This window comes from Micromonospora sp. CNZ297 (genome assembly GCF_007827625.1).
Genome location: NZ_VISU01000005.1, coordinates 316,817 through 373,646 on the forward strand (window position 1 = coordinate 316,817; position 56,830 = coordinate 373,646).

51 protein-coding genes and 1 tRNA gene (1 of these 52 only partly in view) are annotated in these 56,830 nt (G+C 72.8%); 33 read left to right on the forward strand and 19 right to left on the reverse strand.

The genetic code is table 11. The annotated features are described in order from the left end of the window. On the reverse strand, positions 1–2,411 hold a 2,411-nt coding region (locus tag FB454_RS12585), incomplete at its 3' end, for a DEAD/DEAH box helicase (RefSeq protein ID WP_145822994.1). A 91-nt stretch (positions 2,412–2,502) separates the two neighbouring features. Here FB454_RS12585 and FB454_RS12590 point away from each other — a divergent pair. The 7 genes from FB454_RS12590 to FB454_RS12620 all read left to right on the forward strand — a co-directional run bounded on the left by FB454_RS12590 (position 2,503) and on the right by FB454_RS12620 (position 11,336). Further along, positions 2,503–2,853: an STAS domain-containing protein gene (locus tag FB454_RS12590; protein ID WP_013283649.1), complete on the forward strand. Its 351-nt coding sequence runs from the start codon at positions 2,503–2,505 to the stop codon at positions 2,851–2,853. After that, the gene (locus tag FB454_RS12595) at positions 2,853–3,290 is read left to right on the forward strand and encodes an ATP-binding protein (protein WP_145822970.1); all 438 of its coding nucleotides are present in this window, start codon (positions 2,853–2,855) and stop codon (positions 3,288–3,290) included. Before FB454_RS12590 ends, FB454_RS12595 begins: the two co-directional genes overlap by 1 nt. 321 nt (positions 3,291–3,611) lie before the next feature. After that, positions 3,612–5,960, forward strand: coding sequence for a sodium-translocating pyrophosphatase (locus FB454_RS12600; protein ID WP_013283651.1), 2,349 nt, complete (start codon positions 3,612–3,614; stop codon positions 5,958–5,960). Between the two features lie 101 nt (positions 5,961–6,061). After that, the gene (locus FB454_RS12605; protein WP_013283652.1) at positions 6,062–6,604 is read left to right on the forward strand and encodes a hypothetical protein; all 543 of its coding nucleotides are present in this window, start codon (positions 6,062–6,064) and stop codon (positions 6,602–6,604) included. Then, a complete protein-coding gene (locus tag FB454_RS12610) occupies positions 6,595–7,203 on the forward strand; it encodes a hypothetical protein (protein ID WP_030274448.1) in 609 nt (202 codons plus the stop codon). Before FB454_RS12605 ends, FB454_RS12610 begins: the two co-directional genes overlap by 10 nt. 268 nt (positions 7,204–7,471) lie before the next feature. Continuing rightward, positions 7,472–10,282, forward strand: a complete 2,811-nt coding sequence (topA, locus tag FB454_RS12615) for a type I DNA topoisomerase (RefSeq protein WP_145822971.1) — start codon at positions 7,472–7,474, stop codon at positions 10,280–10,282. A 100-nt stretch (positions 10,283–10,382) separates the two neighbouring features. Further along, on the forward strand, positions 10,383–11,336 hold the full coding sequence (locus FB454_RS12620) for a DUF559 domain-containing protein (RefSeq protein WP_486485413.1): 954 nt from the start codon (positions 10,383–10,385) through the stop codon (positions 11,334–11,336). Between the two features lie 60 nt (positions 11,337–11,396). Here the strand turns inward: FB454_RS12620 and FB454_RS12625 are convergent, their stop codons facing one another. Beyond that, positions 11,397–12,713 carry a D-arabinono-1,4-lactone oxidase gene (locus tag FB454_RS12625; protein ID WP_041798765.1) on the reverse strand — a complete coding sequence of 439 codons (1,317 nt, stop codon included), beginning with the start codon at positions 12,711–12,713 and terminating at the stop codon, positions 11,397–11,399. Positions 12,714–12,932: 219 nt separating this feature from the next. Here FB454_RS12625 and FB454_RS12630 point away from each other — a divergent pair, with 219 nt between their 5' ends. Beyond that, positions 12,933–13,508: a TetR/AcrR family transcriptional regulator gene (locus FB454_RS12630; protein ID WP_030274442.1), complete on the forward strand. Its 576-nt coding sequence runs from the start codon at positions 12,933–12,935 to the stop codon at positions 13,506–13,508. An 80-nt stretch (positions 13,509–13,588) separates the two neighbouring features. Here the strand turns inward: FB454_RS12630 and FB454_RS12635 are convergent, their stop codons facing one another. Next, positions 13,589–14,797 carry an amino acid deaminase/aldolase gene (locus FB454_RS12635; protein WP_145822972.1) on the reverse strand — a complete coding sequence of 403 codons (1,209 nt, stop codon included), beginning with the start codon at positions 14,795–14,797 and terminating at the stop codon, positions 13,589–13,591. 148 nt (positions 14,798–14,945) lie between these two features. Between FB454_RS12635 and tmk the strand changes: the two genes are divergently transcribed. The 6 genes from tmk to FB454_RS12665 all read left to right on the forward strand — a co-directional run bounded on the left by tmk (position 14,946) and on the right by FB454_RS12665 (position 20,980). After that, positions 14,946–17,171: a dTMP kinase gene (gene tmk, locus FB454_RS12640; protein ID WP_244879714.1), complete on the forward strand. Its 2,226-nt coding sequence runs from the start codon at positions 14,946–14,948 to the stop codon at positions 17,169–17,171. Next, entirely contained in the window at positions 17,168–18,439 is a 1,272-nt protein-coding gene (locus FB454_RS12645) for a DNA polymerase III subunit delta' (RefSeq protein ID WP_145822973.1), read from the forward strand. Before tmk ends, FB454_RS12645 begins: the two co-directional genes overlap by 4 nt. Positions 18,440–18,572: 133 nt before the next feature. Continuing rightward, positions 18,573–18,902 carry a YbaB/EbfC family nucleoid-associated protein gene (locus tag FB454_RS12650; RefSeq protein ID WP_013473591.1) on the forward strand — a complete coding sequence of 110 codons (330 nt, stop codon included), beginning with the start codon at positions 18,573–18,575 and terminating at the stop codon, positions 18,900–18,902. Between the two features lies 1 nt (position 18,903). Continuing rightward, positions 18,904–19,209, forward strand: coding sequence for a hypothetical protein (locus FB454_RS12655; RefSeq protein ID WP_013283662.1), 306 nt, complete (start codon positions 18,904–18,906; stop codon positions 19,207–19,209). After that, positions 19,209–19,877 carry a hypothetical protein gene (locus tag FB454_RS12660; protein ID WP_030274435.1) on the forward strand — a complete coding sequence of 223 codons (669 nt, stop codon included), beginning with the start codon at positions 19,209–19,211 and terminating at the stop codon, positions 19,875–19,877. Before FB454_RS12655 ends, FB454_RS12660 begins: the two co-directional genes overlap by 1 nt. A gap of 260 nt (positions 19,878–20,137) precedes the next feature. Then, positions 20,138–20,980, forward strand: coding sequence for a PSP1 domain-containing protein (locus tag FB454_RS12665; RefSeq protein WP_013473593.1), 843 nt, complete (start codon positions 20,138–20,140; stop codon positions 20,978–20,980). 119 nt (positions 20,981–21,099) lie between these two features. On the opposite strand, the gene FB454_RS12670 is transcribed toward FB454_RS12665, so the two are convergent. Then, positions 21,100–22,950, reverse strand: a complete 1,851-nt coding sequence (locus FB454_RS12670; RefSeq protein WP_486481597.1) for a metallophosphoesterase family protein — start codon at positions 22,948–22,950, stop codon at positions 21,100–21,102. 12 nt (positions 22,951–22,962) lie between these two features. Here FB454_RS12670 and FB454_RS12675 point away from each other — a divergent pair. After that, positions 22,963–23,036, forward strand: a tRNA-Thr gene (locus FB454_RS12675). 137 nt (positions 23,037–23,173) lie between these two features. On the opposite strand, the gene FB454_RS12680 is transcribed toward FB454_RS12675, so the two are convergent. After that, a complete protein-coding gene (locus FB454_RS12680; RefSeq protein WP_030274431.1) occupies positions 23,174–23,827 on the reverse strand; it encodes a hypothetical protein in 654 nt (217 codons plus the stop codon). 82 nt (positions 23,828–23,909) lie between these two features. Continuing rightward, positions 23,910–24,770 (reverse strand): helix-turn-helix transcriptional regulator, encoded by an 861-nt coding sequence (locus tag FB454_RS12685; RefSeq protein WP_036311684.1) that lies wholly within the window; start codon positions 24,768–24,770, stop codon positions 23,910–23,912. Positions 24,771–24,866: 96 nt separating this feature from the next. Between FB454_RS12685 and FB454_RS12690 the strand changes: the two genes are divergently transcribed. Next, positions 24,867–25,304, forward strand: a complete 438-nt coding sequence (locus FB454_RS12690) for an Atu4866 domain-containing protein (RefSeq protein WP_486481598.1) — start codon at positions 24,867–24,869, stop codon at positions 25,302–25,304. Between the two features lie 53 nt (positions 25,305–25,357). On the opposite strand, the gene FB454_RS12695 is transcribed toward FB454_RS12690, so the two are convergent. After that, entirely contained in the window at positions 25,358–26,185 is an 828-nt protein-coding gene (locus tag FB454_RS12695; protein ID WP_013283670.1) for a TrmH family RNA methyltransferase, read from the reverse strand. A 129-nt stretch (positions 26,186–26,314) separates the two neighbouring features. Here FB454_RS12695 and FB454_RS12700 point away from each other — a divergent pair, with 129 nt between their 5' ends. After that, the gene (locus tag FB454_RS12700) at positions 26,315–28,489 is read left to right on the forward strand and encodes an acyltransferase family protein (RefSeq protein ID WP_013283671.1); all 2,175 of its coding nucleotides are present in this window, start codon (positions 26,315–26,317) and stop codon (positions 28,487–28,489) included. Positions 28,490–28,531: 42 nt separating this feature from the next. Further along, a complete protein-coding gene (locus FB454_RS12705) occupies positions 28,532–29,116 on the forward strand; it encodes a DUF3592 domain-containing protein (protein ID WP_145822996.1) in 585 nt (194 codons plus the stop codon). A 39-nt stretch (positions 29,117–29,155) separates the two neighbouring features. On the opposite strand, the gene FB454_RS12710 is transcribed toward FB454_RS12705, so the two are convergent. After that, a complete protein-coding gene (locus tag FB454_RS12710) occupies positions 29,156–29,776 on the reverse strand; it encodes a pyridoxamine 5'-phosphate oxidase family protein (protein WP_013283673.1) in 621 nt (206 codons plus the stop codon). Positions 29,777–29,943: 167 nt separating this feature from the next. Here FB454_RS12710 and FB454_RS12715 point away from each other — a divergent pair, with 167 nt between their 5' ends. The 3 genes from FB454_RS12715 to FB454_RS12725 are packed head-to-tail and all read left to right on the forward strand — an operon-like array spanning position 29,944 to position 32,148. After that, positions 29,944–30,450 carry a DUF2231 domain-containing protein gene (locus FB454_RS12715; RefSeq protein WP_013473600.1) on the forward strand — a complete coding sequence of 169 codons (507 nt, stop codon included), beginning with the start codon at positions 29,944–29,946 and terminating at the stop codon, positions 30,448–30,450. Beyond that, on the forward strand, positions 30,447–30,983 hold the full coding sequence (locus FB454_RS12720; RefSeq protein WP_030274419.1) for an Hsp20/alpha crystallin family protein: 537 nt from the start codon (positions 30,447–30,449) through the stop codon (positions 30,981–30,983). The genes FB454_RS12715 and FB454_RS12720 overlap by 4 nt, the downstream gene beginning before the upstream one ends. Before the next feature lie 7 nt (positions 30,984–30,990). Next, positions 30,991–32,148: a glycosyltransferase family 9 protein gene (locus FB454_RS12725; RefSeq protein ID WP_047893082.1), complete on the forward strand. Its 1,158-nt coding sequence runs from the start codon at positions 30,991–30,993 to the stop codon at positions 32,146–32,148. Here the strand turns inward: FB454_RS12725 and FB454_RS12730 are convergent. Next, a complete protein-coding gene (locus FB454_RS12730) occupies positions 32,123–32,995 on the reverse strand; it encodes a glycosyltransferase family 2 protein (RefSeq protein ID WP_013283677.1) in 873 nt (290 codons plus the stop codon). The two genes, FB454_RS12725 and FB454_RS12730, sit on opposite strands and share 26 nt — an antisense overlap. After that, entirely contained in the window at positions 32,992–34,878 is a 1,887-nt protein-coding gene (gene rfaE2, locus FB454_RS12735; RefSeq protein ID WP_486485414.1) for a D-glycero-beta-D-manno-heptose 1-phosphate adenylyltransferase, read from the reverse strand. Before rfaE2 ends, FB454_RS12730 begins: the two co-directional genes overlap by 4 nt. Before the next feature lie 126 nt (positions 34,879–35,004). On the opposite strand from rfaE2, the gene FB454_RS12740 reads away from it, so the two are divergent. Beyond that, positions 35,005–35,562 carry a type 1 glutamine amidotransferase domain-containing protein gene (locus FB454_RS12740; protein ID WP_030274416.1) on the forward strand — a complete coding sequence of 186 codons (558 nt, stop codon included), beginning with the start codon at positions 35,005–35,007 and terminating at the stop codon, positions 35,560–35,562. Between the two features lie 52 nt (positions 35,563–35,614). After that, entirely contained in the window at positions 35,615–37,282 is a 1,668-nt protein-coding gene (locus tag FB454_RS12745) for an MDR family MFS transporter (protein WP_013283680.1), read from the forward strand. 7 nt (positions 37,283–37,289) lie between these two features. On the opposite strand, the gene FB454_RS12750 is transcribed toward FB454_RS12745, so the two are convergent. After that, the gene (locus tag FB454_RS12750) at positions 37,290–37,781 is read right to left on the reverse strand and encodes an NUDIX domain-containing protein (protein WP_013283681.1); all 492 of its coding nucleotides are present in this window, start codon (positions 37,779–37,781) and stop codon (positions 37,290–37,292) included. 100 nt (positions 37,782–37,881) lie between these two features. Here FB454_RS12750 and FB454_RS12755 point away from each other — a divergent pair, with 100 nt between their 5' ends. Continuing rightward, on the forward strand, positions 37,882–39,516 hold the full coding sequence (locus FB454_RS12755; RefSeq protein WP_186461589.1) for a fatty acid--CoA ligase: 1,635 nt from the start codon (positions 37,882–37,884) through the stop codon (positions 39,514–39,516). A gap of 180 nt (positions 39,517–39,696) precedes the next feature. On the opposite strand, the gene FB454_RS12760 is transcribed toward FB454_RS12755, so the two are convergent. The 4 genes from FB454_RS12760 to FB454_RS12775 all read right to left on the reverse strand — a co-directional run bounded on the left by FB454_RS12760 (position 39,697) and on the right by FB454_RS12775 (position 43,203). Beyond that, the gene (locus FB454_RS12760) at positions 39,697–40,710 is read right to left on the reverse strand and encodes an NADPH:quinone reductase (protein WP_145822974.1); all 1,014 of its coding nucleotides are present in this window, start codon (positions 40,708–40,710) and stop codon (positions 39,697–39,699) included. Positions 40,711–40,761: 51 nt separating this feature from the next. Next, positions 40,762–41,439 (reverse strand): HAD family hydrolase, encoded by a 678-nt coding sequence (locus FB454_RS12765; protein ID WP_186461590.1) that lies wholly within the window; start codon positions 41,437–41,439, stop codon positions 40,762–40,764. A 23-nt stretch (positions 41,440–41,462) separates the two neighbouring features. Then, complete coding sequence (locus FB454_RS12770) at positions 41,463–42,311, reverse strand: SCO6745 family protein (RefSeq protein WP_186461591.1); 849 nt, start codon at positions 42,309–42,311, stop codon at positions 41,463–41,465. A 139-nt stretch (positions 42,312–42,450) separates the two neighbouring features. Then, positions 42,451–43,203 (reverse strand): FKBP-type peptidyl-prolyl cis-trans isomerase, encoded by a 753-nt coding sequence (locus tag FB454_RS12775; protein ID WP_013473608.1) that lies wholly within the window; start codon positions 43,201–43,203, stop codon positions 42,451–42,453. A 63-nt stretch (positions 43,204–43,266) separates the two neighbouring features. Between FB454_RS12775 and FB454_RS12780 the strand changes: the two genes are divergently transcribed. Beyond that, a complete protein-coding gene (locus FB454_RS12780) occupies positions 43,267–43,659 on the forward strand; it encodes a PPOX class F420-dependent oxidoreductase (protein WP_145822976.1) in 393 nt (130 codons plus the stop codon). A gap of 49 nt (positions 43,660–43,708) precedes the next feature. Here FB454_RS12780 and ku read toward each other — a convergent pair whose 3' ends face one another. Next, on the reverse strand, positions 43,709–44,701 hold the full coding sequence (gene ku, locus FB454_RS12785; RefSeq protein WP_013473609.1) for a non-homologous end joining protein Ku: 993 nt from the start codon (positions 44,699–44,701) through the stop codon (positions 43,709–43,711). 87 nt (positions 44,702–44,788) lie between these two features. Here ku and ligD (FB454_RS12790) point away from each other — a divergent pair, with 87 nt between their 5' ends. Together ligD (FB454_RS12790) and ligD (FB454_RS12795) are read left to right on the forward strand one after the other, a co-directional pair. Continuing rightward, a complete protein-coding gene (ligD, locus tag FB454_RS12790) occupies positions 44,789–45,727 on the forward strand; it encodes a non-homologous end-joining DNA ligase (protein WP_145822998.1) in 939 nt (312 codons plus the stop codon). After that, positions 45,717–46,625: a non-homologous end-joining DNA ligase gene (gene ligD / locus FB454_RS12795; protein ID WP_145822977.1), complete on the forward strand. Its 909-nt coding sequence runs from the start codon at positions 45,717–45,719 to the stop codon at positions 46,623–46,625. The genes ligD (FB454_RS12790) and ligD (FB454_RS12795) overlap by 11 nt, the downstream gene beginning before the upstream one ends. Here the strand turns inward: ligD (FB454_RS12795) and FB454_RS12800 are convergent. Continuing rightward, positions 46,558–47,670 (reverse strand): hypothetical protein, encoded by a 1,113-nt coding sequence (locus FB454_RS12800; protein ID WP_145822978.1) that lies wholly within the window; start codon positions 47,668–47,670, stop codon positions 46,558–46,560. The two genes, ligD (FB454_RS12795) and FB454_RS12800, sit on opposite strands and share 68 nt — an antisense overlap. A gap of 95 nt (positions 47,671–47,765) precedes the next feature. Continuing rightward, positions 47,766–48,140, reverse strand: coding sequence for a DUF4267 domain-containing protein (locus FB454_RS12805; protein ID WP_091330339.1), 375 nt, complete (start codon positions 48,138–48,140; stop codon positions 47,766–47,768). Positions 48,141–48,228: 88 nt separating this feature from the next. Between FB454_RS12805 and FB454_RS12810 the strand changes: the two genes are divergently transcribed. The 6 genes from FB454_RS12810 to FB454_RS12835 all read left to right on the forward strand — a co-directional run bounded on the left by FB454_RS12810 (position 48,229) and on the right by FB454_RS12835 (position 55,187). Then, positions 48,229–48,807, forward strand: a complete 579-nt coding sequence (locus FB454_RS12810; protein WP_013473613.1) for a TetR/AcrR family transcriptional regulator — start codon at positions 48,229–48,231, stop codon at positions 48,805–48,807. 27 nt (positions 48,808–48,834) lie between these two features. Then, positions 48,835–49,530, forward strand: coding sequence for a TIGR03089 family protein (locus tag FB454_RS12815; protein ID WP_013283695.1), 696 nt, complete (start codon positions 48,835–48,837; stop codon positions 49,528–49,530). A 380-nt stretch (positions 49,531–49,910) separates the two neighbouring features. Then, complete coding sequence (locus tag FB454_RS12820; protein ID WP_145822979.1) at positions 49,911–50,768, forward strand: GNAT family N-acetyltransferase; 858 nt, start codon at positions 49,911–49,913, stop codon at positions 50,766–50,768. Beyond that, positions 50,761–51,084, forward strand: a complete 324-nt coding sequence (locus FB454_RS12825; protein WP_091330336.1) for a hypothetical protein — start codon at positions 50,761–50,763, stop codon at positions 51,082–51,084. Before FB454_RS12820 ends, FB454_RS12825 begins: the two co-directional genes overlap by 8 nt. Positions 51,085–51,176: 92 nt before the next feature. Continuing rightward, positions 51,177–52,130 (forward strand): zinc metalloprotease, encoded by a 954-nt coding sequence (locus tag FB454_RS12830; RefSeq protein WP_145822980.1) that lies wholly within the window; start codon positions 51,177–51,179, stop codon positions 52,128–52,130. Positions 52,131–52,280: 150 nt separating this feature from the next. Beyond that, positions 52,281–55,187 (forward strand): hypothetical protein, encoded by a 2,907-nt coding sequence (locus FB454_RS12835; RefSeq protein ID WP_145822981.1) that lies wholly within the window; start codon positions 52,281–52,283, stop codon positions 55,185–55,187. A gap of 47 nt (positions 55,188–55,234) precedes the next feature. Here FB454_RS12835 and FB454_RS12840 read toward each other — a convergent pair whose 3' ends face one another. Then, on the reverse strand, positions 55,235–56,830 hold the 3' portion of the coding sequence (locus tag FB454_RS12840) for a DNA repair helicase XPB (protein WP_041784416.1). It continues 84 nt past the right edge of the window; only the last 1,596 of its 1,680 coding nucleotides appear in the window; the start codon falls outside the window, past its right edge; it ends in the stop codon at positions 55,235–55,237.

Sequence of the window (56,830 nt, forward strand, 5' to 3'; positions counted from 1 at the left end):
TCCGGGCCGGCCACCGCCTCCGGGCCGGCCACCGCCGCCTCGCCGCCGGCCGTGGCGAGGTTGGTCAGCACCACGTCGAGGACCTTCACCGCCTCCGCCTTGGCCAGCGGGTTGTTGCCGTTGCCGCACTTCGGGGACTGGACGCACGACGGGCACCCGGTCTCGCACCCGCACTCGGCGATCGCGTCCCGGGTGGCGCGCAGCCAGGCGGCGGCGGTGCCGTACGCCCGCTCGGCGAAACCCGCGCCGCCGGGGTGACCGTCGTAGACGAAGACGGTGGGTGCCTCGGTGTCCGGGTGCAGGGCGGTGGACAGCCCGCCGATGTCCCACCTGTCGCACGTCGCCATCAGCGGCAGCAGGCCGATGGCGGCGTGCTCGGCGGCGTGCAGCGCGCCCGGCACGTCAGCCGCCTCGACACCGGCGGCGGTCAGCGACTCGGGGGAGAGCGTGAACCACACCGCGACGGTGCGCAGCTCCCGCGCGGGCAGGTCCAGCGGGCGGGTGTCGATCACCTCGCCGGTGGCGATGCGCCGCCGCTGGTACGACACCACCTTGCTGGTCACGTCCACCTCGCCGAGGAACAGCCCGACCGGCCCGGCGTCCACGTACGAGCGGACCGACACCACCGACAGCGAGGTGACATCGCGGGCGTGGGTGGACCAGTCCGGCTCCTCGGCGTGCACCAGCGCGCACCCGTCGGCCAGGTCGAGCGAGTCGACCACGTACGAGACGCCCTGGTGCAGGTAGACCGCGCCGGTGTGCAGCAGGAAGTGCGCCGACCCGCCGTCGACGGTGCCGAGTAGCCGGCCGGTGGACTCCTCCACCACGCACACCGGGGCGCCGCCCTCGCCGCGCAGGTCGACCTCGGGGCGTTCCCGGTGCCGCCAGTACCAGCCGGTGGGCCGCTGCCGCAGCGCCCCCGCCTCGACCAGCGAATCCACCGCCTCCTTCGCGCCCTCACCGAACAGGTCCAGGTCGGCCGGGGTGAGCGGGGACTCGTGGGCGGCGCAGGCGAGCTGTGGCGCGAGCACGTACGGGTTGGCCGGGTCGAGCACCGTCGCCTCGACCGGCCGCCCGAACAGCGCCTCCGGGTGGTGCACCAGGTAGGTGTCGAGCGGGTCGTCCCGGGCCACCAGCACGGCGAGCGCCTCGTCGCCGGAGCGCCCGGCCCGCCCGGCCTGCTGCCACAGTGACGCGCGGGTGCCGGGCCAGCCGCAGATCAGCACCGCGTCCAGGCCGACCAGGTCGACGCCGAGTTCGAGCGCGTTGGTGGAGGCGAGCCCGAGCAGGTCGCCGTGCAGCAGCGCCCGTTCCAGCTCGCGGCGTTCCTCGCGCAGGTAGCCGGCCCGGTAGGCGGCAACCCGGTCGCCCAGCCCGGGTACGGCCTCGTCGAGCGACCGCCGGGCGTTCGCCGCGACCACCTCGGCGCCCCGGCGGGACCGCACGAACGCGAGCGTGCGTACCCCCTCGACCACGCTGTCGGCGAGCAGGTCCGCGGTCTCCCGCAGCGCGGAGCGCCGGACCTGGACGAGGTCGGCGTCGACGGACGAGTCGGTGGGCGGCAGCAGTGGCGGCTCCCAGAGCGCGAACGTCACCCCGCCGCGCGGCGACGTGTCCTCGGTGACGGCGGTGACGGGCAGGCCGGTGAGCCGCTCGGCCGCCGCCGCCGGGTCACCCGACGTGGCGGAGGCCAGCAGAAAGACGGGGGTACGCCCGAAGCGCGCGCACTGCCGCCGCAACCGCCGCAGCACGTGCGCGACGTGTGAGCCGAAGACGCCCCGGTAGGTGTGGCACTCGTCGACCACCACGTACGCGAGCCGGCGCAGGAACCCGGACCAGTGGGCGTGCCCGGGCAGGACGCCGTGGTGCAGCATGTCCGGGTTGGTCAGCACGAACCGGGAGTGCCGGCGGATCCACTCCCGTTCGGCGCGCGGCGTGTCCCCGTCGTAGGTGGCGGGGCGTACCCCGTCGAGTTCGAGACCGGCGACGGCGCGGAGCTGGTCGGCGGCGAGCGCCTTGGTCGGCGCCAGGTAGAGCACGGTGGCGCGCGGGTCGGCGAGCAGCGTGCTCAGCGCGGGAAGCTGGTACGCCAGGGACTTGCCGGACGCCGTGCCGGTGGCGACCACCACGTGCCGGCCCGCGTACGCCAGCTCGGCGGCCTCGGCCTGGTGCCGCCACGGGGCGGTGACGCCGCGCCGCGCGAACGCCGCCCTCAGTTCCTCCGGCGCCCAGCCGGGCCACCCGACGGGCTCGCCGGCGCGGGCCGGGACGCGTTCGACGTGGGTGACCGGGTCGGTGGGGTGACGCAGCCGCAGCCGGCGCAGCAGCTCGCCCGGCGCACGCCGCGGGCCGGGGCTGTGGTCGGTCACGTCCTGCACTCTCGCACTGGTGTTCGGAATTGGGAACCGCAGGGTGGGGGTATGGGGAGGGCGTGGCCGGTGACCGAGGGGGCCGCACGGGGAGATGGTTAGATGCCCAGGAGAGTTTACCGAGGAGGGACCGATGGAGCTGTCGCTGGCGACCCGCGCCGTGGGGGAGCACACGGTGCTCGAGGTCGGTGGTGAGGTGGATGTCTACACCGCCCCCCGCCTGCGGGAAAGGCTCCTGGAGTTGATCGACGGCGGGGCCCGCCACGTGGTGGTCGACCTCGGCCGGGTGGACTTCCTCGACTCGACCGGTCTGGGTGTGCTCGTGGGCGCGCTCAAGCGGCTGCGCTCGGCCGGTGGCTCCTTCGCGCTGGTCTGCGACAAGGAGCCGCTGCTCAAGATCTTCCGGATCACCGCCCTGGACCAGGTCTTCCCGCTGCATCCGACGGTCGACGCGGCCATCGCCGCCGACTCCACCGGCGCGTGATGGCGACCGTCAAGCTGTCCTTCTCTCCGGCCCCGGTGCACGTGCGCACCGCCCGCCTGGTCGGCGTCGCGGTGGCCCGGCGGGCCGGCGTACGCGAGGACCTGCTGGACGAGGTGCGCCTGGCCATCGGTGAGGCGTGCACCCGGGCGGTCGCGCTGCACCGGCAGTACGGCCTGGCCGACCCGGTGTACGTGGAGATGTCCGACGGCGGCGGCTACACGGTCCGGGTGGTGGACCGGGCCCCGATCGAGGCGGGCCTCGGCCTGGCCGCGCTCGGCCCGGACGAGCTGGCCAAGGAGTCGCTCAGCGAGGACGCGCTCACCACCGGGGTGGGCTTCGCGCTGCTCGCCGGTTTCGTGGAGGATCTCCAGGTCCGTCCGGTCGACGACGGCGTCGGCACCGAGGTACGGATGTCCTGGCCGACCGGCCGCGCCTGACCCGAAACGCACACGCAGGCCGCGCTCCCCGAAGGGGGAGCGCGGCCTCGTCGTATTGGCCGCGCCATATATCAGATTTCTTCGCATAACACAGTTACGAAGATCATCGAGACACGGTGCCCCCTCGGTGTGACCTCCGCCACGCCAGAGGGCTACAGTACGCGGGTTGTCAGCAAGTGATCCCGTCCCGTAGCCAGCGGGAACGGGAGTTCATCGCTGGTCCGCCGGAGTGGGTCGGCGCGCGCTTGCGAGTCCGCATCCAGGCGTCGGCCCGTGCGTCTCCACAGGTCGGCGCGAGTTGTTCGGTACAGGAGGACATAGATGTCCGGGACCTTGGCCGCCGACGGCGGCGCACTGTCCCTTACCGGAGCCAACGTGACGTACGTCGTCATCGCCGCGGTCATCGCGCTGGTGGCGCTCGTCTTCGCGGCCGCCCTCACCAGGGCGGTCCTGGCGGCCGGTAAGGGAACCACCAACATGCAGGAGATCTCCGGCGCGGTGCAGGAGGGCGCGTCGGCGTACCTGCTGCGGCAGTTCCGCACGCTGGCGATCTTCGTGGTGATCGCCGTCGTGCTGCTCTTCCTGCTGCCGGTGCACGACACCGACGGCAACGAAACGCTGGTGAAGGCCGGCCGCTCGGCGTTCTTCGTGGTGGGTGCGCTGTTCAGCGCGTTCATCGGCGGCGCCGGCATGTGGCTGGCCACCCGCGCCAACCTGCGGGTGGCAGCGGCCGCGCGGGAGCGGGAAGGCGGCCGCGAGGCCGCCATGAAGATCGCCTTCCGCACCGGCGGCGTGGTCGGCTTCCTCACCGTCGGCCTCGGCCTGTTCGGTGCGGCGCTGGTCGTGCTGATCTTCCGGGGTGACGCCCCGACCGTGCTGGAGGGCTTCGGCTTCGGCGCCGCGCTGCTCGCCATGTTCATGCGGGTCGGCGGCGGCATCTTCACCAAGGCCGCCGACGTCGGCGCCGACCTGGTCGGCAAGGTCGAGCAGGGCATCCCGGAGGACGACCCGCGCAACGCCGCCACCATCGCCGACAACGTGGGCGACAACGTCGGCGACTGCGCCGGCATGGCCGCCGACCTGTTCGAGTCGTACGCGGTCACGCTCGTCGCGGCGCTGATCCTCGGCCGGGCCGCGTTCGGCGAGACCGGCCTGGTCTTCCCGCTGATCATCTCCACCATCGGCGTGCTGGTCGCGATCGTCGGCGTCTTCATCACCCGGCTGCGCGCCAGCGACCGCAACGGCCTGACCGCGATCAACCGGGCCTTCTACCTGTCCGCGCTGATCGCCGCGGTGCTCGTCGCGATCGCCGCGTTCGCGTACCTGCCGGCCACGTTCGCCGAGCTGGAGGGCGGGCTGACCGACGTCGACCGCAACCCGCGGCTGGTCGCCATCGGCGCGGTCGTGATCGGTATCGTGCTGGCCGCCGCGATCCAGGCGCTGACCGGCTACTTCACCGAGACCAACCGGCGCCCGGTGCAGGACATCGGCAAGAGCTCGCAGACCGGCCCGGCCACCGTCATCCTCGCCGGCATCAGCGTCGGCCTGGAGTCAGCCGTCTACTCGGCGCTGCTGATCGGCGCCGGCGTCTTCGGCGCGTTCCTGCTCGGCGGCAGCTCGATCACGCTGTCCCTGTTCGCGGTCGCGCTGGCCGGCACCGGCCTGCTCACCACCGTCGGCGTCATCGTCGCGATGGACACGTTCGGCCCGATCTCCGACAACGCGCAGGGCGTGGCCGAGATGTCCGGCGACATCGACGAGCACGGCGCGCGGACGCTCACCGAGCTGGACGCCGTCGGCAACACCACAAAGGCGATCACCAAGGGCATCGCGATCGCCACGGCGGTGCTGGCCGCCACCGCGCTGTTCGGCTCGTACACCGACACGCTGCGCTCGGCGTACGAGGACGCGGGCGTGGGCGACGTCGGCACCGAGATCCTCAACTCGCTCAACGTGTCCAACCCGCGCAACCTGGTCGGCCTGATCATCGGCGCGGCGGTGGTCTTCCTCTTCTCCGGCCTGGCCATCAACGCGGTCTCCCGCTCGGCCGGCGCCGTGGTGATGGAGGTACGCCGCCAGTTCCGCGAGCTGCCCGGCATCATGGACCGCACCCAGCGGCCCGAGTACGGCAAGGTCGTGGACATCTGCACCCGGGACGCGCAGCGCGAGCTGATGACCCCCGGCCTGCTGGCCATCCTGGCCCCGATCGCTGTCGGCTTCGGCCTCGGCCCGGGCGCGCTGGCCGCGTACCTGGCCGGCGCGATCGGCGCGGGCACGCTGATGGCGGTGTTCCTGGCCAACTCCGGTGGCGCCTGGGACAACGCCAAGAAGCTGGTGGAGGACGGCGCGTACGGCGGCAAGGGCTCCGACGCGCACTCCGCCACCGTCATCGGCGACACCGTCGGTGACCCGTTCAAGGACACCGCCGGCCCGGCGATCAACCCGCTGATCAAGGTGATGAACCTGGTCTCGCTGCTGATCGCCCCGGCCGTGGTGGCCTGGAGCGTGGGCGACGACAAGAACCCGGCGCTGCGCATCACGATCGCCGTGGTGGCCGCGCTGATCATCGCGGCCGCAGTGGTGTTCAGCAAGCGCAAGGGTGTGGCGATGACCGACGAGGACAGCGGGGCCGGCACCCCGGACCAGCGTCCGGAGACGGTGAACGCCTGATCGCACGCGACGGTTCCCGGCCGGCCCCGGCCGGCCGGGAGCCCCGTGCCCGGCAAACCTGACCGGTGGCGGTTCCGCCCGGAGGTCGTACGCTGCATCGCATGCGTACGCGCCGGGCGGCAACCGCCGGAAAGCTCACGGTGGTCCTGGCCACGCTGGTCCTCGTGGTCGCCGGGTGCGGCGGCGGTCCCAACCCCCGGGTCTGGGCCGCGTCGGTGTGCCAGGCGCTCACCCCGTGGCGCGCGGAGATCTCCAAACTGACCAGCAGCACGCAGCAGCAGATGACCGCGCAGACCACCCCGGCGCAGGCCAAGGAGAACCTGGTCCGGCTCTTCGCCGGTGCCGAGCAGGCCAGCGAGACGGCCCGGCGCAAGGTCGAGGAGGCGGGCGTGCCCGAGGCCGAACGCGGCGCCGAGGTGTCCGCCGGGTTCCTGGGGTCGCTGAGCAAGATGCGTGACGCGTACGGCCGGGCCCGGTCCGCCATCGACCGGCTCGACACCGCCCAGGCCGGTCCGTTCTACGACGGCGTGCGCGCCGCCGTGGACACGCTCAACAAGGAGTACGACGCGAGCGCGCTGGACACCAGCAAACTCAACTCGACCGAGCTGAAAGAGGCCTTCGACGAGGTCCCGGAGTGTCGCTGACCCCTCCCACCCCGAAACCGGCCCGCCAGCCCTCGCTGTTCTCCACCGAGGCGGCCGATCCCGCGCTGGCGGACCTCGCCGGCCTGCTCGCCGGGCCGGGTGAGGTGGGGCGGATGGGCGGCACGGCCCGGATCTCCGTGGTGGTCGACGCCGCCTGGCGGGTGCACGTGCTGGTGGCCGAGCTGGGCGCCCGGGGTGTGCCGGCGAGCTGGGAGCCGACCGAGGACGGGCGGCACCGGGTGCGCACCGCGTACACGAGCATGCTGGCGCCGCTCGCGCGGGCCTGGCTGCGCGGCGCGGCGAAGCGGCCACCGGCCCGCTTCCACCTGGACGGGCGGCGGCTGCGGCTCTGGGCGGCCGCCGCCGGCACGGCCGAGCCGGCCGGATTCCGGCTGCGGCTCGGACCGGCCGACGAGCCGTCCTGGCCGGTGGTCCGCGCCGCGCTGGCGGCGGTCGGCCTGCCGGCCGCGTTCGTGGAGCCGGACGAGGGCGGGCCCGCGTTCCGGATCGGCGGGCGGCGGATGTCGCGGCTCGCCGAGCTGGTGGGGGAACGGCCGGCGACGGCGCCGGTGGCGGACTGGCCGGGCTCCCGGGGCTGACCGCCGCTGTCCGAAGCCGGACACCCGGGGAGGGCTCCGCCGGGGGTACGCGATCGTCACAGTGACCCGCCTGTCGCCCTACCCACGGTGTACCGTGACGCCGTCCGGCAGGGTGCGGCCGGCGGTCGCCGGGAGGGCGGCCCGTTTGCCGCCCACGAAACCCGGAACGCGGACGGCGCGTTACGTTGGACATCCGGACCGCCTGTGGTCCGGGTGGCGCAACACGGCCCGAAGCGGGCATGGCGTAGGAGTGAGGTCGGGGAGAGACGTGCCGAGCAACGCTGGAACCACCCGTCTGGTCATCGTCGAGTCACCGGCGAAGGCCAAGACGATCTCGGGCTACCTCGGCCCGGGGTACGTCGTGGAGGCCAGCTTCGGCCACGTCCGGGACCTGCCCCGCAACGCCGCCGACGTCCCGGCGAAGTACAAGGGTGAGCCCTGGGCGCGCCTCGGCGTCGACGTCGACAACGGCTTCCACGCCCTCTACGTTGTGTCGCCCGACCGTAAGCAGCAGATCAGCAAGCTGGTGAAGCTGGCCAAGGAGGTCGACGAGATCTTCCTGGCGACGGATGAGGACCGCGAGGGCGAGGCCATCGCCTGGCACCTGGTGGAGACGCTCAAGCCCAAGGTGCCGGTCAAGCGGATGGTCTTCCACGAGATCACCAAGCCGGCCATCCAGGCCGCCGTGGCGAACCCCCGGGAGATCGACCGCGACCTGGTCGACGCCCAGGAGGCGCGGCGCATCCTCGACCGCCTCTACGGCTACGAGGTCTCGCCCGTGCTGTGGAAGAAGGTCATGCCGAAGCTGTCGGCGGGCCGGGTGCAGTCGGTGGCGACGCGCATCGTGGTCGAGCGGGAGCGCCAGCGGATGGCGTTCCGCACCGCCGAGTACTGGGACATCCTGGCCACGCTCGCCGTGGCGAAGCCGGGCGAGGGCCCGCGGACGTTCAACGCCACGCTCGTCGCGCTCAACGGTGACCGGATCGCCACCGGCAAGGACTTCGAGCCGACCACGGGTCGCGTTCGCGCCGGTGCGGGTGTCGTCCACCTCGACGAGGGCGGGGCCCGAGGGCTGGCGGCCCGCCTGGCCGACCAGCCGTTCACCGTCACCCGGGTCGAGGAGAAGCCCTACCGCCGCCGCCCGTACGCGCCGTTCATCACCTCCACGCTCCAGCAGGAGGCGGCCCGCAAGATGCGGTTCTCGTCGCAGCAGACGATGCGCACCGCGCAGCGCCTGTACGAGAACGGCTACATCACCTACATGCGTACCGACTCGGTGAACCTGTCCGAGACGGCCATCACGGCGGCCCGCCGGCAGATCGTCGAGCTGTACGGCGAGCGCAGCGTGCCGCCGGAGCCGCGCCGCTACACCGGCAAGGTGAAGAACGCCCAGGAGGCGCACGAGGCGATCCGCCCCGCCGGCGACAACTTCCGCACCCCGGGCGAGGTGGCCAAGGAGCTGTCCGCCGAGGAGTTCAAGCTCTACGAGCTGATCTGGCGGCGCACCATCGCCTCGCAGATGACCGACGCGGTCGGCTCCAGCGTGTCGGTGCGCATCCGCGCCGTCTCCTCCGCCCAGGAGGAGGCCGACTTCGGCGCGACCGGCAAGACCATCACCGACCCGGGCTTCCTGCGCGCGTACGTCGAGTCGAGCGACGACGAGAACGCCGAGGCCGAGGACGCCGAGCGGCGGCTGCCCACGCTGGTCAAGGACCAGCCGCTGACCGCCGACGAGCTGGCCGCGCAGGGCCACCACACCCAGCCGCCCGCCCGCTACACCGAGGCGTCGCTGGTCAAGGCCCTCGAAGAGCTGGGCATCGGCCGGCCCTCCACGTACGCGTCGATCATGCAGACGATCCAGGACCGCGGGTACGTGGTGAAGCGCGGCCAGGCCATGATCCCGTCGTTCCTGGCGTTCGCGGTGATCGGGCTGATGGAGCGGCACTACCCGCGACTGATCGACTACGACTTCACCGCCAGCATGGAGAACGAGCTGGACGAGATCGCCGGTGGTGACCACGCCGCCGTCGACTTCCTCACCTCCTTCTACTTCGGCAGCACCAACGGCACCGGCGACCAGGCCATCGCCCACGCGGGCGGGCTCAAGAAGCTGGTCACGGAGAACCTCAGCGAGATCGACGCGCGCAGCGTCAACTCCATCCCGCTGTTCACCGACGACGAGGGCCGCGAGGTCGTCGTCCGGGTCGGCCGGTACGGGCCGTACCTCCAGCGGGCGCTGCCCGGCGAGCAGCAGGCGCCGACGCCGGCGGCCTCGGGTGAGGGCGAGGAGAGCGGCTCGCAGGGCGACCGGGCGCCGATCCCGGAGGGCCTGGCGCCGGACGAGCTGACCCCGGAGAAGGTGCACGAGCTGTTCCTCGGCGGCGGCGGTGAGCGCAAGCTCGGCGACGACCCGTCGACCGGCGAGCCGATCGTGCTCAAGTCCGGCCGGTTCGGCCCGTACGTGGCGAGCGGCGAGCGCAAGTCCTCGCTGCTGCGCTCGCAGACGCCGGACAGCCTCACCCTGGAGCAGGCGTTGCAGCTGCTGCGCCTGCCCCGGCTGATCGGCGTGGCCCCGGACGGCGTCGAGGTGTTCGCCAACAACGGCCGCTACGGCCCGTACGTCAAGCGCGGTGACGAGTTCCGCTCGCTGGACTCGGAAGACAAGATGTTCACAGTCACGCTGGACGAGGCGCTGGCGTTGCTGGCCGCCCCGAAGACGCGTCAGCGCCGGGCCGCCGCGCCGCCGCTGCGGGAGATGGGCAACGACCCGCTCACCGAGAAGCCGCTGGTGATCAAGGACGGGCGCTTCGGGCCGTACGTGACCGACGGCGAGTTCAACGCGTCGCTGCGGCGCGGGCAGACGCCGGAGGAGCTGACGCTGGAGCAGGCGTCGGAGATGCTGGCCGAGAAGCGCGCGAAGGGCCCGGCGCCGAAGAAGAAGGCAGCGAAGAAGGCCGCCCCGGCCAAGAAGGCAACGGCGGCGAAGAAGACCACGGCGGCCAAGAAGACCACGGCCGCCAAGAAGGCTCCCGCGAAGAAGGCCGCCCCCAAGAAGGCGACCTCAACCCCGAACGAGTGATCTTGGAAGGAAAAGGCCCTCATGGAGGCCGTTTCCTTCCAAGATCTGGTGGTTGTCCACAGGGGCGGCGGAAGGGCCGCGTCGGGGGCACCGTGGGTGGGTGGGGAACTCCTGGGCGGGGATGCGGCGGGCGCTGCCGTCGGATGACGCGGACGAACTGACCTGGCTGCTCTTCCGGCAGGAGGACGTGCTCAGCCTTCAGCAGGCACGAGCGCATCTCACGCGTAGGGCGATCCGCCACCGGGTGACGACCGGCCGGTGGCGACAGGCGCATCGCGCGGTTCTCGTCGCGCACAACGGCCCGGTCGGTCTCGCGCAACTCCGGTGGATCGCGGTGCTGGCGGCCGGGCCCACCGCGCTGCTGGGCGGCATGACTGCGGCTCAGGTGGGCGGGCTGCGTGGCTTCCCGGAACGGGTGGTCCACCTGCTTCTGCCAGCCACGACCCGTCGATCACCGCTACCGGCCGGTGTGCTGGCGCACCGGACGACCCACCTGCCCGATTCCGACGTGGTGCCGGTCGCGGCGCCGCCCCGGACGGCGGCGGCCCGGTCGATCGTCGACGCCGCGCAGTGGGCACCGACCGACACCGGGGCCCGTGCGATCGTCGCGGCTGCCTTCCAGCAGCGGCTGGTGGGTGGCGACGACGTGCACGAGGTGGTGGAGCGGATGCCCCGGATCCGCCGACGACGGCTGATCCTGTCCACCGCCACGGATGCGGCCGGGGGTGCGCACTCCCTGGGCGAACTCGACCTGCTCGGTCTCGTCCGCCGTGCCGGCCTGCCCGAACCGAGCCGTCAGGTGGTCCGCCGGGATTCCGCCGGCCGGCGGCGCTACCTCGACGCGTACTTCGAGCAGTGGCGCGTGCACGTCGAGGTGGACGGCGGGCAGCATCTCGATCCGGCACACGCCTGGGCGGACATGCGGCGGCAGAACGACCTGTGGGTCGAGGGCGACGGTGTTCTCCGGTTCCCCGCCTGGGTCCTGCGCGCCCATCCCGAAGAGGTGATCGCCCAACTCCGCGCCGCCCTGCGGGCGGCCGGCTGGCCGGGGTGACCGCCAGCCGAGATCTTGGAAGGAAACGGCCCCGATAAGGGCCCTTTCCTTCCAAGATCCTCAAGCGCCCAGGACCTGGGTCAGGTAGGGGTTCTGGAAAAGGTTGTGGGGGTCGAGGCGGGCGCGGACGGACTGGAAGTCGGCGAATCTCGGGTAGGCGCTCGCGAGGGACTCGGCGGTGCGCCAGTGCAGCTTGCCCCAGTGCGGCCGGCCACCCAACTCGGTCGCCACCTGCTCGAACGCGCGGAAGTACGGCTCGTACGGCATGCCCACGTACTGGTGCACGGCGATGTACGCCGAGTCCCGCCCGTACGAGTGGGACAGCCAGATGTCGTCGGCGGCGGTGAACCGCACCTCGACCGGGAACAGCACCTTGAACGGCAGCCGGTCCACGATCCGGCGCAGCTCGGCCAGCGCGGTGGGCAGCGCCTCGCGTGGCAGGCCGTACTCCATCTCCACGAAGCGGACCCGGCGCGGTGTGCAGAACACCCGGTCGGAGCGGCCGGTGTAGGTGCGTTCGGTGAGCGCGCGGGCGGAGACGGCGCTGATCCGGGGTGCGAGGGCGGGTACGGCGCGGCCGAGGCGGCAGGCGCCGGCGAAGACGGTGTTGGAGAGGAACTCGTCGTCCAGCCAGCCGCGCCAGCGGGGCAGCGGCCGGTCGTCGGCGGGTACCCGGTCGTTCGTCTTGACCTGCACCCGGTCGGTGTAGGGGAACCAGTAGAACTCGGCGTGGTCGTGCGCGTCGTACAGGCCGGGCAGGTCGTCGAGCACCTCGGCGAGCGGGGCCGGGCGTTCGTGCGCGCGCAGCACGAAGGCGTCCACGCAGCGCAGCGTGACCTCGACCAGCACGCCGACGGCGCCGAGCCCGACCCGGGCGGCGTCGAAGACGTCGCGGTTCTCCTCGGCCGAGCAGCGCAGCACCTCGCCGGTGCCGGTGACGAGCGTCAGCCCGACCACGAAGGTGGACAGGCAGCCCAGTTTCGCCCCGGTGCCGTGGGTGCCTGTCGACAGCGCACCGGCGATGGTCTGGGCGTCGATGTCGCCCAGGTTCGGCATGGCGAGGCCGTGCCCGGCGAGCAGTTCGTTGAGCGTGTGCAACGTCATCCCGGCCGGTACGGTGACCAGGCGGCGCGCCACATCGACTGTGACGTCCGTCTCCAGCGCGGCGAGGTCGATCCGGTGCCCGTCGGCGACGGCGGTGGCGGTGAAGGAGTGGCCGCTGCCGGTGGCCCGGACGGTCCGGCCCGCCGCGGCGGCCTGGCGCACCGCCTCGGCCACGTCGGAGACGCTATGCGGGCGCACGGTGAGGAGCGCGGTGCTGTGCTGGTTGCCGGCCCAGTTGGACCAGGTGGCGGTGGTACCGGTCATCGCGGCCACTCCTCGACATGAATATGAACTGAATTCATATCAGGAACGTTGTGCCTGGTAAATACCGCAATCGAGCCCGGCTCGTTGTACCGGTAGTCACAGACTCGTGACGTGCAGATATGTTCATCCGTCGAAGGGGGGTGGCGCCGAGTGTCCACACCAGCCGCCACGACCGGGCCGCTGCGTCGGGTACCGGTGCAGGGTCGAAGTGTCGCGCGGGTCCAGCGGATGCTGGACGCCTGCGCCGAGCTCGTCGACGAGGTGGGGTACGAAGGGCTGACCACGACCCTGCTCGCCGAGCGTGCCGAGGTGGCGATCGGGTCGGTCTACCAGTTCTTTCCGGACAAACGGGCGATCGTGCAGGCGCTGACCCTGCGCACCATGGAGTCCTACCTCCAGCGGCTCGACGAGCGGTTCTCCTCGGACGACCTGACCCACTGGTGGGACGGCGTCGACGCGGCGATCGACGAGTACATCTCGATGCACCGCACCGTTCCCGGCTTCCGTACCCTGCACTTCGGCGACGTGGTCGACCTGCACCTGCTGGACGACCAGCGGGACAACAACGGAGTCATCGCGGAGCAGCTCGCCCGCGTACTCACCGAGCGTTTCGGCCTGGCCGGGGTGCCCGACCTGCGGTTCCACCTGGAGGTCGCGGTGGAGGCCGCTGATGCCCTGATCAAGCTGGCCTTCCGTCGCCGCACCGACGGCGACGAGCGGGTGCTGGTCGAGGCGAAGGCGCTCATCCGGGAGTACCTGCACCGGCAGGTGAACGCCCCCACGGAGGCCGTCCACCAGGGTTGAGCGGCACGTTGAACGGCGGGTTCTGAGAGTGCGCCGGGGCCCGCCGTCGTCACGGCGGTGGGGCAGAGCCGCGGGGCGGCTCAGAGGAAGGCGTGCCCCTCGCCCCGGTAGGTCGGCACGGTGGCGACCACCGCGTCCCCCTCGACCAGGTGCACCTCGTTGACGTGCTCGCACAGCTCGCCCGCCTTGGCGTGGCGGAACCACACCCGGTCGCCGACGCGCAGGCCGTCGGCGGCCTCCCCGGCCAGCGGGGTCTGCACCTCGCCGGCGCCCTCCGCGCCGAGCAGCTTCAACCCCTCCGGCAGCCACGGCCGCGGCAGCCGGCTGTCCGCCGCCGGGCCGGAGGCGATCCAGCCGCCGCCGAGCACCGTCGCCAGCCCGGGCGCCGGGCGGCGGACCACCGCGCAGGCGAAGAACGCCGCCGGGGTCGGCTGCCAGGCACGGTACGCGTCGAACAGCGTCGGCCCGTACAGGCCGGAGCCCGCGGTGACCTCGGTGACGGCGGGGTCCGCGCTGGTGGCGGCCACGCTGCCGGTGCCGCCGCCGTTGACGAACTCCAGGTCGGCGTGCTCGCGTACCGCACCGACCGCGGCCGAGCGGCGTGCCAGCAGTTCCCGGTACGAGCCGCGCTGCGCGACCCGGATCGCCGAGCCGAGCATCGCCTGTCCGGGCGGCGCGTCGCCGAGGCCGGCGATCTGTGCCTCGTACGACATCAGACCGACCAGACGGAAGCCCGGCCGCCCGGCGACGGCGGCGGCGAGCGCGCCGGCCGCCGTGGCGCTGTGCACCGGGGAGCGGCGCACGCCGACGTGCACCCGGCCGCCCAGCGGGCGCCAGGAGGCGTCCAGGTCGAGGCAGATCCGCAGCGCGGGGCGGCGTGCGGGCGGGCACACCCGGTCGATCAGGTCGAGCTGTGCGGTGTCGTCGATCATCAAGGTCACCGCGTCGGCGAGCGCCGGGTCGGCGGCCAGTTCGGCGAGGCCGCCCCGGTGGGCCGTCGGGTACGCCACGAGCACGTCGTCGCTGACCCCGGAGCGGACCAGCCACAGCGCCTCGGGCAGCGTGAAGGCCATCACGCCGTGCCATTCGGGCCGCTTGAGCGCCCGGGTCAGCAGCTCGCGGACGCGTACCGACTTGCTCGCCACGCGCAGGGGCTTGCCGCCGGACCGGCCGGCGAGCGCCTCGGCGTTGGCGTCGAACGCGGTGAGGTCGACCACCGCGTACGGCGGGTCGAGGTGAGCGGTCGCCCGGTCGAGACGATCGCGAGTTTTGTCACGGTCGATGGCCACGTCTGCACGCTAACTGTCTGGACGGCAATGCGAAATACCCTCGCGTCTGTCCGGGCTGCGGGCGGTGGTCCCGGCGGCCTAGGCTCGGCGAGCAGGTGAATGTCGCGGGGGACGACCCTTCCTGCGCGACTAGAGTGTTCCACCGGGGATGCCCAGACCTGGGCCGGCACGTGGAGGTACGGCCATCGAAAGCCAGAACAACGGCGAGTCGCCCGGCGTGTCGTCGCCCGGGACAGCCGCCGACCACTCCGGCGTCGCCGCCATCCGCTCGGTGCTGCGCATCCGGCCGTTCCGCAGGCTGTGGATCGTCCTCAGCGCCGCCTCGTTCGGCGACTGGCTCGGCCTGCTCGCCACCGCGCTGTTCGCCGCGTCCCAGGTCTCCGGCAGCACCGCCCAGGGTGCCGCGTTCGGCGGTGTGACCGCGATCCGGCTGCTCCCGGCGCTGGTGCTCGGCCCGGTGGCGGGTGTGTTCGCCGACCGGTTCGACCGCCGGTGGACCATGGTCATCTGCGACCTGCTGCGCTTCGTGCTGTTCGCCTCGATCCCGCTGTACGCGCTCACCGGCGCCGCGGGCGGGCTGGTGGTCGGCTGGGCGCTGATCGCCACCTTCCTGATCGAGTCGATCACGTTGATGTGGATCCCGGCCAAGGAGGCGGCGGTCCCCAACCTCATCCCGCGTACCCGGCTGGAGGCGGCGAACCAGCTCACGCTGATCACCACGTACGGCCTCACGCCGGTGGCCGCGGCCGTCGCGCTCGCCGTGCTGGACCGCGGCGTCCGCGGCGCGGTCGGCGGCGACCTGCCCGGCTGGGCCGAACCGGCCCAGCTCGCGCTCTGGTTCAACGCCTTCTCCCGGCTGGCCACCGCGCTCGTGGTGGCGTTCGGGATCAAGGAGATCAGTCACGCCCAGCGCGGCGAGGCGGAGCGCTCCGAGCAGAGCATGTTCCGGCAGTTCTCCGAGGGCTGGAAATACATCGGCCAGACCCCGCTCGTCCGCGGCCTCGTGCTGGGCATCTTCGGCGCGTTCGCCGGCGGCGGCATCGTGGTCGGCACGGCCAAGTTCTTCGCCAACTCGCTCGGCGCCGGTGACGCCGCGTTCTCGCTGCTGTTCGGCGCGATCTTCGTCGGCCTGGCGCTCGGTATCGGCCTCGGGCCGATGATCGTGCGGGACATGTCCCGCCGCCGCTGGTTCGGCATGAGCATCGTGCTCGCCAGCGCCTCGGTGCTGGTGCTCGCGTTCGCCATCCACCTGTCCATGGCCATCCTCGGCGCGATCCTGGTCGGCGCGGGCGCGGGCATGGCGTTCCTGGCCGGCACCACGCTGCTCGGCGGCGAGGTGGCCGACGAGGTGCGCGGCCGGGTCTTCGCGGTGGTGCAGATCGGCACCCGGCTGGTGCTGATCCTGGCCATCGCGCTCAGCAGCCTCCTGGTCGGCGTCGGCGGCTCCCGCCAGCTCACCATCGCCGACCTGGGCATCTCCATCTCCTCCACCCGCCTGCTGCTGCTCGCCGCCGGCGCGGCCGGCATCATCGCCGGCATCAGCGCGTTCGGCCAGATGGACGACAAGAAGGGCGTACCGGTCCTCGCCGACCTGTGGGGCTCGATCCGGGGCCGCCCGCTGATGCCGGCCGAGCCGTTCGTCTCCAGCGGCCTGTTCGTGGTCTTCGAGGGCGGTGAGGGGGCCGGCAAGTCCACCCAGCTCGCCGAGCTGGCCGAGCGGCTGCGCGCGCAGGGCCGCGACGTGGTGGTCACCCGCGAGCCGGGTGCCACGCCGGTCGGCGAACGGATCCGCTCCCTGGTGCTCGGCACCACGCCCGGCGAGGCGCCGTCGCCGCGCGCCGAGGCGCTGCTCTACGCCGCCGACCGGGCGCACCACGTGGCCACCGTCGTCCGCCCGGCGCTCGTGCGCGGCGCTGTGGTGATCAGCGACCGGTACGTCGACTCGTCGCTCGCCTACCAGGGCGCCGGCCGGACGCTTCCGGTGGACGAGGTCTCCTGGCTCTCCTCCTGGGCCACCGGCGGCCTCAAGCCCGACCTGGTGGTGCTGCTCGACGTCGAGCCGCGTACCGGCCTGAGCCGGGTCGAGGACCGCGCCGAGGGCACCGACCGGCTGGAGGCCGAGTCGCTGACGTTCCACGAGCGGGTCCGGTACGCCTTCCTCGACCTCGCCGCCGGTGACCCGAAGCGCTACCTGGTGCTCGACGCGTCCCGCCCGATCGACGAGACCGCCGACGCGGTCGCCCGCCGGGTGGGCGAGCTGCTGGCCGACCCGGCCGGCATCGTGCACCCCCGTCCGGCGCAGGGTCCGGACACCTCGGTCCAGCCCGAGTTATCCGACGCGGAGCTGGTGACGATGGAGCAACCCCGACGATGACCGACGTCTTCGGCGATCTGGTCGGGCAGGACGAGGCGGTGGCCATGCTGCGGCGGGCCGCCGCCTCGGCCGCCGCCCTGCTGCGCGCGCCGGTGACGTCCCCCGCGGGCGGGCACGACGACCTCGACGCGCTCGCCGAGGAGCACGACGGCGACCCGGGCCCGGCTGCGCCGGCCGACCCGGGCGGCGGCATGACCCACGCCTGGATCTTCACCGGACCGCCCGGATCGGGCCGCTCGGTGGCCGCCCGCGCGTTCGCCGCCGCGCTGGAGTGCGTGCACGGCACCGGCTGCGGCACCTGCCCCGGGTGCCACACCACGCTCGCCGGCACCCACGCGGACGTCCGCCTCGTGGTGCCCGAGGGCCTGTCCATCGGCGTCAACGAGATGCGCGCGCTGGTGCTGCGGGCGGCCAGCGCGCCGTCCGGCGGCCGGTGGCAGATCGTGATCATCGAGGACGCCGACCGGCTCACCGAGGCCGCCGGCAACGCGCTGCTCAAGGCGATCGAGGAGCCGCCGCCGCGTACCGTCTTCCTGCTCTGCGCCCCGTCCACCCACCCGGATGACATCTCCGTGACCATCCGGTCGCGCTGCCGCGTCGTACCCCTGCGGCAGCCGCCGCCCGCAGCGGTGGCCGAGGTGCTGGTCCGCCGCGACGGCGTCGCGCCGGACGTGGCCGAGTGGGCCGCCGCGGCGGCGCAGGGCCATGTGGGCCGGGCCCGGCGGCTGGCCCGCGACCCGGAGGCCCGGCAGCGGCGTGACGCGGTGCTGGCCGTACCGCGTCGGCTGACCGGTGTGGGCGCGGCGTTCGACGCGGCCTCGGCGCTGATCGAGGCCGCCGAGGCGGAGGCCGCCGCGTCCGTCGCCGAGATCGACGAGGCGGAGCGTACGGCGTTGCAGACCGCGCTCGGCGCGGGCGGCACCGGCCGGGGCGCGGCCGGCGCCATGCGCGGGGCGGCCGGCCAGCTCAAGGATCTGGAGAAGCGGCAGAAGTCGCGGGCCACCCGTGCCCAGCGGGACGCACTCGACCGGGCCCTGGTCGACCTGGCCGGGTTCTACCGGGACGCGCTCACCATGGCGTGGCGGGCGCCGGTCGCCCCGGTGCACACCGACACGGCGTCGCTCGCCGGTGCGGGCGCGCAGAAGTGGGACGCCGAGGGCTCGCTGCGCCGCCTGGAGGCGGTGCTGGAGTGCCGCGCGGCGATCGAGGCCAACGTCAAGCCGCGGATCGCGGTGGAGGCGATGATGCTGGCCCTCTGGCGCGGCTGAGCCGGGCACTTTCCGCACTGTCCACAGGGCATCGACAGGCGCGATTGGCGTGCGGTACGGTCCGGTGATGCCGCGGTGACCGAGGCGGCACGCTCAGTGAGGGTCGGGCCGACCGGCCGGGAGGAGTCCGCCGATGCCGCGGGGCGAGATCGACGAGGCCTGGATCGAGGAGGCGGTGCGGCGCTACCGCCGGATCGAGAACCTGCAGGCCGAGTTCGACCAGGCGGTCGCGACGGTCGAGGTCACCGTCCGCTCACCCGACGGGCTCGTCGAGGTGGTGGTGACCGCCGGCGGGCGCATCACCGACGTGCGTTTCCTCGGCCCGCTGCACCACCGCAGCCCGCGCGACGTGGCCGGTTCGGTGCAGGCCGCCGTCACCGCCGCCGCCGACGCGGCGCAGTGGGCGCGGGAGAAGCTGCACAACGAGACCTTCGCGGCGTACCGGCCGCTGGCGGGGGCCTGACATGGAGACGCTGCGTGCCCTGGCCGCCCGTCTCGACGAGGCCGGCGCGACCCTCGCCACCCTCTCCCGCACGGTGACCGCCACCGACCCGCCGCATCCCGCGTTCGGCGCGCACGCCGCCGGCCGCCCCGGTGAGGTGGGCCGTGCGCTGCACCGCCAGTGGACAGTGGCCACTGCCGACCGGGCGCGCGAGGCGCAGGCCGCCGCCGTCCGGCTGGCCGCCGCCGCGGCGGCGCTGCGCAGCGCCGCCGACCGTTACGCCGCCGCCGACGACGCGGTCGCCCGGCGGCTGGCCCGGGAGGCCTGATGGACGCGCTCGACCGCCTCGCCGAGCCGGGGCTCGACCTGCTCGCCCGCGTCGACACGCTGCTGGCCGCCGGCGCGCCCGAGGGGCACCGGCTGTGGCCGCTGCTGCGCCGCATGCAGGTGCTTCCCGGCGCGGCCGTGCGCGAGTTCCTCGACCTGCATCCCGCGCCGCTGACCGGCGCCGGCCACGCGGTGCGCCGGCTCGTCCGGGGGTACGACGACACCTGTGCGCTGCTGGCCGACCAGGTCGCCTGGTCCGGCGCTGCCGCGTCGGCGTACGACGAGGCACGTGCCGCCCTGATGCGGCACCTGGACGAGGGGCCGGACAGCCTGGTCGGGCGGCTGGAGTCGACGGCGGGCTACGCCGACGCGCTGGCCGGCTGGGTGGAGGGCAGCCGGGCGGCGCTGGCCCGGGCGCTGGCCGAGGTGCTGGGCTCGGCCGAGGCGGTCGCGGTGCACGCGGCGACGCGGCCCGGCGCCGAGGCCGGACGGGCCGGGGCGTCGGCGGCGGCCGAGATCGCGACGAGGGTCCTGGGTGTGCTCGGGGTGGCCTACGACGGCGCGGAGACGCTGCTGCGCCAGTGGGGGCCGAGCCTGGCCGAGACGCCGTGGCGGGACCGCGCCACCACCGCCCCGCGCTACGGCGGCACCACCCGGATCGGCTACTGACGGTCCACGGCGCCGCGCACCGGACCGGCCGTTTCCGGGTGACGGCGGCGGCGCCGTGGCCTTCCCCTGCACCCCCCGCAGGTATGCCTTCACTCAACGCGCCCGGGCGGTGTTTGTCAGGGGCCCGCCGGAGATTCAGCCGTCCGGGCGAGGCGATGGGGCCGGTTCGGCCGGGTCGACGACGATGATCGCTGCGCTGGGTGACCGGGCGGCGACAGGTGCGCCGTGCGGCGGGCGTCGGTCCGCGTAGGGTGTGGCGTATGGGCATGCTCTGCGCGGTCAGCTTCAACCGGTACGGGCGCCTCTACTACCTCGACCCGGGCGAGCTGCGTCCGCAGGTGGGCGATCGGGTGCTGGTGCCCACCGACGAGGGGCCCGAGGTGGCCGAGTGCGTCTGGGCCGCGCAGTGGGTCAGTGAGGACACCGACAGCTTCCCGAAACTCGCAGGGATCGCCGGCGACGACGACCTGCGCCGCGACGAGATGCTGCGCCGGCGCAAGGCCGAGGCGAAGGTCGCCGCCAAGCGGCTGATCCGCGAACACGGCCTGCCGATGAAGGTGGTCGCCGTCGACCACGTCCTGGCCACGCCGGAGAACGGCAGTGACCGCACCACCATCTACTTCACCGCGCCGCACCGCGTCGACTTCCGCTCGCTTGTCCGCGACCTGGGCGCCACGCTGCACTGCCGGGTCGAGCTGCGGCAGCTGTCCGCCCGCGACTCCGCCCGCGTGCAGGGCGGCATCGGCTCCTGCGGGCGCGATCTGTGCTGCGCCACGTTCCTCACCGACTTCGAGCCGGTGACCATCCGGATGGCGAAGGACCAGGACCTGCCGCTCAACCCGTTGCGCATCTCCGGGGCGTGCGGGCGGCTGATGTGCTGCCTGAAGTACGAGCACCCGCTGTACCAGAAGTTCCAGGAGTCGGCTCCGGCGGTCGGCAGCCGGGTGTCCACTCCGCAGGGCGAGGGCAAGGTGGTCGGCCACAGTGTCCCGCGCGACGCGGTGACGGTCCGGCTGGACGCCGACGGCTCCCGCTCGATGTGCTCCCGCGCGTCGGTGTGCGGCCCGAGGCAGGCCCACGACCAGCACTACCCCCAGCCCTGACCCTCCCTCCCTCTCCCACCGTTTCCCCGTTGATCATGAAGTTAGCGGTCGAAATGGTGATCGAATTCGCCGTCAACTTCATGATCGACGGGGTGAGGCCCGGTGTGTGCCGGGTGGGGTCAGCGGATGACGATGGGGGGTTCGGCCAGGCGGGGGGTCAGCGGGGTCTTCGGGGTCAGCCAGGGGGCGGTGGGGGACTGGTCGGGGTTCAACTGCCAGTCGTGCGACACCTTGTCGACGGCGATCGGGTAGATCGTCAGCGTGCCGTCCGGGTCGATCCGGAACCGCAGGAACGCCTTCGAGTCCTCGATGCCCTGCGCCGCGAACAACTCGTTCAGGTTGACCCCGAACGCGCCCGCCACCAGCAGGTAGAGCGCCACGAGCTGGCTGGCGACCAGCCCGCTCAGCGGCCCGTAGAGCACCACCGCGGCGACCGCCGGCAGCGGCCACGGCCAGTCGTAGAACGGCAGCTGCAACCAGACCCACGTGCCCCCGGCGGCGAGCGCCACCTGGGCCAGCCCGTGCGCCACCCCGAGGATCCAGTGCCGGGCGTGCCGTTTCCCGCCCGCCGTGGGCGGCTTGGCGAAGAACACCGCGCCCATCATCGCCACCACCAGCATGATCGCCAGCGGCACGCTGAACAGCCGCTGCTCGGTGGTGCCCACCTGCTGCACCGCCACCCCGGCCATGGCCAGCATCAGCAGCGTGTGCAGCGTGCCGAGCAGCGTCGTGAAGCCCGGGTTGCGGAACGGCAGCCGGGCGAAGATCCCCCAGCCGTACCGGCGGGAGCGCGCCTTGTCCGGATAGCGCGCAGCCAGGTCGTACTCCCGGGTGTTGCTGGCCCGCCGGGTCAGCGTGTCACGCGGCGGCACCTCCAGCTTCTCCGGCAGCCGGTGCGTGGGGTAGAGGTAGGCGCCGCCGCCGCCGCACGTGATGAGCTGCCGGTCCGTCCCGGCATAGCGGGCGTAGTGGTGCAGGTCGCCGGAGACCAGCACCCGCACCTGCGCCCCGGTCGGCGCGACGAGGGTACGGATGAAGTAGTCGATCGAGTCGTACGCGTTGGGGTGGTCGACGGCCTTGACCCACGTCGGCGCCGGCACCGCCAGGATCACCTTGGATTCCGGGGTGAGCTTGCGGGCCACCTCGTCGAAGTAGGTGAGCTGCGGGTCGTCCAGGTACGACCCGGACTGGTCGTCGAGGCCGAGCAGCCACCAGCCGGCCGGCAGCTCGACGGCGAAGTACGAGCGGGACTGGCCGGTGCCCCAGCCGCCGAAGTGCCGGTCCCGGGTACGCACGAACAGGCGCAGGAACGCGGTCAGGCCGTCGTACCAGTCGTGGTTGCCGGGCACCGCGAACAGCTTCGGCTGCTCTGGCGGGGCAACAGGCAGCGCCGCCTGGTACGGACCCTTGCACCGGTCCTCGTACGCCTCGTAGCCCGCCGCCGGATAGACCTGGTCGCCGCCCATCACCAGCGTCTGCGCGCGGGGAAGGGTGTGCCCGTCCACTGTCAGCTCCGGCTGGGCGAGCAGGTACGCCACCGAGTACGTGGCGTCGAAGCCGTCACCCAGGTCGGCCACGTAGTCGAGCCAGAGCCCACCGTCCGGCCCGACCTGCCGGAACGTGCCGTCGCTGAACGCGTTCTGCAACTCGCGCTTGTCCAGGTACGCCCCGAACAGCATGGCCAGCAACGTACGCAGGCCGGTGCTGATCAGGAGCAGTGGCGCGAGCCAGGGCACCGGCCGGCGGGGGGTGAAACCCAGCTCCCGGGGGTCGATGCTGCGGGGGCGGCGGGTGGCACGCTCGCCGGGACGCGCCTCGGGAGCCGGTGGTCGCGGCGGTTCGTCGGTCACCCGCCGCAGGGTAGTCCGGACCGGGCGCGAAGTCTCTCCCGTACCGGGGCGGATCTGGTCGAGTGTCCGGCTTCGGAGTCGGGGGATCCGGTTCGGCTTCCGGTCGGGCGTGCCGTACACTTGGCGGTCGTTGCCGCCTTAGCTCAGTCGGCTAGAGCGACGCACTCGTAATGCGTAGGTCGACGGTTCGATTCCGTCAGGCGGCTCGGTACCGAAGCCCAGGTCATCGACCTGGGCTTCGCCGTTTCCCCGAGGGCGATCGCCCCTCCGCCGACGGGTGCCGGTCCGTAAATCGTCCGCGCCGCGGCTGCTTCGACCGGCCGGATCAATCGGCAAGCCCCTTTCACGCCGTCGTCCGGACACCAGGCCGGCGGGGCCAGCCGGCGGCAGCCGCCCAGGCCAGCAGTACGCCCATGGTCAGGCCAGGCGGCAGGTACCAGAACGTGAGGAAGCCGGCCGGTGGCGTCAACGGCAGTGCCGCGATGAGCGCCCACGCGACGCGGCGTGGCAGCACACCGCGACGCAGCCCCTGCAGCCCGCACCAGACGGTGCCCGCCAGCGCCGTCAGCAGGGCCACGAGGTCGAACATCCACCCGTATCCGGGGCTGTTGTATTCCAGGCCGATCGCGATGGCCGCGGCGAGGAGCCCGTATCTCGTGAGGCGCCGAGGCGTCGCGGTGGCGTGGCCCGTCACCGTCCAGACGAGCGGCAGCGTCAGCAGCATCGACACGAAGAAGGGACCACGCCAGATCCAGGCCGGCTCCCCACCGTCGAACAACGGCAGGTTCTCGGCCATCCATCGCGCCGGAGCGGGGAGAGAGCTGACGGCTCGGCCGCCGCCGACCTCCCACTGCGTGGCCATCGCGGCGCCGAGCACCGCTGCGACCAGCGGCGCGAGAACCGCAAGGGCGCGCCGCCAGCGGGCGACCGCCCACCTGCCCTCGACACCGGGCCGGTCGGTGCGGTCGGGTACGCGCTGCGGATGCTCCTGTCGCATCGGATGATCGTCCTAGCGTCGCTGGAAAATCCCATCAGGAGAACAGTCGGGATCATCGCTAGCGTGTCGGCTGTAGACGCCGTTACGAGGCCGCCCGAGTTCTTCTGCCCGGAGCGGGCAGGTCGGCGGCCACCGTGCCCAGCAGCGCCAGCGCCTGCGCCGACCGGCTGCCGGGCTCGGCCTGGTAGACGACCAGCTGCTGGCCCGTCGCCCCGGCGACGGTCAAGGAGTCGTACGTGAGGGTCAGCTCGCCGACGTCGTGATGGTGGAACAGCTTCGCCTCGTGCGTCTTTCCCCGTACGTCGTGGCGGGCCCACAGCCGGCGGAACTCCGGACTCTTCAGCGAGAGTTCCCCGACCAGTTCGGTGAGCCGCGCGTCGTCGAGCATGTCGGCTGCGGCGGCCCGCAGCGCGCCCAGGCTGGACTGCGCGACCCGGTCCCAGTGGGGATAGAAGGAACGGGCCGCCGAGTCGAGGAAGACGAACCGGACGAGGTTGGGCTCATCGGCCTCGAACAGCTTGGCGAACAGGGCGCGTCCGAGCCGGTTGGCGGCCAGCACGTCCATCCTGCGGTCGACGATCAGCGCGGGTGTGTGCAGCCAGCCGTCCATCAGGCGCAGCAGGCTCGGCCGGACGGTCTCCCGCGTACCCCTGCGGGCGGGCTTGCGGCCGCTCCTGGCCAGCAGGTGCAGGTGCGCCGCCTCCTCGGCGTCGAGTCCGAGGGTGCGGGCCAGGGCGTTCAGCATCTGTTCCGACGGGTGCTGTTCCCGCCCCTGCTCCAGGCGGGCGTAGTAGTCGGCGCTGACCCCGGACAGCTGGGCGACCTCCTCGCGCCGCAGACCCGGCGTCCGGCGCCGGCCCGAGGAGACGATGCCGGCCTCCGCCGGGCTGGTCGTCTCACGCCGGGCGCGCAGGAACTCGCCGAGCGGATTGCTGCCGTCCACCACCCCAACATAACCGCGGGCGGTCGGCCGCCAGGAGGCTCAGCCGGGGTGTGACGCACCCTGGTTGCGACCGGCCGTACTCCGCACCGTGGACTCATGGAATCCACACAGATGTCCGGCACCAGCCACCGCAAGGCCGCCACCGTCCTCCTGACGGCGGCGCTCACCGCCTGCGGCACGGAGACACCGCCCGTACCGCAGGCCGCCCCGTCCGCGACGCCGGCGCGGCCCTCGGTCTCCGAGGCCCTTCATGGGTACGTCGGGATGTGGGTCACCGCCGACGGCCACATCCGGCAGGAGTTGTTGCCCGACGGCCGGTACGACGAGGCGCGCGGCGACCGGGCGAGCGCCTACACCGGCCGGTACGAGGTGACCGGCGAGCACATCGACTACTGGGACGACAGCGGGTTCACCGCCGACGGCCGGTTCGACGGCGACGTCCTGCACCACGGCGGCTACCTGTTCTATCGGGAGGGCAGTGCGGCCCACCGGCAGGCGGTCGCGGGGCGGGCGTCCACCCGCCCGTCCGGGTAGGGGAGAACGCCGACGGACAGGGGAGCGTCGGGCGTCCGGTGGCGGCGCAACCGCTACCGGCGCTCGGCGCGCTGCCGGGCCGCCTCGTACAGCGCCACGGTCCCGGCCGCCGCCGCGTTCAGGGAACTCGCCGCCCCCACGATCGGGATGCGCACCATCCGGTCGCTGGCCTCCTGCCAGCCCTTGCTGAGCCCGTGCGTCTCGTTGCCGATGAGCAGGAGAGTGGGGCCGGTCAGGTCGTGCTCGGCGACGTCCACGTCCCCGTGCTCGTCCGTACCGATGATCTGGACCTGCGGAAGTCCGTCCGCGCGCACCGCGGCGACCCAGTCCAGGACGTCGCGGTGACTGGGGACGCGCACCACGGGTAGGGCGAACAGCGACCCGGTGGTGGCCCGGACCGCCTTCGGGTCGTACGGGTCGGCGGCGTGGCCCGTGATGATCACGCCGGAGGCGCCGAAGGCGTCAGCGGAGCGGATCAGCGTGCCGATGTTGCCCGGGGTCTTGGGGCGGTCGAAGACCACCACGAGCATGGCCGGCCCGACCGGGATGCGGGCCAGGTCGTCAGCGGGCTGCGCCACGACTGCGAGCAGTTCGGGTGACTCCTCCTCCTTGCCGCTCAATTCACGCATCAGCTCCGGCGCGAGGGCCACCCGCCTGGCGTCGGAGCGGTCGAGCAGGTCGCGGCACCAGCGGGACAGGGGCTGCCGGTCCGGGTGGAGGAGGGCACGGATCTCCCAGCCCTGTTCCAGGGCCACCGTGATCGGGCGCACCCCCTGGACCAGGAACTCCCCGGAACGCTGCCGCTTGGTGCGGTTGGTCAGCAGCGCCTGCCACTGCTGGAAGCTCGCGTTGCGGGTGGTGATCGTCAGGGTCTTCGCCACGCAGCCGATTCAACCGCATCCGGGTTCGAGGTCACGCGCCGGTGAGGTGGTGACGCGGCGCGATTGTCCCGCCGAGTGACCAGCCGCTATCGTTCCCTCGCCCCCAGCCCGCAGAGTTTGAGGATCGCGATGACTTCCCCGCCGTTGACGAAAGTTGCCGATCGGGAAGGTTCGCCCGCCGAGGAACCGGCCGGCACGGCGACCGGACGCGAGCCGGGCAGGGAGGCGACGCCGAGCCGGTTCCGGGCAGACGTCGCCGGGCTCCGGGCTGTCGCCGTGGGGCTGGTGCTGCTCTACCACGCCGGGTTGCCGTTCATCCCCGGTGGCTTCGTCGGCGTCGACGTCTTCTTCGTGATCTCCGGCTTCCTCATCACCGGGCAGCTCATCTCGGAGATCGAGCGCAGCGGACGGGTCTCGCTCACCGGTTTCTACGCGCGCCGGGCCAAGCGGATCCTGCCCGCGGCCACTGTGGTGCTGGCGGCCACCGCCGTCGCGGTCCGGCTGTTCGTACCCCGGGGTGAGTGGCAGGTCATCGGCGGCGACATCGCCGCCGCGGCGACCTACGTCGTCAACTGGCGGTTCGCCGACCGCGCGGTCGACTACCTGGCCGAGGACGTCGCGCCGTCGCCGGTCCAGCACTTCTGGTCGCTCGCCGTGGAGGAGCAGTTCTACCTCCTCTGGCCGCTGCTGATCGTGCTGGCCATCCTCGCCGCGCGCAGGCTCCGGCGGGCGAACGTACGGCCGGTCCTGTGGGTCGGTCTCGCGGTGCTGGCGGTGCCGTCGTTCGTCTGGTCGATCGTCGAGACGGCGAACTCGCCCGAGCGCGCGTTCTTCGTCTCCACCACGCGGCTGTGGGAGCTCGCGGTCGGCGCGGCGGTCGCGCTGCTGGCGGTCCGCGCCGCGCGGATGCCCCGGTCGGTGGCTGTCGTTCTCGGGTGGCTCGGCCTCGCCGCGATCGTGGCGGCGGCGCTGCTGGTCAGCGGGAAGACCGCATGGCCGGGGTACGCGGCGGCGCTGCCCACGCTCGGCGCGGCGGCGGTGATCGCGGCCGGTGCCGCGGCCGGTTCCCGAGGGCCGGTGCTGGTGCTCGGCATGCGTCCGTTCCAGTGGATCGGTGACCTGTCGTACTCGCTGTACCTGTGGCACTGGCCGATGCTCGTGGTGGCCGCCGCGCACTTCGGTGACCTGTCGGTGACCGAGGGCCTGGTGGTGGCGCTCGCCTCGGTGATCCCGGCCTGGCTCACCTTCCGGCTGGTCGAGAACCCGCTGCGGTACTCGCGGAAGATCTCCACGTCGCCGCGTCTGGCGTTGAGCCTGGGCGGCAACTTCACGCTCGCCGGCATCTGCGCCGGTCTTGTCCTGGTGCTGATGGGCGCGTGGGCCGCCGCCGCGACCACGACCAAGGGCCGGTACGCCCCGGGCGCGGCGCTGCTGTCGACAGCGCCCGGCACGGCGCCGATCGGCCCGGTCCCGGAGCGGTTCGACGCGATCACGCCGGACCCGCTGCAGATCCGGCAGGGCTTCATGGACGTGCCGGACACCAACCGGGACAAGTGTTTCCAGCAGGTCGAGGGCGCCGAGGTGCTGTCCTGCACGTACGGCGTTCCGAACGGGTCCACCACCGTCGCGCTCGTCGGCGACTCGAAGATGGACCAGTGGCTGCCCGCGTTCCAGGTGCTCGCCGCCCAGAACGACTGGAAGCTGCTGATCATGGCGAAGGCGGGGTGCGCCTTCACCAGCGCCCAGGTGCTCAAGGGCGATGGGTCCGGCAAGCCGTACACCGACTGCATCGAGTGGAACCGTGCGCTGCTGGACCGCCTGGTGCAGGAGCGCCCCGACTACGTGGTCACGTCGCAGTCGGCGTCGACGGCCCTGGACAGCGGGGGTGAGCGCGCCACCGTCGCGGCGATGGTGTCCGGCGTACGGGCCTCGTGGAAGAAGCTCGACTCGGTGGGGACCAAGGTCGTCGTCCTCGCCAACAACCCGCATCCGGGCGCGGCGGTGGCGTGCGCCGACAAGAACCGCAAGCGCCTGTCCGCCTGCGCGTTCGACAGGGAGAAGCACGACCAGGACCCGGCCTACCGGATGCAGCGGCAGGCGGTCGCGGGCGCGCCGAAGGTCAAGATGATCGACCTGTTCGACGCCGTCTGCCCGACCGACAGGTGCCCTGTGGTGTTCGGCAACGTGCTCATCTACCGGGGTGGCTCGCACATCGGCGCGGCGTACGTGAAGACGACCGCGCCGCACCTCGCCCGTGCCCTGTCCGACGTCGGCGTGCCCGCGCGCTTCACCCCGGCCGGGTAGGTCGCCGGGGTTGCGGCGCCCGGCCACGATGGCGGCGTGATCATGCGTCGGCCGCTCTGGCTCAGCCTCGTGTACGTGCTGCTGGCGGTCGCCGGTGGCGCCCTGCTCTGGCTGCCGTTCCACACCCAGATGGCGCTCGACGACTGGGGGGTGACGCTGCGCGAGCGGGGTACGCCCGCACAGGCGACGGTGGTCGACCAGGTGACAAAGAGCGGTGGCAACCGGAGTTCCTCGTCGCGCACCATGTACTTCAGTTACGCGGTCGACGGCCGGACGCACTCGCAGGAGGTGCCCTGCTTCGAGGTGTGCCGGGCCGCGGGCACCGAGGTGCCGATCTGGGTCAACCCGGCGGACCCGAACGACTTCGTCACCGACTTCGGGCAGCTCAGCGGGCATCGCGGGCGGGTGCAGGGTGTACTCGGCGTGGTCGGGCTGTTCGCCCTGGGCGCCGGGGTGGTGCTGACGCTGTCCCGCATCCGGCGCGCCGCCCGACCAGGCGACCGCGCCGGCCGGGCGAGCCACGACGCGGCGCGCCGCGACCGGCCGCGCCGGGTGGCGCCGACGCCGGTCGGAGACGGTCGCGGCTACACCGGCCGGGGCAAACGCAAGCGCAACGCCGGGCGTTGACGCAAGCGCAACGCTCGGCGCCGACCGCCGGCGACGGGGTCAGCGGTAGAGCGTCTCCAGGTAGGCCGGGCCGTAGTGGCGTTCCAGGTCGGCCAGGCTCTCCGCCGGGGCCTCCACCTCCTTGATCAGCCGGGCCCGCGTCGGCAGCACGTCCGGTTGCCAGGTCTCCGGCTGCCACAGCTCGGAGCGCAGGAACGCCTTCGCGCAGTGGTAGAAGATCTGCTCGATCGCGACCTCGACGGCGAGCACCGGCCGGTGGCCCTTCACCTCCATGTCGGCGAACCACGGCGCGTCGGAGATCAGCCGGGCCCGGCCGTTGATCCGCAGCGTGTCGGTGCGGCCGGGGATCAGGAAGATCAACCCGACGTGCGGGTTGGCCAGGACGTTGCGGTAGCCGTCGGCCCGCCGGTTGCCGGGCCGCTCCGGGATCGCGATCGTGGTGTCGTCGAGCACCAGCGCGAAACCGGGCGGGTCACCCTTGGGGGAGACGTCGCAGGTGCCGTCCGCGCCGGCGGTGGCGATCAGGCAGAACGGCGAGGCGGCGAGCCACTCCCGGTCGCGTTCGTGCAGCGTACGGCGGTCCTTGGCGGCCGCTCGCGGCATCGGTGTGCCGATCAGCTCGCGTAGTTCGGCCTCGCTGGTGATCTCCCGGGTCGTCACGTCTTCCTCCCCCGTCCGTTGACCTCGACGACGGTTCCGGCCCGCGACGGGCCGTGATCCGCCACTGTCAGCCTAGGAGAGCGCGTCGAGCGCCGGGTTTGCCCCCGGAGCCGGCGGGTAGGGACCGGTTCGCAGCGTGCGTCCGGACGCGACGGATGGAGGCCGAGATGGAGAGCCGACTCAAGGTGCTCGGCCATCCCGTGCATCCGATGCTCGTGATGTTCCCGGTGGCGCTCTTCGTGACCGCGGTGATCTTCGACGTGGTGGACACAGTGGGCGGGCCCGGCTTCCTGGCCGAGGTCGCGTACTGGAACATCACCGTCGGTCTGATCGGCGGCCTGCTGGCCGCGGCGGCGGGGGCGTTCGACCTGCTCGCCCTGCCGGCCGGCACCCGCGCCAAGCGGGTCGGTGTCACCCACGCCGCCGCCAACGTGGCGGTCATCCTGCTGTTCGCCGCGGTCTGGGCGGTCCGGCTCAACGCCGACTCCCGGGCGGCCGGGGGCGCGCTCGTCGCCATCGAGGTGGTTGCCCTGGCGATCCTCGGCGTGAGCGCGTGGCTCGGTGGCGAACTGGTGGACCGGCTCGGTGTCGGCGTCGACCCGGAGCACGATCTCAACGCGCCCAGCTCGCTGCGACCCTCCTCGGCGACACAGCGGATCGGAGACGCGCGATGACGGAACAGGGCAGCGGACGGGGCTGGCGTGGTCGCCAGCAGGGCTGGGATCCGATGGGCGAACTCCAGTCGCTGCGCTCCGAGCTGAGCCGGCTGGTCGGCGGACGCTCCGGCAGCCAGGACGTGGATCTGGCCGAGACGGCCGACGGCTGGGAGGTGGTCGTCCGGCTTCCCGGCGTGGCGCCGGAGGAGGTCGCCGTCGAGCTGGACGACCGGGAGCTGTGCGTACGCGCCCGGTCGGAGGCCGAGGTGAACGCCGACCACGGCATCCCGGGCGGGTTCACCACCCGGGGCTTCGAGTACCGCGTGGACCTGCCGTCCCGCGTGGACCCGGACCGGATCGACGCGGTGATGGACCACGGCCTGCTCCGGGTCCGCCTGCCCCGGGCGACCCGGCCCGCGCCGCGCACCATCACCGTCGGCCGGACCGGCCCGCGACCGGGCGCCGACCGTACGCCGATGCCCGCCGACCCGGCCGCGGACCGGGAGCTGCACCACCCGGACACCGCGCTCGACGAGATCGACAGGCCGTAGGGGCCGCGTGACCAGCCCGCCTGACTCCCGCTCGCCGCGCCGCGACCTGGAGCCGTCGGCGCTCGGGCCGGTGGGCGAGCGCGTCCCTGACGTCGAACGGATCGCCGTGCTGCGCGCCAACGCGCTCGGTGACTTCATCTTCGTGCTGCCCGCGCTGGACGCGCTGCGGTCCGCGTACCCGTCGGCCGAGATCGTGCTGCTCGGCGCGCCGTGGCACGCGGCGCTCTGGCGCGACCGGCCCGGCCCGGTGGACCGGGTGCTGGTGGTGCCGGCGGCGCCCGGCATCCGCGACCCGGGGCCCGGCGAGTCGCCGGGTGACGTCCCGGCGTTCCTGGCCGCCGCCCGCGCCGAACGGTTCGACCTGGCGTTGCAGGTGCACGGCGGCGGCGGCAACTCGAACCCGTTCGTGGCCGGGCTGGGCGCCCGGGTCACCGCCGGTCTGCGGGCCGAGGGCGCGCCGCCGCTGGACCGGTGGCTGCGCTACGTCTACTACCAGCACGAGGTGATCCGCTACCTGGAGGTGGCCGCCCTGGTCGGCGCGCCCGCCACCACGATCACCGCGTCGCTCGCGATCACCGCCGCCGACCGGGCGGAGGCCGCCGCCGTGCTCGGCGAACCCACCCGGCCCCGGGTCGCGCTGCACCCGGGCGCCACCGACACGCGGCGGCGCTGGCCGCCGGAACGCTTCGCCGAGGTCGCCCGCGAGCTGACCGGAGACGGGTACGAGGTGCTGGTCACCGGCACCCCGGCCGAGCAGGAGACGGTCGACGCGGTGGTGGCGGCGGCCGGGGTGCCGGTGCGTCCCCAGGTCGGCACGCTCAGCCTGGGCGCGCTGGCCGCCGCGTACGCGGACTGCGCGCTCGTGGTCTCCAACGACACCGGCCCGCTGCACCTGGCCGCCGCCGTGGGAGCGCCGACAGTGGGTGTCTTCTGGGTCGGCAACCTGATCAACGGGGCGTCGCCGTTGCGCGGGCGGCACCGCCCGATCGCGGCCTGGACCACCCACTGCCCGGTCTGCGGCGTCGACTGCACACCCGGGATCTACCCGCACCGGCCGGGCGACGGCGAGTGCCCGCACCGGGTGTCGTTCGTGGCCGACGTACCAGTCGCCGAGGTGGTCGAGGCGGCCCGCGAGCTGCTCACACCTCCGCGGGCGACTCGCTGAGCACGACCTCCCACGCCTCCACGTCGCGTTCGGTGACTGTGGTCGGCGACTCCAGGTGATAGGCCCCGCTGGGCAGCACCCCGGCGCCGCCGTGGCGCTCCAGCACCGCGAGCTGCGCGGCGACGTCCTCGCCCTGGTGCCGCTCGGGCAGCCGCTCCCAGAAGTCGAAGCCGCCGGCCTCGACGAGCTTGGCCCGGTCGTAGAGCACGCACCCGCCGATCCAGGAGATCTTGTACGCCCGCCACTCATCCGCCGCCAGGTCGAGCTTCTCGGTGACGTGCAGCAGGTTCGCCGCCGGGTGGATGGACGCCCGGTGCCACTCCGGCGTGCCGGGCTGGATGCGTTCCGGCACCGGCGGCCCGGTCCACTCCTCGTAGTGCTGGTGCGTCTCCGGGCGGACGTCGTCGGCGTAGGAGAGACCGTGCACCGCGTTGCCGACGAACCCGCAGCCCAACTCGTCGAGCGCGGTGACCAGGCGGGACAGCGCGCCCGGCTCCAGCCACACGTCGTCGTCGAGGCAGAGCACCGCGTCGGCCGCCGACTGGGCCAGCAGGTACGACCGGTGCTCGGCCAGGCCGCGCCGGGGCAGCCGCCGGGTCAGCAGCACCGGATGCCCCCGGTGCCGCAGCGCCCGCACCATCGTGGCGGCGGCCGGGTGGGCGTATGCGGGATCGCCGTCGGACTGGTCGCTGACCACCACCCCGAACCCGGGTACGCCCTCCTGGGCGGCCAGCCCGGACAGCGTGACCGCCAGTTCGGCGGGCCGGTTGCGGGTGGGGATCAGCACGTCGAGCCGCCGGTGGTGCCGGAACCGTCCGGGCGTGCCCGGGTCGAGCGGACGGGTCACGCCGGCCTGCCCTCGCCGACCGTGTCGCTGTGCTGGTCGGGCACGGCCTCACGGCCCTCGCTTCGCTCGGTGCGTTCGCTCGTGCCGAGCGACTGGGCGCGGATCCGGTCGATGATCGCCGAGGTGGAGCGGTCCGGTACGTACCCGAGCGTGCGCACCTGCCCGCCCAGCCGCCGTACCAGCGGCGCCTCCGGCACCATCTCCGGCGGGTAGTCGCCGCCCTTGACGTAGACGTCGGGCCGGACCGCCTCGATCAGCCGGGCCGGCGAGTCCTCCTCGAAGACCACCACGTGGTCGACGCAGGCCAGCGCCGCCAGCAGGGCGATCCGGTCCTCGACCGGGTTGACGGGCCGGTCCGGGCCCTTGAGCCGCCGTACGCTGCCGTCCGAGTTGACCGCCACGATCAGCAGGTCGCCGAGCGCGCGGGCCTGGGTCAGGTAGCGGACGTGCCCCGGGTGCAGCACGTCGAAGCATCCGTTGGTGAACACCACCGACCGCCCGGCCTGCCGGTGCTCGTCCACCAGCGCGGCCAGCTCGTCGGCGCCGACCAGCGCCGGATGCCCGCCCTCGTCCGCGCCGGTGCCGAGCGCGGCCAGCAGATCCTGCCGGCGGCACACGCAGGTGCCGGTGTCGGCCACAGTGATGGTGGCGGCGAGCTGGGCGAGCTGGGCGGCGGTGGGCAGGCCCGCGTCGGCGGCGAGCGCCAGCGTCATGGCCGCCAGGTACGCGTCCCCGGCGCCCACCGCGTGGCTGGCCGGGACCGGGGTGCTGTGGCTGCGCCGGGGCTCGCCCTCGGCGCCGCCGACCACAGCGCCCTCGGTGTCCAGGGTCACCGCCACCACGTCGGCGCCGGTGTGCTCGCGCAGCTCGGGCAGGCGGGACTCGGCCAGCACGGCCCGGTCGACGCCGGTGCCGGCCGCCGCGCTCACCGTCACGCCGGTCCCGGTGACGCTCAGCCCGTCGCCGGTCAGCGCCACCCGCTCCTCGCCGGGCGTCGGCTCGCCGGTCGGGCCGGTCGGGGCCTCGGCGGCGGGCGTACCGGAGGTCGGGTGCGGGCTGCCCGGTACGCGCTCACCGGATCCGCCGGGCGCGGCGCCCACCATCAGCTCGGACGGGCCGTCGGCCTCCGCCGGGTGGTTCAGGTGCAGGTCGTCGCCGCCGGTGACGGCACCCCGTTCGGCGTGCGCGAACCCGGCGGCGGCGCGGGCCAGCAGCCGGGTCGCCTCGGCGAAGCTCGGCGTCACCACTGTCGGGTTCAGTCCGCGCCAGTCGGCCAGGTCGTGCGCGTCGAGCGCCACGGTGCCGTAGCGGTCGCGGTTGGCGACCAGCCAGGCGCGTACCGACGAGGGCAGCGCGCCCAGGCCGTAGTCGCAGACGACGAGCGTGAGCGGCTGACCGGCGGCCACCGCGCGCAGCTCCTCGGTGGCGCAGTGCAGCGCGGTCAGCAGGCGGGCCACCCCGTCGGCGTCCAGCCCGTCCTCCGGGCCGCCGGAGTCCTCGCGGAGCAGGATCTGGTTGCCGGCGAGCATCCGCCGCTTGACCGGCGTGGGCCGGCCCGGCTGGCTCACCGTACGGTCCCAGACCGCCGCCCGGTCCAGGCAGTCGTGCAGTTCGTCGCCGGCCACGTCGGCGCCGACCGGGGCGACGAGCGCGGCCCGGCCGCCGAGCGCTGCCACGTTCACCGCCGTGTTGGCGGCGCCCCCCGCAGCGGAGATCCGCCGCCGCAGGGTGAGGACCGGCGCGGGCGCCTCGCGGCAGAGCCGCTCCGACTCGGCGAACCGCCACTCGTCCAGCATGGCGTCCCCGACGACCAGCACGGGACGCTGCTGCCAGCTCGCCACGACGGTGGCCAGCCGGCGCTCTTCCGCTGCTGCTCCTGCCATGCCTCTGCGGATCCCCCCGGGCCGTCGGGCCAAACCTTGGTGCGACGCGGGCCACCCGATGCGTCCGGTTTCGCGGCATCGGGCGGGGGAACCGTCTCAGACGTACCCCGGAGAGGAGAGAACAGCATGGCAGCGACACTTCAGGGCAAGCGCATCGCCTTCCTGGCCGCCGACGGCGTCGAGGAGGTCGAGTACACCAAGCCCCGGGAGGCGGTGGAGAACGCCGGCGCCCAGGTCGAGCTGGTCTCCATCGAGTCCGGCACGATCCAGGCCTTCAACCACCTCGACCACGGCAAGCAGTACCAGGTCGACGTCACCACCGAGGAGGCGGACGCCGGGGCGTACGACGGCCTGGTCCTGCCCGGTGGCGTGGCGAACCCCGACTTCCTGCGGACGGACCCGGAGGCGGTCCGGTTCGTCAAGGCGTTCTTCGACGCGGGCAAGCCGGTCGGCGTGATCTGCCACGGCCCGTGGACGCTCGTCGAGGCGGACGTGGTGCGGGGCCGCACCATCACCTCCTGGCCGAGCCTGCGCACCGACCTCACCAATGCCGGCGCGAACTGGGTCGACCAGGAGGTCGTCACCGACAACGGGCTGGTCAGCAGCCGCAAGCCGGACGACCTGCCGGCGTTCTGCGCCAAGATCGTCGAGGAGTTCGCCGAGGGGCGGCACGCCGCCCGATGAAACTCGTACGCCCACCGGGGCATGATCCGCCCCCGGTGGGATAGGAAGCGGGATGACCGCCCAGGCCGCCCGTCCCGCGTTGCCCGCCCGCCAGATCCGCCTGCTGATGTTCGGTCTGATGACCGGCATGCTGCTGGCGGCGCTGGACCAGACGATCGTCGGCACCGCGCTGCCGACGATCGTGGGCGAGCTGGGCGGCATCAACCACTACTCGTGGGTGGTCACCGCGTACCTGCTGGCCTCGACCGCCTCGACGCCGCTGTACGGCAAGATGGCCGACCTGTACGGACGCCGGCCGGTCTTCCTGTTCTCGATCGGGATGTTCCTGCTCGGCTCGCTGCTGGCCGGGCTGTCGCAGGACATGACCCAGCTGATCGTCACGCGGGGCGTGCAGGGCCTGGGCGCGGGCGGCCTGATGACGCTGGCGTTCACCATCATCTCGGACGTGGTGTCGCCCCGGGAGCGTGGCCGCTACCAGGGGTTGTTCGGCGCCGTGTTCGGTGTGTCGTCGGTGGCCGGACCGCTGGTCGGCGGCTACTTCGCGGAGAACAACTGGCGGTGGATCTTCTACATCAACGTGCCGCTGGCGATCCTCGCCATCGTGGTCTGCTGGCACGTGATGCGGCTGGTGCCGTTCGAGCGGCGGGAGCACACCGTCGACTGGATCGGCGCGGCACTGCTGGTGGCCGGCGTGAGCTGCCTGCTGCTGGCGCTGAGCTGGGGCGGCGCCGAGTACGCCTGGGGCTCCGGCGTGATCGTCGGGCTGTTCGCCGCGGGCGCGGTGCTGGGCGTGCTGTTCGTCGCCCAGGAGGCCCGGACCAAGGAGCCGATCCTGCCGCTGCGGCTGTTCCGCAGCGCCACGTTCGCGCTCGCCAACGGCGCGGGTTTCGTGCTCGGTCTGGTGATGTTCGGGTCGATCATCTTCATCCCGCTCTACCTCCAGATCGTCAAGGGCGCCTCGCCGACCCGCAGCGGTCTGCTGATGCTGCCGATGATGGCCGGCGTCATCGTCACCTCGGTGCTCACCGGCCGGGCGATGAGCCGGATCGGCAGGTACAAGTGGTTCCCGGTGGCGGGCGCGGCCGTGCTGGTGGTCGGCATGCTGCTCTTCCAGCAGCTCCAGGTGGCCACCTCGCTCTGGCTCGCGTTCGGCTACATGGTGGTGATCGGCGTCGGGCTGGGCCTGTGCATGCAGTCGCTGATCCTGGCCGTGCAGAACGCGGTGAGCGTCCGCGACCTGGGCGCGGGCACCTCGTCTGCGACGTTCTTCCGGTCGCTCGGCGGATCGTTCGGCGTGGCCATCCTCGGCGCGGTGCTGTCGTCCCGGCTCACCGCCGAGATGTCCGCGCGGCTGCCCGGTGCGCTGGCGCAGCTCCCGCCGGAGCAGCGGGCCGCGGTGACGGCCGGCGGGGACTTCTCGATCAACGACCCGGCGGCGATCCTCGCCCTGCCCGCCCCGGTACGCGCCGCCGTCCAGGCCGCGTTCGTCGAGTCGCTGCACCTGGTCTTCCTGACCACCGGGCTGATCGCCGTGATCGCCGTGCTGGTCACGCTGGCCATGCCGAACCTTCAGTTGCGCGGCACCGGCCCGCAGGGTGCCACCGGCGGCGCCGACCCGCTCGGCGGGAAGGCGCCCGCGCCCGGCGGCAAGCCGCTGACGAAGGAGTCGAAGGACGAGGCCGCCGCCGACATGGAGGCGAAGTCGCAGACGATGCTGTGACCGGCGGCTACTTGAGGATCAGCCGGTTGGTCTGCTCGAACACGTCGAGGTCGGCGAGCGTCTCGTGCACGCTCGACGACAGCGGGTGCGGGAAGTCCGCCGGGCGGAAGAAGCCCGAGTCGGTGGTCTCGTCGGTGAACCGGGCCAGCTCGCCGTCCCACTCGTCGACCCGGAACGCCGTGGTGAAGACCTGGTACGTGTGCCCGTACATGTTGGTGTGGGTGCGGTCCGGGCCGGTGTAGAGCGCGAACGCGCTGACCCGCAGCGCCCGCAGCCCGGTCTCCTCCCGGACCTCCCGGACCGCGCAGTCGGCGATCGACTCGCCGAGTTCCATGGCGCCGGCCGGCAGGGCCCACTGGCCGTTGTCGGAACGCTGGATCAGCAGCACCCGGGCGGCGTTGTCGCGCACCACAGCGCGGGCGCCGACGAACATCAGGGTGCGGTCACCGGCCAGGGCGCGGAGCTGCCCCACGTACGAGTCGGCCCACGAGATGCTCACCCGGACAATCTACGCATCATCCGTGATCACCTCGGCGATTCCGGGGGGTTCCGCAGATGTGACCGCCGCCACTACGTTGTTACCCATGCGTAGCACGATGATGGATGCCCCTCTCCAGGTCGCCCGGATCCTCGAACACGGCTCCACCGTGCACGGCGCGGCGGAGGTGGTCACCTGGACCGGCGCCGAACCCCGCCGGATGACGTACGCGGAGGTCGGCCGCGCCGCCGCCCGGCTGGCCCACGCGCTGCGCGACGAGTGCGGGGTGACCGGCGACGAGCGGGTCGGCACGTTCATGTGGAACAACAACGAGCACCTGGTGGCCTACTTCGCCGTACCGAGCATGGGCGCGGTGCTGCACACGCTCAACATCCGCCTCTTCCCCGACCAGGTCGCCTACATCGCCAACCACGCGCAGGACCGGGTGGTGCTCGTCGACAGCACGCTCATCCCGCTGCTCGCCCGGGTGATCGGCGAGATGACCACCGTGGCGCACGTGGTGGTGGTCGGCGGCGGTGACCCGGCGCCGCTGCTGGCCGCGGCCGGCGACCGGATCACAGTGCACCACTGGGACGCGCTGCTGGCCGGCCGCCCGGACCACTTCGACTGGCCGGAGGTGGACGAGCGTGACGCCGCCGCCCTCTGCTACACCTCCGGGACCACCGGCAACCCCAAGGGCGTCGCCTACTCGCACCGCTCGATCTACCTGCACTCGCTCCAGGTCTGCATGCCGGAGGGCTTCGGGCTCGGCCCGAACGACAGGGAACTGGCGATCGTGCCGATGTTCCACGCGATGTCGTGGGGCCTGCCGTACGCGGCGTTCCTCTCCGGCGCCTCGCTGATCATGCCGGACCGGTTCCTCCAGGCCGAGCCGATCGCCGCGATGATCGCCGCCGAGCGCCCCACGCTCGCCGGGGCGGTGCCGACCATCTGGACCGACCTGCTGGCCTACCTGGACGCGCACGAGGTGGATCTCTCCTCGCTGAAGGAGGTCATCGTCGGCGGATCGGCCTGCCCTCCGGCGCTGATGCACGCGTTCCATGACCGCTACGGCATCGACGTCATCCACGCCTGGGGCATGACCGAGATGTCGCCGCTGGGCTCGGTCTCCCGGGCACCGGCCGGCGCGACCGGCGACGACGCCTGGCGCTACCGCTACACGCAGGGCCGTGTTCCGGCCGGCGTGACGGCGCGGATCGTCGGCCCGGCCGGCGAGCCGCTGCCCGCCGACGGGACGTCGGTGGGCGAGCTGGAGGTACGCGGGCCGTGGGTGACCGCCCGGTACATCGGCGACGACGCCCCGGAGGAGGAGAAGTTCCGGGACGGCTGGCTGCGGACCGGTGACGTCGGCACGCTCTCGCCGGACGGCTACATCACGCTCACCGACCGCGCCAAGGACGTGATCAAGTCGGGCGGGGAGTGGATCTCCTCGGTCGAGCTGGAGAACGCCCTGATGGCCCACCCGGCGGTGCTGGAGGCGTGCGTGGTGGGCGTACCGGACGAGCGGTGGGACGAGCGGCCGCTGGCCACTGTGGTGGTCCGCGAGGGCGCCTCGGTGACCGCGGAGGAACTGCGGGACTTCCTCGCCGGCTCGGTGGCCCGCTGGCAGTTGCCGGAGCGCTGGGCGTTCATCGACGCGGTGCCGAAGACGAGCGTCGGCAAGTTCGACAAGAAGGTGGTGCGCTCGCGGTACGCCGACGGCGGGCTCGACGTGCGGGAACTGACCGCGTCGTAACGTTTCGCGGCGTACCGTCGCCTACACGGGTAGGAACGCGTTCCCAACGGACATTCCTCCCAGAGGGCGGCCCCGGCGTTCGCACCGCGCCGGGGCCGCCCGTCCGTTACGGGGTGACCCGCACCGTCATTGTTGCGAAACTTGTTCGCGTCTGTCCGGCTGTCGGGGAAATCCGGTCGCCTACTCGTCGGCGGTGCTCACCAGCACCTTTCCCACCACGCTGTCCTGCACCGCCTGCTGTGCGGCGGCGGCCTCCGCCAGCGGATACCGGTACAGCGGCAGCCCCGCCTCCTCACCGACCCGGATCGCGCCCTGCGCCACCGCCGCCGCGATGTCCGTGACCGCCTGCGCCTTCGCCACCTTCGGCGCGGTGTAGATCAGCACGAACTGCCAGCGGGCGTTCGGGCCCATCAGCGGCCGGATCGGCAACGTCACCTCGCCACCGCCGTCGTCGGCGTACACGCAGACCGCCCCGCCGGTGCGCAGCATCCGTACGTCGGCGGCGGCGTTGCGGGCGGCGGACACCTCCACGATCGTGTGCACCCCGTCGGGCGCGACCTTGCGGACCTCCTCGACCACGTCCTGCTCACGATAGTTGATCACGAAGCTGGCACCCGCCGCCGCCGCGAGCTGCGCCTTCTCCGGGCTGCTCACCGTGGTGATCACGCACGCGTCGGCCCACCGGGCGAGCTGGATCGCCGCGTTGCCCACCGCCCCCGCGCCGCCCTGCACCAGCACCACGTGGTCGCTCAACGCGCCGGCGTGCAGCTTGTCCGGCATGAACTCGCCGGCGGTCAGGCAGCGGTGCGCGGTCATGAACGGGATGCCGAGCGCCGCGCCCAGGTCGAACGAGGCCGGACCGAGCGGCACCGCGTGCCGGACCGGGACCAGCGTGTACTCAGCGGCGGTGCCCCACGGCCGCTGCCAGGCCGCCTCCCACACCCAGACCCGCTCACCGATGAGCGTCCGGTCCACGCCCTCGCCGACCGCCTCGACCACCCCGGCGCCGTCCTGGTGCGGGATCTGCCAGCCGGCCGGCAGCGGCCACGCCTGGCGGGCCTTCCAGTCGGTCGGGTTCACCCCCGACACGGCCATCCGGACCAGCACCTCGCCCGGTCCGGGTTCCGGCACCGGCCGCCCGACCACCTGGAGCACCGAGGCGTCCCCGCTGCGCTCGTACACGATCGCCTTCATCGCTGTCCCCTCACCGTCGTCGCGTGATGGCGCTACCCCGCCGCCTACCGATCATTCCGCCGACCGCCGGCCGAGTGACTCGACCACCTCGGGCGTGAGCGCGCCGATCGAGGGGAGCAGCACGGCCGCGAGCGCCTCCGCGTCCGGATCGAGCGGGTACGAGCCGTGCGGCACCGCGACCACCCGGCACCCGGCGGCGGCCGCCGAGCGGACCCCGTTCGACGAGTCCTCCACCGCCACGCACCGGGCCGGGTCGACGCCCAGCCGCTGCGCCACCGCGAGCCACACGTCGGGCGCGGGCTTGCCGCGGGCGGTCTCCTCGGTCGACAGCGTCGCGCCGAACGCGCCGGCCAGGCCGGTCGCGTCCAGCGCCGCCGCGATCAGCCGGGTCGGCGAGGAACTGGCCAGCCCCAGCGGCCACCGCGCGGCCATGCCGCGCACGACCGCGTCGGCGCCGTCGATCAGCGGTACGCGCTGCGCGTACCGCCGGGCCATCTCGGTCACCACCTCGGTGGCGACCTGCTCGGCCGACCTGTCGACGCCCAGCTCCCCGCTCAGGTAGCCGGCCCACTCGGCGGTGCTCATGCCCATCAGCCGGCGCTGGGTGTCCGGCTGCCAGGTGCCACCGTGCTCGGCCACGTACGCCCGCCGGACCTCCTCCCACACCGGCTCGGAGTCCACGATCACGCCGTCCAGGTCGAAGAGCACCGCGTCCACCACGCCGACCATCCTGCCCCAGCCGGCGGCCGGACTCACCGTGGCAGCGCCGCTCCGGCCGAACGCTGAGCCGGAAGGCCGATCGGGGCCTTGGCCGGGATGATCGTGCGGCAGCGCGTCGCGATCGGCTCCAGCAGCTCCCGCAGCCGGCCGGTACGCTCCGCGCCCAGCGCCCGCCACGGACCCGCGGCGGCCCGGTCGGTGGCCTCCTCGACCACGCGGAACGTCTCCGTGGCGTACGGCGTGGGGTCCATGTCGGCGGTCAGCCAGCCCTTGTCCACCAGGCGCTGCTCGGCGGCGGTCCATTGCTCGTCGGTCCAGCCCCGGGCCGGCTGGTGGAACTCGCGGGACTGGTCGACCCGGCACCGCCAGGCCACCACCTCGGCCGGTTCCAGCCCGGTCGTCACCAGCGCCGCCACGTGGCCGTCGCCGCGGTGCTCGCGCAGCGTGGTGGCGGCCTGCCAGAGCCGGGCCAGCGGGTACTCGCCCCGGGGCAGCGCGGCGTTGACCGCGCCGAGCACCCGGCCCGCGACGTCCACCCGGCCGGCCGCCTCCTCCAGCAGGTCGGCGGCCTCGGCCAGGTGCGACTCGGGCAGCTCGTAGGTGAACTCGGCGAGCGCCTGCACGCCACCGGTGAGCCGGGCCCGCAGCGTCTCCTCCGGGGTGGCCAGGCGCCACACCGAGGGCAGCGCGCGAGCCACCATGGCCGGCGCGAAGCTGAAGAAGGCGGCCGTGACGGTCGGCGCGTCGACCGGCCCGAGCGGCGCGGCCCGGCCGGCGAAGTAGCCGCGCCAGTAGCCCCGCAGCCCGACCGCCTCGAACGCGGCCCGGGCCCGGGGGTGGAAGTAGGTCACCGCGTGGACCGGCTCGTAGAGCGTCCACATCTGCCGGGTCACCCCGGACTCGTCCAGCGCCGCCACGTGCACCTCCGCGTCGGTGGGCAGATCACCACGGGCGAACGTGCCGCCCGTGGTGACCATGAACCTACTGCCGCTGGGTGACCGGACGGAAGCCCGGAGTGATCTACTGCGCAGCCAGCACGTCGACGACGAAGCGCAGCGGCCCGGCCGGACGGCCGCCCGCGGCGTCGTTGCCGTACGCCAGCTCGGCCGGGAGGTCCAGCTGGACCCGGCTGCCCACCGGCACGCCGACCAGGCCCTGGTCCCAGCCCTTGATGACCTGGCCCACGCCGATCTGGAAGGTGGCCGGCTGGCCGCTGTCCCAGGACGCGTCGAACTGCTTGCCGTCCTTGTAGAACACGCCCACGTAGTTCGTGGTGATGTTCTGCCCGGCCTTCACCGCCGGGCCGGTGCCCTTGACCAGGGTGGTGACGGTGAGCTTCTTCAGCTCGCCGGTACCGGCCTGCACTGTCGGCTTGGTCTTCAGCGCCGGGTCGAAACCGGCGGGCAGCTCCGGAGCGGGCGCCGCGGTGGGCTCGGCCGGCGCGGTGGGGCTGGCCGAGGAGCCGGCGGTGGACGTCTTGTCGTCGTCCCCGCTGTTCAGCCAGACCAGACCGCCGACCAGGGCCACCACCGCGAGCACGCCGACCGCCGCGCCGAGGATCGACTGCCGGCGGCGACGCGCCTCGGCTGCCTTCTTCTCGGCCAGCTGGGCGGCCAGCCGCCGCTGTGCCTTGGTGGCCGGGGCCTGGCCCGCCGACCGGTTCTCCACACGCTCGCTCACGTCGACTCCCTGCAGGGTGGGTGGGTGCGCCCCCGGCGGGCCGCCGCCGAGGCCAGCGCACACGGTACCCGCCCGGAGCCCCAGCGTGCCCATACGGCCGCCACGATCCGGACACGATGCCCGATACGGGGGCACCGCACGGGGTACGTTCCGACCATGGCGATCCTCAGCGAAGAAGACCTGGCCCTGCTCGGCGAGCCGCAGCTCGCGCACGTGGCGACGATCGAGGCCGACGGCACCCCGCACGTCACCCCGGTCTGGGTAGACACCGACGGCGAGCACATCGTGTTCAACACGGCCAAGGGCCGGCAGAAGTACCTGAACATGTCCCGCAACCCGGTGATCGCGGTGTCGGTGGCGGACAAGGCCGACGACTTCCGCACGCTCTGGATCAAGGGCACCGTCGAGTTCGTCACCGAAGGCGCCGACGAGCACATCGACCGGATGGCGAAGAAGTACCTCGGCCAGGACACCTACCCCTGGCGCCGCCCCGGCGAGGAGCGCGTCATCGTCCGCGTCACCCCCACCGAGAAGCTCGGCCGCGGCTGAACGGCGGAGCCCCGCCCGCCACCGGGGGCGGGGCGAATCGCCGTACGCGTCAGGCGGTCTTCTTCTTCGCGGGCGTCTTCTTGGCGGCGGTCTTCTTGGCCGGTTCGGCCTTCTTCGCCGCCGTCTTCTTCGCGGGCGCCTTCTTGGCAGTGGTCTTCTTCGCAGGTTCGGCCTTCTTCGCCGGCGCCTTCTTCGCGGCCTTCTTCGCCGAGCGGGCCGACGAGATCGGCGTCGGCTCGGCGCCGCCACCGGACGGCGCCTCGCCCCGGGCCGCCCGGGCCCGCTCCACCGACGCCTTCAGCGCGGCCATCAGGTCCACGGCGGCGGCCGGAGCGGCCTCTTCCTCCTCCGGCTGCACCACCTCGCGGCCCTCGACCTTCGCGTCGATGACCTCCTGCAACGCGGCCCGGTAGTCGTCGGTGAACGCGTCCGGCTCGAACTCCCCGGCCATCGAGTCGATCAGTGAGCTGGCCATCGCCAGCTCCGGCGGGCGTACCTTCAGGTCCTCGTCCAGGAAACCGAAGTCGGGCCGGCGGATCTCGTCCGGCCACAGCATGGTGTTGAGCAGCAGCACGCCCTCGCGGACGCGCAGCGTGGCCAACTGCTCCCGCTGGCGCAGCGCCACCTTGACGATCGCCACCCGCTCCGAGTCGGACAGCGCGTCACGCAGCAGCACGTACGGCTTGGTCGCCGAGCCCTCCGGCTCCAGGAAGTACGCCTTGTTGTAGAGGATCGGGTCGACCTGCTCGGCCGGTACGAACTCCAGTACGTCGATCGCGTGCGACGTGCTCAACGGCAGGTCGGCGAAGTCCTCGTCGGTGAGGATCACCATCTCGCCGCCGCCGATGTCGTACCCCTTGGCGATGTCGTCGTAGGTGACCTCCTCGCCGCAGACCGAGCAGGTGCGCTTGTAGCGGATCCGGCCGCCGTCCTCACGGTGCACCTGGTGGAAACGGATGTCCTTCTCCTCGGTGGCCGAGTAGACCTTCACCCCGATCGACACCAGGCCGAACGACACCGCTCCTTTCCAGATCGCCCGCATTCCCGCGCTCCTCTCCCCGGTTGACAACCAGAATCGCAAACGATCGAACGGGACGCACGCGCTTCCGTGCGCAACTACAGTCAGGAGGTGCCCGGCGCGCCGTTGAAGCCGATGCTCGCGACGACCGGGCAGCTCCCGGCCGGCGCCGCCTGGTCGTACGAGTTCAAATGGGACGGCGTCCGCGCGCTCGCCGACATCTCGCGCGGCGACAGGCACTTCTACGCCCGCTCCGGCGTCGAGATCACCACCGCGTACCCGGAACTGCTCAACCTGGCCGAGCAGGTCGGCGACGCGCTGCTCGACGGCGAGGTCGTCCTCTTCACCGACGGGCAGCCCTCGTTCACCGCGCTCGCCGAGCGGATGCACGTCCGCAACCCGGCCAAGGCGGCGCGGCTGGCGGCGACAGTACCCGTCACGTACATGATCTTCGACCTGTTGCGGCTCGACGGCGTCGACCTGACCGCCCGGCCGTGGCGGGAGCGGCGGGCGGCGCTGGAGTCGCTCGGGCTCGGCGCCGCCCGGTGGGCGGTGCCGCCGGTCTTCGGCGACGGCCCGGCCACCTACGCGGCGGCCGGCGAGCACGGGCTGGAGGGGGTGATGGCCAAACGGGTCGACTCGCTCTACCGGCCCGGCGTGCGGTCGCCGGACTGGGTGAAGGTCAAGCTGGAGGTCACCGCCGACTTCGTGGTCGGCGGCTGGCGGCCCGGCGCGCGGCGCGTCGGCGGCCTGCTGGTCGGCGTGCCCGGCCCGGACGGTCGGCTGATCTACCGGGGGCGGGTCGGCGGCGGGATCGGCGCGGCGATCGAACGGGAACTGCTGCGCGAGCTGGAACCGCTGCGCGCCACCGACTCGCCGTTCGCCGCCGGTGTGCCGCGCGAGGATGCCCGGGGCGCGATCTGGGTAACTCCCCGGATCGTGGTGGAGGTCAAGTACGGCCAGCGCACGCCGGACGGCCGGCTGCGCTTCCCGCGCATCCTGCGCCTGCGCCCGGACAAGCCGCCCGAGGAGGTCGACGATGCCGTCTGACCGGTTCAAGGTCGAGGTCGAGGGGCGCTCGCTGGAGTTGTCCAACCTGGACAAGGTGCTGTTCCCGAAGGCCGGCTTCACCAAGGGCGAGGTGATCGACTACTACACCCGGATCGCCTCCGTGCTGCTGCCGCACCTGTGCGACCGCGCGCTGACCCGGATCCGGTTCCCCAACGGCGTCGACGGCGGCTCGTTCTTCGAGAAGAACGCACCCGCCGCGACCCCCGGTTGGGTACGTACCGAGAACCTGCCCGCCCCCGGGTCGACGAAGGGGCGGGAGACCATCGACTACGTGGTCTGCGACGAACTCCCGACGCTCGTGTGGCTGGCCAACCTGGCCGCGCTGGAGTTGCACACTCCGCAGTGGAAGATCGGTGCCCACCCGGACATGATGGTCGTCGACCTGGACCCGGGCGCCCCCGCGGCGCTCAGGCAGTGTTGCCAGGTGGCGGTGCTGATGCGCGACCGGTTGGCTTCCGACGGGATCTCCTCGTTCCCCAAGACGTCGGGGAAGAAGGGCATGCAGCTCTGCTGCCCGATCGCCGGTACGCAGGACGCCGAGATCGTCTCCGACTACGCCAAGCGCATCGCGCAGGAGCTGGAGCAGGAGCACCCGAAGCTGATCGTGTCGAAGATGGCGAAGAACCTGCGCCCCGGCAAGGTCTTCATCGACTGGAGTCAGAACAACGCCGCGAAGACGACTGTGGCGCCGTACTCGCTGCGGGCCCAGTCGGTGCCCTCGGTGTCCACGCCGCTGACCTGGGACGAGGTGGAGGCCGGGGCGGCGGGGAAGCGGCCGTCGACGCGGCCGTACACCGCTGGGGAGGTGCTCAAGCGGGTGGAGAAGCAGGGCGACCTGCTGGCGCCGCTGCTCGACGGCGGTCCCGAACTGCCGTGACCCGCCACCACGCGCCGCCCATCAGCAGCAGCACGATCACGCTGATCGCCACGTCACCCACCAGCGCCGCCGCCGGGCTCGCCGGGGCATAGGTCGGCACGGTGTACGCGAGCGCCGCGGCGACGACCAGGCCGGCCGAACCGGTGGCGAGCACGTGCCGCTGCCCCCAGCCGGGTCGCCGGGACCAGCGCGTCAGCAGGGCGGCGGCGATCCCGGCGAGTGCGAGGGCGAGCACCACTCCCGGCCATCCCGGGGCGATCGTGGAACCCACGTACGCCGCCGCCACGACCAGCGCGGGCCGGAGCGGCCGGGGCGGGCCGGCTTCGGTTTGCGGTCGGCCTGCGGGCGTCGGCGCGTCGGGCGTCGGCGCGTCGGGCGTCGGCGCGTCGGGCGTCGGCGCGTCGGGCGGTGGCCCGGCGTGCCGGTGGCGGAGCAGGGCGGCGGTGATGAGGGCCAGTGCCACGCCGGTGGCGACCGCCAACTGGACCGGCGAGGCCAGGAAGTTCTTGCGGCCACCGTCGTCGGCGAACACCAGCAGGCTGCCGCCGAGCCAGAGCAGCGCCGCCGCGGTCAGCCCCGGTCGGCCCAGCCAGGGCCGCGCCCGGCGGCCCGCACCGAGGTACGACTCGACGAGCGCGATCGGCGCGCAGACGGTCAGCACCACATGGTTGCCCACGTAGTCGACTGCCTGCCTCGCGCTGAACCCGAGACCGGGCACCAGCGTGGCCTCCGCCGCGGCCCGGGTGTCGGCGAACTCGGTGTCGTCCAGGAACCCCGGATTGAACAACGACTGGTCGACCAGGCCGGCCTGGATCACGCCGAACGCGGCGGCGAGCAGCGCGATCCCCGGCCAGCCGAGCCCGAACCGCCGGGCCGTCTCGCGGATCAGCAGCGCGGCCCCGCCGTACATCGGGGCGAGCACCAGCACCACGAACGGCATGCCGGTGAGGGTGAAGCCGCCCCAGGAGCACTCGGCGGTCCACGGGGCGAGCAGTAGCAGCGCGATCGCCGGCACCAGCCGCCGGCGCGGGGGTTCGGTCGTCATGCCCGCACGGTCCCGCAGCCACCCGGCCCCTCGATACGGCCGCCGGACGACCGGGTCCGCGACCAAAGTCGACGGTCGCGGACCGGTGGGCCCGGCTAGAGCGCGAACAGCAGCGCGGCGTCGAGGAGGACGACCACGGCGGTGGCGAAGTGGATGCCGAAGGCGGTCGCCCGGGAGCCGCCGTGCCGCAGCACGATGAGGGTGTCGCCCAGCGGGGCGAGTGCGACGACCAGCATGAACCAGGCGACGGCGTCGGCGCTGGTGAAGGCGATCAGGGCGAGGCCGACCAGGCCGTAGGTGAGGTCACGCAGCCCTTTGATCGTGAGGTACGCGGGATCTCCCGTGCCCTCCGCGGCCGGGACGCCGTAGCCGGCGGCGGCGGCTCGGGGAACGAGGAGGAAGCGCGCGCCGATCAGGACGATGAAGAGGCTGAGGACGATGGCGAGCCCGTAGGCGACGGGGGTGAGCATGCCGACTCCAAGATTCTAGCGCTGCTAGGGATGAGAGCGAAGCTAGCAGAGCGCCGATAGATTGGCTAGCGGTGCTAGAGTGCTGGTCATGTCGATTCAGGCGCGCCGGGAGCGGGAGCGGGCGGAACGCGAACGGGCGATCATCACCGCCGCCCGGGACCTCGCCGAGTCGGAGGGCTGGGACGCGGTCACCACCCGCCGCCTCGCCGCCGAGATCGAGTACAGCCAGCCCGTCCTCTACAGCCACTTCAAGGGCAAGGACGCCATCATGGCGGCCGTCGCTCTGGAGGGCTGCGCCGAACTGGCAGTCGAACTCGCCGCCGCCCGGGCCGCCGCCACCGACCCGCGGGCCGCGGTGGCCGCCATCGCCACGGCGTACGCCGCGTTCGCCGAACGCCGGCCCGCGCTCTACGACGCGATCTTCACCCTCCCCGTCGCCCTCTCCTTCGCCAGCCAGGACACACCCGTCGAGCTGGTCCGGGCCTTCGCCGAACTGGCCGAGACGCTGCGCCCGTTCACCGGCGACGACGACCTGGAGACGTTCACCGAGACGTTCTGGAGCGCGCTGCACGGCCAGGTCACGCTGATGCGCGGCGGCCGTCTGCGGCGGGACGAACACGAGCGGCGGTTGGCCCTCCTGGTCGACCGGTTCGCCCGGCTAGGGTGAGCTGACCGCCAGGGAGGAGTACATCCGATGGCCACCCGCGCACCCGCCGCCGTCGCGACCGACGAGCCACTGCTGACCTATCTCGACGACGCCACCGGCGAGCGAACCGAGCTGACCGGGCCGCAGTTGGGCCGGTGGGCGGCCCGTAGTGCCGGGCTGCTGCGCGACGGGTGCGGGCTGCGCCCCGGTGACCGGGTGGCGGTGCTGCTGCCGCCGCACTGGCGTACCGCGGCGGTGCTGATCGGCGCCTGGTCGATCGGGCTGACCGTGTCGTTCCGTCCCCGCGCGCTGGCCGGGCTGCCGGTGCTCGAACCCGGCGCGGACCGGCCCTACGACGCGGTGTTCGTGACCCCGGAACGCCTCGACGACTGGCTGGAGGACGTGCCCGAGGGGACGCACCGCTACCTGGTGGGCACCGGGCCGGGCCCGCTCGACGAGGTTCCGCCGGGCTGGCTGGACTGGTCGGCCGAGGTGCTGCGGCACCCGACCGACCCGCCGGACTACACCGCCGTCGACCCGTCCGACCCGGCCACGCCGGACGGCACCAGCTTCGGCGCGTGGCGGCGCCTGGCCGCCGAGATCGCCACCCAGATGAACCTGCACCAAGGTGATCGCCTCGTGATCGACCCGACCGAGGACGAGCAGCCCCTGAAGTGGCTGCTGGCCCCGTTGTCCGCTGGCGCCACAGTCCTGATCCACGCCACCCCCACCCCCACCCCCTAGCCCCTCCCTCCCCGCCCGCGCCGCGCCTACCGCCCTCGCTCTCGTCGATCTTGCGGTTTCGGCCCTCCTGATGCCCGGGCTGCGGCTTTTGTCAGGGCAGCAACTGCATGATCAACGGGGTGGTGGGGCGCTTCCGTCGATCTTGGAGTTGTGGCGCCCAGATGGTCGGATTGACGGCATTCGTGAGGTGCCACAACTCCAAGATCGCGGAGGGTGCTTCCGAGATCTCGGCCGATCCCTGTCGGTGGGGCGTCTGTCTCAAGGTGGGTGGCCCGGAGGGCCGGGTGGGTGGGGAAACTGGTTGACCGTGGGGGACGGGGTGGGGCCTACTTCGTCGGTGTGCTGGACCGTGGGGGTCGGGCGGGGTGGCGGGAGCGGGCGTGGACGGGACGGATGCGTTGGTCTGGCGGGAGTTCGGCGAGGACGACCTGCCCGCGTTGACCGGCCTGGCGCAGGCGTGCCTCGCCACTGACGGCGGGTTGCCGCTGTTCGGGCGTACCCCGTTGGCGCGGGCGCGGCTGCTCCAGACGCGTACCCACGGCGCCTGGTCCGGCGACGACCTGGTCGCGGCCGTCGGGGTCGGCACCGGGCGGACGCCCGCCACCGCCACCGGCCTCGTGCACCCGGCGTGGCGCGGGCGCGGGCTCGGCGGCGCGCTGCTGGACCGGGCGGAGAAGCAGGCGGAAGGTGCGGGCCTGCTGGTCACCACGGAGACGTGGACCGCTGGCGCGGAGGAGTTGTTCGCGGCGCGTGGTTACACGCGGACGTTCCTGGAGTGGGTGCTGCGGCACGACCTCGACGCGCTGCCCGAGGTCGCCGCGCCGGACGGCGTGACTGTGGAGCCTGCGACGCTGGGACCGGAGTTGTTCGCCACCTACCGCGCGTCGTTCGCCGACCGGCCCGGATTCGTCGAGCCGGAGGCCGCCGAGTGGCTGGGCGACCTGCGTGACGACGAGGACTTCCGCCCGGAGCTGACGCTGCTCGCACGCGGCCCGGACGGTGGGCCGGCCGGCTTCGTGACCGTGCTCGACAACTGGATCGACCAGGTTGGCGTGGTACCCGGGTGGCGCGGGCGGCGGGTCGGCGCGTACCTGGTGGCGCGCGTGCTGCGTGGCCTCGCCGACGCGGGCGCGGACGCCGCGTGGCTCTGCGTCAACGACGACAACCCGGCCGCCGGGCTGTACCGGCGGCTCGGCTTCCGCGACTTCGGCCGCCGCGCCCGCTATCTGCATGGCTGACCCGACGCGGGAGGCGATTCTGCGGGCCCTCGCCGACCTGTGGGCGAACGGCTGCCCGGTGCCCGCGCCCGAACTCCGCGAACGGCTCGCCGACGTCGGTCTGCGCCGGTGGCGCAGCGTCGCCCGCCGGCACCGGGGGCGGCGGCTCGGCCCGGACGACCGGCTCAGAGATCTGGTACGCGGACTGGTCGCCGCGTTCGAGCCGGACCCCAAGCTGGTCGGGCCGCTGGTGCGTGACTACGAGTGCGTGGCGCGCGCCATCGCCGACGCCGTGACATCGACCGAGCCGCCGGGGGCTGTTGCGGACGCCCGGTGACGTGGTCTCATGGCGGAACGACGACGTCATCGATCCGCAGCTTTGACAACCTCGCGTCGGTACTCCTTTCATGCCTCTCGAAAGGTGCAACGATGCACAGGAAACCGACGATCCACCTGGCAGTGCTCGTCGCTGCCGCCGCCACCTTCCTGACCGCCGGAGGAGCCTCCGCCACGACCGCACCCGTGGCCGCCTCTCCCGCGGTCGCCGCGTGCGAGCCGGGCGCCGACACACACAGCGCCGCCCGGGTACGCGAGGGCGCCACCGCCAAGGAGCCCGAGCTCTACTCGACGAACGAGGCCAAGGCGTACGGCGTCATCAAGGACTCGCCGCGCCTGGCGAACGGCAGCGTCACAGTGCCGACGATCTTCCACATGATCTCGGACCACGAGCTGAGCGCGGCCGAGAAGGCCCGTTGGAACACGCTCATCTCGGCGCAGATGACTGTGCTGAACGACTCGTTCGCGGGTCGTACCGCGGCCGACGCGTCGGACACGCCGTTCCGCTTCTCGCTCGTGGACACCACGTGGACCGTCAACAGCTCCTGGTACACGGTGGTGCCGGGCAAGAGCGAGCGGGGCATGAAGAAGGCGCTCTACACCGGCGACTCCCGCACGCTGAACGTCTACGCGGCGAACATCGGTGACGGGCTGCTCGGCTGGGCGTACTTCCCGAAGGGCTACAACAACGGCCGCGACTACATCGACGGCGTGGTGATGCTCGACGAGTCGATGCCGGGCGGCACGGCCGGCAAGTACGCGCTCGGTGACACGCTCACGCACGAGGTCGGGCACTGGCTGATGCTGGAGCACACGTTCGCGCACGGCTGCTCCGCGTCCGGCGACTTCGTGGCCGACACCCCGCGTGAGGCGGCGCCGCAGTTCAACTGCCCGATCGGGGCGGACACCTGCACCGCGCCGGGCCTCGACCCGATCCACAACTTCATGGACTACACGCAGGACTCCTGCATGAACATGTTCACCCCGGGCCAGGCCGACCGGATGAGCGACGCCTGGGTCGCGTTCCGCGCCGGCGGACGAGGCTGACCGCGAGACCGGGCGGGCCGTGACGACGCGGTCCGCCCGGTCGACCGGAGCCCACCCGAATCGGCGTACTCAGATGTCGTCCCTTCTCGATACCCTCATGCGACTCGACGGCGATGCACGCCGTTGTCCAACGGGGGGAGGGGCATCGTCGTGCGCGCACAAAGAATGCTCGCCGCGTCACTGGGCATTGTGCTCGGTGCCGGCCTGATCAGTGTCGACACCGCTCCGGCGCAGGCCTACGAGCATCGGACCACCGGCAAGTCCGGCTGGGCCTACACGGATTCGCAACAGCCGAGGAAGTCGTTCGTCAACACGGACGGGGACGCGCCGGTCGGCGCCTGGACGGACGCGACCGGCACGAAGCACAAGTCCCGGTCCTACTTCACCTTCGACATCTCGCGTTTCCGCGGGACCGTCGTCCACAAGGCGGACCTGGTCGTCGCGGAGCGCTCCGCGGCGGACTGCGCGACCGCCCAGCCGGTCGAGCTGTGGCGTACCGACCCGATCACCGCGACCACGAGCTGGGCGTCGAGCCCGCGTCGTCGCGAGCTGCTCGGCACGGTGCAGGCCGGCGGGGAGGCAGCCTGCCCCGGCTATCTGGCGTGGGACATCATGCCCGCCCTCCAGAAGCTCGCGGATCAGGGCAAGCAGACGCTCACCGTCGAGATCCGGGTGCCGCACGGCTCCGAGGGCAAGCTCTCCCACGGCCGTAAGCTCCGCCCGTTCCCGGTGATCAACAGCGAGGCGAACCACGCGCCGACGGTCGGGCAGATCGGGATCGACTTCCCGGCCTGGGCCTGCGGGACCAAGACCGAGCCGCAGCCGGTGGGGCCGCGCAACCACGGCCTGATGGTCAAGGGCGCGGACGCGGACAGCAACGACGCCAACTACCGGGGGCAGTTCGCGGCATGGCCGGTCGGCCACGAGGACCAGCGCGCCGAGCAGTTCGGCTACAGCTACGGCGGCGCCCTCTCGAAGCTCGACTGGGACATGTCGCAGTACCCGCACGGGACCGTGGTGGCCTGGACCGCCCGCGCCTACGACGATCACGACTTCTCGCCGTGGGCCGAGCCGTGCTACGTCAAGGTGGACGCGCAGCGACCCGCCGCCCCCGTGGTGACCTCGGAGAAGTACCCGAACGACGGCCTGCCGCACGGCGGGGCGGGAGTGCCGGGGACGTTCACGTTCAAGGCCAACGGCTCGCCGGACGTGGTCGGCTACTACTGGGGGCGCTTCGGCGACGCGTACAACTACATCCCCGCGCCCGCGCCCGGTGCGGACGTGACCCTCGAATACACCCCGACCTCGTTCTCCGACTCGCTGAGCGTGCGCAGTGTGGACAGCGCGTCGAACTCGTCCGAGACGGTCCGCTACGAGTTCTGGGTGAAGTCGACTGCGCCGGAGGTGCAGGTGACGATGGCCGGCATCGGGCTGCCCAGCAAGCTGGCCGTGTCGACGAATGTGGAGGGGGTCACCGAGTTCGGCTACCGGATCGGTGCCGGCGGTGAGACCAGGGTGCCGGTGAACCCCGACGGCCCGACCGAGATCCCGGTGACGTTCGCCGAGGCGGGCCTCGTCAAGGTCGAGGTACGCAGCTACGTCGGCAGCGAGTTCGTCGGCGGGTACACCGAGAACGTGTCGGTCCGCGACCTGCCGACCGTGGAGTCGGCCGACTTCTCCTTCCCCGAGCACGACGGCGTGGTGGACCGTCCCGGCAGCTTCACGTTCCGGCCCGGCCGGACCGCTGTCGTGGCGTACGAGTACTCGTTCGGTGACGGCAATCTGCTGCGCGTCGACGCGGCCGCGGACGGCACCGCGGTGCTGCACTGGACGCCCACCGAGCCGGGCTGGTACGCGCTGACCGTGCGGAGCGTCAGCGCCGACGGCACGGTCTCGGAGACGCAGGAGCACCAGTTCAACGTCATCGACACCAAGCCGTCCGTCTACTCCAGCACCTACTACGAGTACGGCGCCTGGGGCGGTGTCGGCATGCCGGGTGAGTTCCAGTTCGACACCGTGATGCCCGACGTCGACGCCTACGTCTACCGCCTCAACGACGGGCCCGAGCAGGTCGTGGACACGGACTCCAGCTGGACCCGGGTGATCCTCACGCCGGACCGCTCCGGCAGCAACACGCTGACGGTGCGTACCCGGTTCCTGGACGGCTCCTTCTCGCCGACGCGGACGTACACCTTCGAGGTCAGCGACGCGCCTGTGGTGACGTCGAGCGACTACCCGGAGAACGACTCGGCGGGTCAGCCCGGCCAGACCGGCCGGTTCACCTTCAACCCCGGCCGTCCCGGCGTGACGGAGTACCGCTACGTCCTGGAGTACAGCGGCGAGGAGCAGGTGGTTGCCGCCGGCGCGGACGGCCGGGCGACCATCGAGATCACGCCGACGCACTCCGGCTACACGCTGCTGACGGTCACCAGCCGGACGGCCGACGGCACGGTCAGCCCGGAGCGCCGGTACTACTTCCGGGTCCGTGAGCCGCGGGTCAACGTCAGCAGCGCGTACGACGAGTACAGCCCGCGTGGCGGGGTCGGGTCGGTCGGCACGTTCGGGGTGTACACCGAGATCAGCGAGGTGACGACCTTCGAGTACCAGCTCAACGGCGGCGCCTGGCAGAGCGTGCCGAAGAAGCCTGATGCGTTTGTCACGGACATCACCGTGACGATGGACCGCAACGGCGCGAACCTCATCTCGGTGCGGGGCCGTACCGCCTCGGGCGACCAGACGCCGCAGACCGACCACCCGTTCCTGGTCGGCACGGCGCCGCTCGTCGCGTCGGGCACCTACCCGGCCGGTCAGTGGTCCGGCGGTGTGGGGGTGGCCGGTGAGTTCACCTTCACGCAGGGCAGCCCGGGTGTGACCGAGTTCGAGTACGCAGTCGACGACGGGCAGCCGGTGACAGTGGCCGCGAACGCCGCCGGAGTCGCCACGGCGACCTTCACACCGACCTCGGCCGGCTCGTACACCATGCGGGTGCGCGGCCGGACCGCCGACGGGGTGTGGACCGACACGACGAGCTACTACTTCCTGGTCAACTACTCCTGACCCGGTCGTGACGGTGGGCCGCCCGGAAGGGGCGGCCCACCGGTCGCTCAGTCGACTGTGGGCAGCGACGGCCCGAGCACGTCGTCGGCGTCCACGATGGTGTACGCGTACCCCTGCTCGGCCAGGAACCGCTGCCGGTGCGCGGCGTACTCGGTGTCGATGGTGTCCCGGGAGACCACCGTGTAGAAGTGCGCCTGCCGGCCGTCGGCCTTCGGGCGCAGCACCCGGCCCAGCCGTTGCGCCTCCTCCTGCCGGGAGCCGAACGTGCCGGACACCTGGATCGCCACCGCCGCCTCCGGCAGGTCGATGGAGAAGTTCCCGACCTTGGAGATGACCAGGGTGCGGATCTCGCCGGAGCGGAACGCGTCGAACAGCCGCTCGCGCTCCTTGTTCGTGGTGGAGCCCTGCACGATCGGCGCGTCCAGGTATTCGCCGAGCTGGTGCAGCTGGTCGAGGAACCCACCGATGACGAGGACCTGCTCGGACGGGTGCCGGTCCACCAGGGCCCGCACCACAGGCAGCTTCGTGCGGGCGGTGGCCGCCATCCGGTAGCGCTCCTCCGCCTCCGCCGTCGCGTACGCCAGCCGCTCGGCGTCGGTGAGCGTCACCCGCACCTCGGTGCACTCCGCCGGGGCGATCCAGCCCTGCTGCTCGATGTCCTTCCACGGCGCGTCGTACCGCTTCGGGCCGATCAGGCTGAACACGTCGCCCTCCCGGCCGTCCTCGCGTACCAGAGTCGCGGTGAGGCCGAGCCGGCGGCGGGCCTGGAGGTCCGCCGTGAAGCGGAAGATCGGTGCGGGCAGCAGGTGCACCTCGTCGTAGACGACCAGGCCCCAGTCGCGGGCGCCGAACAGGTCCAGGTGGGTGAACGCGCCGCCGCGCCGTGAGGTGAGCACCTGGTACGTGGCGATGGTGACCGGGCGGATCTCCTTGCGCTCGCCCGAGTACTCGCCGATCTCCTCCTCGGTCAGCGACGTGCGGGCGATCAGCTCCCGCTTCCACTGCCGTCCCGCCACCGTGTTGGTGACCAGGATCAGCGTGGTCGCCTTCGCCTCGGCCATCGCCGCCGCCCCGACGAGCGTCTTGCCGGCGCCGCAGGGCAGCACCACCACGCCGGACCCGCCGGCCCAGAACGCCTCGACCGCCTCCCGCTGGTACGACCGCAGCGTCCACGGCTTGCCGCCGTCCTTGCCGGACTCGGCCAGCTCGATCGGGTGCGCCTCGCCGTCCACGTACCCGGCGAGGTCCTCGGCCGGCCAGCCCAGCTTGAGCAGCGCCTGCTTGAGCCGCCCCCGCTCGGACGGGTGCACCGCGACGGTGTCGTCGTCGAGCTTCGCGCCGAGCATGCCGGCGAGCTTCTTGCTCTTGGCGACCTCGATCAGCACCACCCGGTCGAGCGCGCGCAGCACCAGGCCGTGCACCGGGTCGTTGGCGAGCTGGAGCCGGCCGTACCGGTCCATCGTCTCGGCCACGTCGACGAGCAGTCCGTGCGGCACCGGGTAGCGCGAATACTTGATCAGCGAGTCGACCACGCCCTCGGCGTCGTGGCCGGCGGCCCGGGCGTTCCACAGGCCAAGCGGCGTGAGCCGGTAGGTGTGCACGTGCTCGGGGGAGCGTTCCAGCTCGGCGAACGGCGCGATCGC

Excerpts from the sequence above, each read along its gene's own strand:
- FB454_RS12595 (WP_145822970.1), top strand. The coding sequence starts at position 2,853 with ATGGCGACCGTCAAGCTGTCCTTCTCTCCGGCCCCGGTGCACGTGCGC.
- FB454_RS12805 (WP_091330339.1), bottom strand. The coding sequence starts at position 48,140 with ATGCTCACCCCCGTCGCCTACGGGCTCGCCATCGTCCTCAGCCTCTTC.
- FB454_RS12800 (WP_145822978.1), bottom strand. The coding sequence starts at position 47,670 with ATGACGACCGAACCCCCGCGCCGGCGGCTGGTGCCGGCGATCGCGCTG.
- FB454_RS12655 (WP_013283662.1), top strand. The coding sequence starts at position 18,904 with ATGGAGACGCTGCGTGCCCTGGCCGCCCGTCTCGACGAGGCCGGCGCG.
- FB454_RS12630 (WP_030274442.1), top strand. The coding sequence starts at position 12,933 with ATGCTGGACGCCTGCGCCGAGCTCGTCGACGAGGTGGGGTACGAAGGG.
- FB454_RS12705 (WP_145822996.1), top strand. The coding sequence starts at position 28,532 with ATGCGTCGGCCGCTCTGGCTCAGCCTCGTGTACGTGCTGCTGGCGGTC.
- FB454_RS12650 (WP_013473591.1), top strand. The coding sequence starts at position 18,573 with ATGCCGCGGGGCGAGATCGACGAGGCCTGGATCGAGGAGGCGGTGCGG.
- FB454_RS12775 (WP_013473608.1), bottom strand. The coding sequence starts at position 43,203 with ATGGGCACGCTGGGGCTCCGGGCGGGTACCGTGTGCGCTGGCCTCGGC.
- FB454_RS12605 (WP_013283652.1), top strand. The coding sequence starts at position 6,062 with ATGCGTACGCGCCGGGCGGCAACCGCCGGAAAGCTCACGGTGGTCCTG.
- FB454_RS12765 (WP_186461590.1), bottom strand. The coding sequence starts at position 41,439 with ATGGTCGGCGTGGTGGACGCGGTGCTCTTCGACCTGGACGGCGTGATC.
- FB454_RS12810 (WP_013473613.1), top strand. The coding sequence starts at position 48,229 with ATGTCGATTCAGGCGCGCCGGGAGCGGGAGCGGGCGGAACGCGAACGG.
- FB454_RS12600 (WP_013283651.1), top strand. The coding sequence starts at position 3,612 with ATGTCCGGGACCTTGGCCGCCGACGGCGGCGCACTGTCCCTTACCGGA.
- FB454_RS12770 (WP_186461591.1), bottom strand. The coding sequence starts at position 42,311 with ATGTGGACGCTCTACGAGCCGGTCCACGCGGTGACCTACTTCCACCCC.
- FB454_RS12755 (WP_186461589.1), top strand. The coding sequence starts at position 37,882 with ATGGATGCCCCTCTCCAGGTCGCCCGGATCCTCGAACACGGCTCCACC.
- FB454_RS12690 (WP_486481598.1), top strand. The coding sequence starts at position 24,867 with ATGGAATCCACACAGATGTCCGGCACCAGCCACCGCAAGGCCGCCACC.
- FB454_RS12780 (WP_145822976.1), top strand. The coding sequence starts at position 43,267 with ATGGCGATCCTCAGCGAAGAAGACCTGGCCCTGCTCGGCGAGCCGCAG.
- FB454_RS12740 (WP_030274416.1), top strand. The coding sequence starts at position 35,005 with ATGGCAGCGACACTTCAGGGCAAGCGCATCGCCTTCCTGGCCGCCGAC.
- ku (WP_013473609.1), bottom strand. The coding sequence starts at position 44,701 with ATGCGGGCGATCTGGAAAGGAGCGGTGTCGTTCGGCCTGGTGTCGATC.
- FB454_RS12815 (WP_013283695.1), top strand. The coding sequence starts at position 48,835 with ATGGCCACCCGCGCACCCGCCGCCGTCGCGACCGACGAGCCACTGCTG.
- ligD (WP_145822977.1), top strand. The coding sequence starts at position 45,717 with ATGCCGTCTGACCGGTTCAAGGTCGAGGTCGAGGGGCGCTCGCTGGAG.
- FB454_RS12760 (WP_145822974.1), bottom strand. The coding sequence starts at position 40,710 with ATGAAGGCGATCGTGTACGAGCGCAGCGGGGACGCCTCGGTGCTCCAG.
- FB454_RS12720 (WP_030274419.1), top strand. The coding sequence starts at position 30,447 with ATGACGGAACAGGGCAGCGGACGGGGCTGGCGTGGTCGCCAGCAGGGC.
- FB454_RS12830 (WP_145822980.1), top strand. The coding sequence starts at position 51,177 with ATGCACAGGAAACCGACGATCCACCTGGCAGTGCTCGTCGCTGCCGCC.
- FB454_RS12715 (WP_013473600.1), top strand. The coding sequence starts at position 29,944 with ATGGAGAGCCGACTCAAGGTGCTCGGCCATCCCGTGCATCCGATGCTC.
- tmk (WP_244879714.1), top strand. The coding sequence starts at position 14,946 with ATGCCCAGACCTGGGCCGGCACGTGGAGGTACGGCCATCGAAAGCCAG.
- rfaE2 (WP_486485414.1), bottom strand. The coding sequence starts at position 34,878 with ATGGCAGGAGCAGCAGCGGAAGAGCGCCGGCTGGCCACCGTCGTGGCG.
- FB454_RS12645 (WP_145822973.1), top strand. The coding sequence starts at position 17,168 with ATGACCGACGTCTTCGGCGATCTGGTCGGGCAGGACGAGGCGGTGGCC.
- FB454_RS12700 (WP_013283671.1), top strand. The coding sequence starts at position 26,315 with ATGACTTCCCCGCCGTTGACGAAAGTTGCCGATCGGGAAGGTTCGCCC.
- FB454_RS12590 (WP_013283649.1), top strand. The coding sequence starts at position 2,503 with ATGGAGCTGTCGCTGGCGACCCGCGCCGTGGGGGAGCACACGGTGCTC.
- FB454_RS12680 (WP_030274431.1), bottom strand. The coding sequence starts at position 23,827 with ATGCGACAGGAGCATCCGCAGCGCGTACCCGACCGCACCGACCGGCCC.
- FB454_RS12665 (WP_013473593.1), top strand. The coding sequence starts at position 20,138 with ATGGGCATGCTCTGCGCGGTCAGCTTCAACCGGTACGGGCGCCTCTAC.
- FB454_RS12825 (WP_091330336.1), top strand. The coding sequence starts at position 50,761 with ATGGCTGACCCGACGCGGGAGGCGATTCTGCGGGCCCTCGCCGACCTG.
- FB454_RS12745 (WP_013283680.1), top strand. The coding sequence starts at position 35,615 with ATGACCGCCCAGGCCGCCCGTCCCGCGTTGCCCGCCCGCCAGATCCGC.
- FB454_RS12660 (WP_030274435.1), top strand. The coding sequence starts at position 19,209 with ATGGACGCGCTCGACCGCCTCGCCGAGCCGGGGCTCGACCTGCTCGCC.